The following is a 57,671-nucleotide window of genomic DNA, read 5'->3' as shown; positions in this document are numbered from 1 at the left end:
ACAAACTGGCGGGCAAGTCTGGGATAGTTTCCGGGTTTCCGCCCGTCGAGTTTTACCAGCCAGGCCGCAAACAGATGCATCAGCTGACTCACGGTTACACGCGTCTCTCCCATCACTCCCGCTACGGACGTCTGGGTTTGGGCTTGCTGCGCTACGAATAAGTCGGTCGCCATAATGAAGAAAAAGTCGGATTGAGGATCGATTGCGGTAAGGACTAATCTGTCCTAGCCGGAGTTTGATATTCAGCCACGCTGGGAAGTGAACAAACGTACCCAAAAATTCAACGTTGTACAAATTATACTTTGTGTAAAACGTTGAAAATCTTTTTTCATATGTGTCTTACCCTTTGCGGGTGTGATCCCATTCGCCTTGCGTAACTGGCTGTTTGACGGTACACACCGTTTAGTCAATTCAGATTCCCCAAACAGGAGACTTGACGAACAATATCTTTACTTGACTAGAACGGATGAACCTATGGTTTGGCTGTAAAAATTCGCGGAACTAGATCTCACTGATTATCAGACAGAAGTAGTTCCGCGGTTTTGCGTACATTAACTTGTTGGGTGAACCGGCCGAGTAGTGCTTCCATTTCGGCGTTTCGGTCGACAGGTTGCAGGCCGCAGAGATTAAGTTTTGTTCGTTGGGCGGGTTGCGGCTGACAAGCCAACCGCCCTGGTGAGGTAAGTTTAAACGAATACGTTCCACATTATAAAATCAACACTACCAGAAAGTGAAAACTAACAAAACGAGAATCGAAGGTGACAACAACACCAGCTTTACGGACGTTAACCGTTCTAAAATCCAAGTTGGTGTCAATTCTGACCAAAAAGGCGCGGGTAAGAACTGGACAATTATAGGCGTAGTTGTAGCAATATTGAGTCTAATAGCTGCCATTGTCATTGGATGGGATCAGATTCAAACATTTCTAAAATAGTTTTATGTTTAGTCGTAATAACGAATCTCAGATAACAGGAGACAATAACCTCGTTTTTCAAGATGTTAACGATTCTACCATCACCATAAATCTTAATGACCCGCAAGAGGTAAGAACTCTACTTATCAATTTTCAAGAAGAGTTAAAAAAGCTACCAATCAGTATTTTAGACCACATTAAAGAATCTCAAAATTTGGAAGCTCCCCCAACTGTTGGTGCTAACTTATACTTCACCCTATTGGCAGCAATTGGTGAGACTGTAATGGGTGGTATTACTCGAAATGCTATGTTTAGTCTTACAGTCACTAATTTGACTAAGGAGCACAGGTATTTTAACCAGCCATATTTCCAAACGAACCCTAAATTACCAATACCTGGTTCAGAAGGGGCTGATAGCTTCATTATGATTAATAGAGAGAATCAGCCTTTCCCAGTGCGTTTGGAGTACGGCCAGCCCTTCACAATCACTTTTGAGATTAAACCGCAAGCATTAGAATTTTATAGGCAAATTGCTTCTGAAGGAGCTTACATACAGGCTTTTATTACCACAACTGTTGGCGAAATATATTCATCAAATCAGTACGAAATTCCTAAATTTTTAGACCAATATGCTTCGATAGTTGGGCGCAGAAGATAATATTATTTTCGCATGGGCAGCCTCCGTGTGACAGGACGCACGTCCCGAAGGAGACTTTGCAGCCCAACCGAGAAAGGGTGTAAAGGTGCAAGCGACTCATTTTCAGAATACTAACTTGTTCACCATCAGCCCTTTCGGGCGTTGGGTGTTGCCAGAAAAGTAGTGAGTATTTGCCGTCTTCCGCGCGATAAGAGAGCCGCCCCCTGCAGGACAGCTTGTGACTCGTTAGGTTGTTTCGGTCGACACGAGAAACGCCCAGTTAGGCATGATTTAGCTCGTTTGCCAAGTTTCGGCTGACACTAGACACATCATAATCAACGACCAATCTTTAAACGCAAATAAATACGATGAGTTGTCCGATTGAAACGCACCAATTTTTGACGAGTTGGACTACCAGCCTTGATGATAATTTAAAAGAAATTTACAAGGACACTTGGATTGACGACAAAAAGTCAGGCTATTTCGGCTTTATACCTAAGGACCCAGTGGCATTATTTATTGGAACTTTTCCTGTTCCTGAACAACGAACAAGTGGTTTCTTTTACCACAGTGATGTAAATCTTTTTTGGAAAATTATCACTAAGGTAACTGGACAGAATTTGTTAAATTTAGATTCCAAATTAGACTGGTTATCAAAAAGTAGAATTGGGATAACTGACATATTATGCAAAGCCCAAAGGACTGATAATAATTGCACTAGTAGAGCAGACAATGACTTGAACGCTATTTGCTTTAACAATATACTAAATTTGTTTAACGACTATCCCACGTTAACAGATGTTTATTTAACAAGCGGTGGCCCAACGAGTAAAAGTTTGTCAGGTAAATCAGCAGGAGGTTGGCTAGGTTTGCATTTACGTGATGCAACAGGGCGTAGTTTGAAAAAAATAATAAGTAGCGGTGCCACTCAGGTGATTAAACTTCAACCAAATCAAAAACAAATAAATCTACATTTTCTAATCACCCCAGCACCCCAAGACAATCAGTTAGGAAGATACTTACGTGACAAGAGAACAGTAGTCAATGGCTTAAATCAAATTAACTATTTAGAAGGCATCCCAGATCCAAAAGAAAAATATAAGTTTTTGCAGTGGGCAGTTTATCTATCTAAATTTCCAGGTCTTGTAAATCATAATTTTCAAGCAGAGGTTGAACAAAAAAATCTTCGCGGTTTATTAATGGAATGGCAATAACAAGGCAGCTTTCCTGTGACAGGATGCTTACCCCGCAGAAAGTTTTGCAGCCCAACCAAATGAGGGTGTAAATGTTGGAATCGGGTTGTTTATGTCAGCATGTGCGCTTACCATCAACCCTCATGGGTGTTGGGTGCATAGTAAAAGCCAATAACATGATAGTAGGCTTGTGTGCGACAGCGAGCACGGCACGTCAGGTGACTTTTAGATTCGTTAGGCGGGTTACTGCCGACAAAATAAACACTCAGACAGGTAGTTAGAATAAAAATAACTGAGAACATTCAATGGTTTTTTTAAAGGAGAATTGGGAAGGAATTGTTGCTTTGCTTGCTATGTTAGCAACCGCCGTTAGTTCTTACTTCACCTATAAAACGTTCAACTTACAACGTATACATAATACAAAATCAGTTAGACCCATATTACACATTGGACAGTGGGACTATGAAAATAGAATTACAGTTGATTTGAGAAATCAAGGACCAGGGGTTGGGATAGTGAAAAATATTCGAGTTTGCAAAAACGACACTGACGTGAAAACTTGTATTTTCCATTGGTTACCTGAAAAACTTCCGGGTGATATGAATTATAAGGAGTACTGGACTGGATACAAAGATTTTACGATTAAAGCCGGTGAGATATGTAAACTCATTGAACTGCCAATTGATACTACTAAACCTGAAGAAGTTACCGCTAGGGAAACAATTAGAGGAATATTAAGACAGCTTACTATTGAAATTGATTATGAAGATATATACGATAATAAAATACCTAAACTCACTAAATCACTGATCCTTTTTGCACGTACTGATCACGAAAATTAATAATGCATTTACGAGTCTGGTTTCGGGTGACATGCAGCTCGTCCCTAGAGAAGCCGGGCAGCCCAACCAAACGAGGGTGTAAAGGTTTGTGTACGTTTATTTGCTCAAACTTGTGCGCCCACCATCAACACTCATCGGCGTTGGGTGGTCGGTTCCATTTTTATCAGAACCACACTAAAAAACGTTAAAACATGAAACATATCCTGTGTTTTCTTTTCCTGCTGGGGGGCTTGGCGAGTTGTAGACAAGAAATTCAACCCAGAGAGTCAGAAGCTACTATAATGTACTACGCTGATTCATTCACCGGTTGCGACACTGGCTTCAAAATCATAACAGACGGTCACCCATTCACCACTTACGATATCAAAGCCCCGTTTGATGATCTTAATAAATTCCCTCGCAAGGTTTGGATTAGATATGAAATCGCAGTTGAGACTCGGACAGACATTTGTACCTCGACATCAATCAGTATAAAATCGATTCGAGACCGATAACTGTCGTACGTCAATTCACGGGTGTTGACTGTTCACTCAAAATATGCTTGCCGGGCGGGTTCGACCGACATTAGGCATTTAGATATTGGCCGAACTAATAGAACGTTTAGTAGGTGTTGCTTGACAATCGGCAGCCAAGTGTTGGTCAGGCTTTTGATAAGATAACGAGCGACTACAGGCACTAGGGGGTTAGGCCAGCCTCGAAAAGGTTTCGTCTGACAGCGGGCATTCGGGCATTAGGCAAGTCCAAAAATAAGGTGAGTTTGGCTGGGAATTGGCCTTTGTAAGTCCGTGAGGATGTGCAGTTCGGACCGTATGTTGTTGCCGGCTCCGGGTGGATAAGTTCACCGCTGACAGAATGCTCGCCGGGTGTTCAGGGTTTTCAGCCCAACTCAGGCAGGGGCGTAAAAGTGCAGCCGAGTCGCTTGATCGCAGTTGTTTACTCACCCCCCCCTAGGTCGTTGGGTGCTCGTTTATCAAGTACTTGCAAATCAGCATCTTGGTGACAGGCAGCGCGTCTCAGAGGTTAGGTTTTTGGCTTGCATTTCTGAGTCGTGGGCGACAAGAAGCGGGCCGTAGAGATTAAGTTCAGTTAGGCAGCGTCGGTTGACAGCGCTAACTTCATATAAGTCATATTGTACAAAAATCATTACCATGCAGACACCCATTCAGCTTCTGTTTTTACTGACTCTGCTGATTAATTCATTCAGGCTGTTTGCCCAAAATGGCCCTCCTACCATCGAACAGGTGCGGAGCGCTTTGAACCGGGGAATCGAACAAGTGAAGACTCCACCTGTCAACGTGTTCAAGACCGAAATCCGTAAGGTCTGGTCGGGAAGTGATTCAATTCAGATTCAGATCTACTATCCCAGTGCCAATCGCAATTTGCCCATCGTTTACAATGTACACGGCGGGGCTTTCGTCATGCGGGCGTTAGACGTGAACGTGGCCCGAATTCTGTGCAACCGCACCGGGTCAATCGTTGTCTGTGTGGACTACCGCGTGGCACCTGAGCATCCGTTTCCAGCTTCCATTAACGACAGTTACGTCGTCTGGAACTGGATTACGAAGAACGCCGAACGAATCGGCGGTGACCGGCAAAAAGTCAGTTTAATCGGTGATAGCGCGGGGGGCGTGTTTATTGGGGCATTGCAAGTTAAACGTCAGCAGGAAGGTCGACCGGAACGTCCGTTATCAATGGTTTACATTAACCCCGGTGTTGATTTGCGGCCAACCGCAGCCGGTGCCGACGAGTACCGGTTGGTGACGGACTGGTATCTGAACGGAGCCGACCCAAACAATCCGTTGGTATCACCCATTCTGAACGACAAGTTGAGTGAGTATCCGCCCACCCTGATTATAACCAGCGAGACCGACGAAATCCGGCAGCACGGCGTTCTGCTGACAGAAAAACTGACGAAAGCGGGTGTACCTGTTAAATTTATTGATTTACCTGGTGTTGGTCATTTAGCAGGCGATTGGGGAGCCGCCAGTCCTAAAGCCCAGCCCGCCGTTGATGCGACAGTTGACTTTCTCAACTCGGCTAACGCTAAAACGGATAAATAGCGGATTAATCTTAGCGGGTTCGCGCGTTGTTGCCGCTCCGCGTGGGCGGGTTGGCGGGCGACAGGAAGCACGTCCCGACAGTCAGCGTCAGCGTTTGGTTTGCGAGGTTTCGATGCTGCGACAGAGAAAAATTAAGTAATGTATTTAAGTTAAGTAAACGCCCGCACAATCATAACTACACTGATGGCTACCAGAACGGCAGTACCCGCGTTGAGCAAAGCCGTGTCGGACTGTTTCGTTTTCCGACTAGCTGTCTGCTCCTGAGATTTTTCTGGCTGTGACTGATACATTCCGTCGGTCACGTCCAGAATCAGTTGGGTACACTCGTCGGGAACGTCTAACTGCGGAAAATGACCGCAATGATCGAACCAGTGAAGCTCCGCATCGGGAAACAAATCCATTGCCCGCTCCGACTGATTCGGCAAGCAAACCCGGTCGTGCCGACCCCAGCCAATCACTACTGGATGCCGGATGGACCCAGCCACGGCCCCTTTTTGAGGCTCGCCATGAGCCAGATTGTGGAGGAGTTCGCTGAAAACAGGTGTGGGCGTAAATGTTTGTAACTCCTGCAATGCAATCGGGGCGGGAATGGTCCAGGGGTGGGCCGAAAACTGCATGAACAGCAACGACCGACTAATGGGGTTACCCGTCAGGGCTGGTAAAACGGGTTGCAAAGCGTCGACAAGTTTCGCCGATAGCCGCACAGAGTGGTAGAAAAACGGCACCTCCCAACCAGCCCAGAAACCGCCAGGATCAAGCGAGACAACGGCTCCCAAAACACCTCTCCGCCGGGCCAGTTCGAGTACTAGCCGTGCACCCATTGAACTGCCAACCGCGTCGGTGCCGAGCAGATTATGATCCTCTAAAAAATTAGTCACGGCATCCGCAAGGGTGCGGATAGAGGTTTCGCCCCTCAACGGGGGTGTAGCCCCGAAACCAGGCAAATCGACCGCAATTACATCGCGGTGGGCAGCCAGTTCGTCAATAATCAAATCCCAGGAGCGGTGGCTGCTGCCAATGCCATGAATCAGGAGAAGGGGCTTACCGGAGCCACGCCGGACGTAGTTTATTGTCATAATCGTTGATATTCAATCAGTTTAACACTGCCCAGGAGGTAATGTTTTTTCTTTTTTCAGACTAAATCATGTTACTCACGATATGAAAATCGACCCTGACTTCTGTCAAAAGTCGGGGTCTTTGCTTTTATGATGAGAGTTGTCGCAATCGGGTACTCAGTAATGGTCTTTGGCTTTGTTAGCCTTACCCGACTCAATCCTTACTCATGGGACACTTTTAGACTGCGTAGTTTTTACTTCCAGTCGGCTTTGTTGCACGGATAAACTCGCTTATTTTCCAAAAAAAGGCGGCATAGCTGCATCTTCGTGGTGGCGATATGGTACACTATAGGCCGTCTAAGGGCAAAATTGGGCTTTTAGACAGCCTCAGCCGTGCAACAAAGCCAAATCTGCTTAGACGAAATAAGTTAAGTTTTTAGGCATCACAGTGTATTTCGCCCCGCAGTACCTAGTCTCGTCGGATAGGCAGCATTCCTGAATGCGACGTTTTTTTGCCCAACGAAACGGGTGTGTAAAGGTTGTAGATACGTGCGTTTTTTTGAGTGACTTGCTTACCATCAACACCCTTTGGAACGTTGGGTGAACCAGCCAAAGTAATTGCCAGTGCAAACGTTTGGGAGTCAACGAGAACACCTTATTGGCCGTTTTACATTTATACTTCAGCATACGCGCGACACAGTGAACGTACCGTAAGATTGACTTTGTTTTCTCGCGCGGGTTTCATTTGATAAGCCAATCGCCTTGATTAAGCAAATAAGATAAAGTGGACGTATTGCATTTTGTGTGATTCGCCCATCTACCAATCATAAAAAATGACCATGGCTAAACCTACTGATTACTCAAAATTGACCGTAGATGAATTGCTAGCTTCAGAAGCCAAAATCAAGAAACAGCGAGTCATGTGGGCCCTTGTTATTGGCAGTTTCGTTGGCGTTGTTTTTTGGGCTGTTATGCATCACGCTTCATTTTTCAAGGTAATACTCTTGATCCTTTTTTTTGGTGGTCTGGCAGGTGGTGGGAAGAAAAACGAAGAGAATTTCAAAGCTATTGAATCAGAGCTCCGTAGCCGAGGCATTCGATAACACCATAGGGTTTATGATCCGAATACGAGCAGTTGTTGAGCTCTGTACTTACTCTTATTGGATAATGGGTTGTGTGCGCTCCTCGAGAGTCGCTTACGGGCGACAGGAGACAGGCCGCTAAGCACGCTTCGCAGCCCAACCGGCAGGAGATGTAAAGGTGCAGGTACGTGTGTTCAGTTTTGCGCCCACCATCAGCCCCTGTTGGCGTTGGGGGCCGTTCAAGTCGGTAGGCATTCCAGATAATGGCCAACAAGGTAACAAATGGATTATGAACGTTTCCTTGCAGGGTTACTACTTACTTACCAACAGGGCAATCACCTGGGCATAGAACGAGTAAACGTGTTTTTTAATGATCGTTTTAAATCATCAGATCGCACTTATTTAACAGTTGTGGAGCTTTATTATGGATCTACTGACTCCCGGCTTAAGGTTGATTATCTGACAACTGCCAATACCGTTGTACATACTCGGAGTTGTTTTTGCGTTGGTATAGGTCTACAGACATCACCTATTTTTTCAGCTAAAGACGTTATGGTGCTTTATTGTTATGGTTGCCCGGTTAGGGGGGTCAGTCTACCTGATTTTTAGAGGACAAACGAACCAGACAAAAAACTGCTGACTGGTATCAGTTTTAGCAGGGTATTTAGTGGTAATTTCAGTTCGGCCAACATTGGCATGTATCTAGGTGCCACGTTTTGACAGCCTCGGCTACGTTGGTTTTGGACGTTTATAAGTCGTGCTGCCTATGTTTGTTACAGCTGACAGGCGGCTGTCAGACAGGCTGATACGGCAGCCCAACAGACAAAAGGTGCAAACGGCAAGCGAGTCGTTCGCCCATTTCAGTCTGCTTCTTCACCCATCAATCCTCGTGGTCAGTTGGTGTTTCTTTGAGCAATGCGTGCTCAGCGACTTCGGTCGACACACTTGATCTGGCTGCCAGGCACCGTTTTGCATAGCATCCAGCATATCGGTTGGTAAGAGAAACGTCCTGAGCATGCGTGCTCAGGCTTCTATTTGCGAGTTCAAAACGCTAGCGCAAGCACGTACGCTCTGCCAAACTATTGTACTAAGCCATCCTTTTTAGTGACAATTCTGCGTTTCTTGAGCCAGACACTTAGAATGTTTGTAGGTTAGACTGGTAACGAACGATACAGAATAGATACATAGCAACGATTTTTCTTTCATGAATAGACGCCATTTCATTCACCTATCTTCAGCCATATCAGTAGCCACCCTGGCAAGCCGATTAACTTATGCTGTTTCGCCCCAAACCGAAGCCATTCAGATGCCTGATGAAGTGTGGGGGCAGCGCGATGGCCAGTGGGTCAGATTGACAGCCACCAGCGGAACCGCGTACAGCCATGACGATCTGGTTGTTACCATCAAGCCAAACAGTAAGGCTCAAGCCGTTTATGTACAGTCGCCCGCCCGGCCGCTCGACGCCATTCGATTAAAATGGACCTATGCGCTCAAACCTACGGCTCGTTTTATGGGCGATCAGTTTGAACGTTCCTACGGAGATCTGGCCTGGAAAAAAGAATCCGATACCGCAATAAACCCCTGGTATGTCCTCATCTATGATGATAAACAGACTCGCTGTTTTGGGGTAAAGACGGGAGCCAGTAGCCTCTGCTGGTGGCATTTACGCGAAGGTAGTCTGGCGCTTACACTCGATACCCACTCAGGTGGCAATGGCGTATTACTCGGTGATCGGACACTTCACGCTGCCGATCTGGTAACGATGAGTAGCCGTCCCGACGAAAACCCGTTCCAAACGGACCATCGGTTTTGTGGGCTCATGTGCGACAAACCGCGTCTGCCCAGACAGCCCGTCTACGGCATCAACGACTGGTACTTCGCTTACGGAGAAAACGACTTCGAACTGATAAAGAAAACGACGGGTTCGATGGCCGAATTGGTTACCAACGTCAAAAACAGGCCTTACTCAGTTATTGATGCCGGCTGGGCTACTTACTCGCCTTTGCTGCCCGGAGACGGTGGCTGGAACGATGATTACAGCAAGCCCAATAAGAAGTTCGGCAATATGCAGTTGATGGGCGACACAATCAGGCAACTGGGCATGCGGCCGGGCTTGTGGATGCGGCCCCTTTGTGCGCGTCACGACGACAAAGCAAACCTGTTGGCGCCAAAAATTCCGGGACGCAATGACCCTAAAATGCCGGTGCTCGATCCGACCATACCCGAGAATATCGACCGGATAAAGCGCTATTTTGACGTGTACAAAGCGTGGGGATTTGAGATGGTGAAACACGATTTCACCACCTATGATATGATGGGACGCTGGGGCTTTTCCATGAAGGACAGTATAACGTCTCCGAACTGGAATTTCAGTGACCGGAGTAAGACCAATGCCGAAATCATACTGAATCTATACCAGTCCATTCGCGACGCTGCTGGCCAGGGGATAGCGATTATCGGTTGCAATACCATGAGCCACCTGAGCGCGGGCCTGTTCGAACTCTGCCGCACCGGTGACGATACCAGTGGCAAAGACTGGGCACGGACGTTAAAAATGGGTGTCAACACACTGGCTTTCCGGCTGCCGCAGCACAATAAATTTTACGCGGTCGATGGCGATTGCGTCGGCATCACCACGGATATCGCCTGGGAGAAAAACAAGCAATGGCTCCAGTTGCTGGCCGAAAGTGGCTCTCCGCTCTTTATTTCAGCGCAACCGGCGGCCATGGGCGAAGCGCAAAAGATAGCGGTCAAAGAAGCGTTTACCCGGGCTTCGTCGCACCAACCCCTGGGTGAACCACTGGACTGGATAACCAATCATCAGCCCAAAAAATGGAGGCTGAACGGAAGGATCGTTGATTTTACCTGGACCTGACGTAAACTAAAACCTGCAGCAAGCCGATACATCAGGCAGCATACAAAGGAGAGCAGAAGGTAGCCCATTCGCAAGAATCAGCTTGCGGGCATCGCCCGGTCGCTGAGCCGTGTGCTGCAAACCCGGCAGCTGCCCACCCAGATCAGCCTGGCCGAAGCGGGGCAGCTCGACTTTCTGCTGCCTGACCCGCGCCGTATCGGCCCACAGTTACTTAATTACCTCGCCCTACGGTACGGCCGCCAGCCTGCGCCAGCGCGTGCAGACCGCCCTGGGCAATGCCGGCGGGCTGGGTTAGTGGTCCGTGTCTTTGTCAGGGAGTCGTATCGGCTTTGCTGCGCCGATGGCAGCGGTACGGCAGACCTGGTATAATCAGCCAGGGTAGCTCCGACTCGCATTGATCAATCCTCTCTTTTTCTGAAACAGGCAGGCCAATTCGGCGCCGTATGCATTTGGGTAGCCGGGCGAAGACCGATTTCTGGCGGGGTCGGACCAGTGAAAAAAACGGGTCATTATGACATCGGTCATAAACCGGGCTGCCCCGCCCGGTACACCTTTGCACTGTTCACCGGTGCCGGCCCGGCACTACCCAACGGCTCAGTTGCGGGCCAAAGCACCGATCCGGTGAACGGCCAATCAACTAAAGATTACACCTATGCTTACACAAGCACAGAAAGAGGCTATCCAGGCAACGGTACCGATTCTGAAAACAAGCGGGGTCGCTTTGACCACTTATTTCTACGAGCGAATGTTTCGCCATAACCCTGAGCTGAAGCACGTCTTCAATCAGGGCAATCAGCACAACAGCAAGCAGGCAGCTGCACTGGCAGGGGCGGTGCTGGCCTATGCGGAGCATATCGACAACCCATCGGTGCTGGCCGACGCCCTGACCGCTATTGGCCACAAACATGTCAGCCTGAACATTCGACCCGAGCAGTACGAGCTGGTTGGCCGGCATCTGCTGGCCTCCATTCGCGAGGTGCTGGCGTTACCCGCCGATTCGCCCCTGCTCGACGCCTGGGCAATGGCCTACGACCAGCTGGCATCGCTCATGGCGGGTATAGAAAGCAGCCTGTATCGGCAAACAGGCCGCAGGGCCGGGGGCTGGAGTGGCTGGCGCCCGTTTGTGATTCGTCGGAAAGTGCAGGAATCAGCCGAAATAACCTCGTTTTATCTGTATCCGAGCGACGGCGGACAGGTAGCCTCCTACCTGCCCGGCCAATACGTAAGCCTGCGCCTGTTTGTGCCCGAGCTGAACCTGTTGCAGCCTCGGCAGTATAGCTTATCCAGCGCATCGAACGGCACCTACTACCGTATCACCGTTAAGCGCGAAAGCGGGCTTGATTGCCGGCCCAATGGGCTTATCAGCAACCAGCTGCATGATAGAAAGCAGGAAGGTGACCTGGTTGAGCTTACTGCTCCGGCCGGGGGCTTTACCCTCGATCTGCCCCAACGCGGTCCGGTCGTGCTGATCAGTGGAGGAGTTGGCCAGACGCCCCTGCTCAGTATGGCAGAAACCCTGCTCGACTCGTCTGGGTCGCAGGCCATTATCTGGGTTCACGGGGCCAGAAATGAGCCTGTGCACGCTTTCCGCAGCACGCTCGAAACCTGGCGCCGGCAAACAGACAGGCTGTGCTGTTTTTATTTCTACGAACAGCAATCCGAACCACCGCTGCCAGATCCGGTAATTCTGACGGGCCGGGTGAATCTACGGGTTATCGAAGCATCGGTAATCATACCCGGGGCTACGTACTACCTGTGCGGTCCGGCACCGTTTCTTCGCAAACAATATGCCGATCTGATCGACCTGGGCGTCGGGCCGGAGGCTATCCGATATGAGGAGTTCGGCCCTCAGGCGCTCGCGCTCAGCGCCGAACAGGCACTGGTAGCCGACGTAGCCTGAATCAGCCGGTGCGGGGGTGGGGCCGTTGGGTGTTCGGTGGGTCGAAAACCATTGCGCCACCCCCGTTCAACGGGCTGGTCACCGCCATAATTTCCCGTTCCGGATGGTTACGTCGCCCCTTCGCTCCAGCTGCTTGACAGTTCGGATAACCGTTTCGACGCGCAGGCCCAGTAAATCGGCTAACTGCTGCCGGGTGTACGGTACTTTATACAGCTCACCCGGTTTGGCCTGCTGCTTTAGCTGGTCGATGTACCGAAGCAGCCGATCCCCGGCGTGTGAAATAGCCACTTGTTCGAGTACCCGGGCTTTGCCGATCAGGCGCTCGCTGAGCAGCTGCGTTACGTGCCAGTGGACCTCGACGTTTTCCTGTAAAAGTTGCCGCAGCTGTGGCTGGCTACAGCGCCAGAGTGAAGTAGGCCGGGTCGTCAGGGCACTGGCAGGATAGGGCTTGCGGGCAAAAAAAGGAGGTTCGCCAAAGCTTTGACCATCCTGAAAGATGCCCTGCACGAATTCTTTGCCATCGCCGAAGTTGACCATTTTGACTTCTCCCGAAATAATCTGGTAGTAATGCACCGCTTCCTCCCCTTCGTTGAAGATCAGCACGGCTTTCGGAACGTGAAGCTGAACTGCTCCATACTGTTGCAGCAAGGTTGTAGCAATCATAAGTTGGCCCCCTTTCTATCAATGTCAACGCCTGACAACCACCAAACGATGCCGGCGGGAGCTGGCGTCATTTACCCCGAACCGACCGACTGATGAGGCTGTCGAATTGGGTTCGTGAGGTTGCCCTGCGGCTGCGATGGTTCGGCATAACAAATATACCCTATTTTTCTTTTTGGTTAGGAATCCTAACTATATTTGCCCTGTATTCAATCCTCTACCAACATGGACAAACACCGAATTAACGGGGAAGGTACGCTGAGGGCAAAGCCACTGGCGTCGTTCCTGTCGGATGACAGCCGGACGTTGCGGCAACCGAACAGCCCGTTTGATGAAGACGATGAGCACCTGCTCCGGTTGGCCGGGAAAGCGCTGGCCGGGCAGACGGAGACTATTCTGACCGCCTGGGAAGCCTTTACCGGCAGCCGACCACAGTGGCCGGGCTGCGCGGATCAACCGCAGCATCGGGCCGCCGTGCGGAAGCTGCTGAGCCAGTGGCTGCTCGATACACACACCCATCCGCCCGATCAGCCCTGGCTGGCTTATCAGCTGGCGCGTACCCGGCGTCGGCCCGTAGCCAGCATGAATCAGGCAGCAGATGAGCACGCCGAACCCCTGATCCGGCTGCACGAGATGCTGGCGTTCATCGTGCCGTTGAAACCTTCCCTTTATGGCGTCCTGGCCGCCAGAGGCTATCCCACTGACCTGGTATGCCGGATGTATGCTGTCTGGCTCAAAGCGCTTATGGTGAGCGCTTTGCTGCGGAGCCACCCGTTTGTGTATCTGACTAATCAATAACCCGTTTCCTTTTTTCAATCATGCAAGTTTCCGTTTATGATACCTACGTGACCCGCACAGACGGGGCCGTCATGCACTTTGATATCCTGGTGCCGTCAACCCTGACCGACCCGGCGACCATCCATCAGTATGGCAAAACGTATCTGGCGACCAAAGGCCAGGCCAGCCAGCCGCTTACCGCCAGAGAATGCCGGTACTGCCACATCGAACAGGCCTCCGACGACATCCAGGCCAGCATTGCCCATCAGGGTTTTCATATTATCGAAATGCAGGGCTGCTAGCCAAACGGGCAGACTCGTGCCGTTTGCCAACCAGCCCAATAAACCATGTTTCTGTCTTTTCACCAGTCTACTCAAACCATGTACAAGTCACTGAATACAACATTATTGGCAGTTGCCCTGACCACCTCGGTCGCGGTTGCTCAGTCGTATAAACCAGCTGCGGCTTACAACAACGCCGATTTTACCATCCGGGCTGCCAGCATTACCCACAACAGCGCGCTGGACATGCTTATTTTTGAGATGCAGGTCGACGGTATGGCCGGCCGTACGGTTCCAAAGGGCGTTGGCCGTATGGATGGAGCCCCCGTGCTGGCTTATGTATTCCCGACGACGCTTAAACCGGACGATGTAGGTTTCTCCAGCACCGAAGGCATCGTGGCCATGGGGCTTACCTCACACCCGGATATGGACGACACCCCGCTCTGGGATGAGAACAACGATGGCATTTTTGACAACGATGGCGTTGTCTGGCACCCGCACTGGGTTGTGCTGACCAAAGACAGCCGGGTTCCGGGCGGGCTGAGCGTGAAAGCGTTCAAGCCGGAAGATAAAGCCGTCAGGCTGCCCAAAACGGCCCCGGGTGTGCCAATGTACTTTGATTCGCCGGGCTACAACGTGGTGACACGGGGCAAAACGATCCGTATGGGGGTTCCCCTCTATCGGGTCAATAACCGGACGGATTTCAACTATGACGCGGTGAGCTGCTATATGGAAATGAGTATGGGAACCGATCATACCAGCCATGAAGCATCGGCGGGAAAACCCATGCTGGGGGTGTACGCGGTGTACACCGTCTTGTCGGGTACGCTGAGCCTGCCCTACACGGTAAAAAAATAAGTCCCCCGGCCGGCTGCCGCCCAACTGAAGGTCGGCCGGGCGGCAACCGGCCAAACCCAATTATCAACACCAGACTATAGGTATCAGTATGGACACAATCAACTTAGTGCCTGCCAATAGCCTGCTGACGGCTTCACCCGAGGAAGGACGTCAGTTGGCGATCAAAATGGCCCGGCTTATCATCAAGGCCACTCAGCCCGATGATCAGAAACGCCTTGCACTCCGGGAGGTGTACGCCAACGACCCGATGATGCTGATTGCCATCGGCCAGACAGTGGCTACCGAATTTGCGACCATCGCAGCTGCTAACCAGTACTGGCGTGTATCATGAGCCCCTTACCAGCCTATCAGACGTACCTGAAGCGCCTGGTGAGTGGGCGTACGTACGTAAAAGTTCAATATTTCACCGAACTTCACGAGCTGATTACCTGCAACGCGCTCCTGGCCGGTTTTACGGAAGCCGCCGGTGAGCCGATAGTCATCCTGTCGACGGGGGAGCAGATCCCCCTGACATGGGTGGTCAGTGTCGACGGGCAGTTTTCGCCCAACTACGAGGGCTACGCGCCTTATTGTGAAACCTGTGATCGGTAAATGAGTGACTCGGTATTTAACGTTGATCTACAGAACAGCTCGGTAGACGCTAAAATTGTGGCCGGTTTTGAACGGATTGGCGAAGTGTTTCGGGTGCTGCTCTGGCAGCAGAGCCGCGATACCGGGCTGAGCCCGATTCAGATTCAGGTGCTGCTGTTTCTGGCCTATCATGATCTGTCCAAATGCAAAATCGGCTACCTGGCGGGTGAGTTCAACGTGACCAAACCGACCATTAGCGATGCCGTTAAAATACTGGTTCAGAAGCAGCTTGTCGATCGTGTCGACGATCCGGCCGACAGCCGCAGCCACAGTTTACGATTGACCCCGGCGGGCCGGCAGATCGCTGAGCAGACAGGCGATTTCGCCAACGTACTGCGCCAGCTGGTCGGTCGGCTGGATGGACCGAAAAAATCGCTGCTGTACGAAAGTTTATTCACGCTTATCGGTACCCTCCACCAACAGGGTCTGATCACGGTTCAGCGCATGTGCAAAACCTGTATCCACTACCGGTATGCTGACCAGATGCATTACTGTGGGTTGTTGAGAATACCGCTGGAAGCAGACCTGCTCCGGCTTGATTGTCCGGAACATACGGCCCAATGAGTGTTCGTTTGCCGGTCTGAACATCGGTCAGCCGCTACTACCCCGACAGCGCCGGTTTTTTTGGGTGGCCCATTGGCAGCCTTCACTACGCGATCATGATCTATGTTTGACGAAATTACTTTCCAAATCTTGCTGCAAAACCCTGTTGACGGCCTTATGTATGGACTACAGAAAGGCAAAGGCGCTCATTACGAGATTGTGCAGCCGCAAATCGGCAATCAGCAAGACCTGACCTTTCGTTTTGTTGCGCAGCTGAAGCAGGACAAAGAGTCTGCGTACTCACTTACGGGGCCGTTTATGCAAGGAACTCCGGGAAACCGCTTTGTTTACATCAACATAGGCCGCTACGCCGGACAACCGGCATCGGCATGCAGTGGCCGATTGAAAATTCCTGTGCCAGAAGCTGACTACCAGGCCGTGTTATCAGCTGGCAGCGCGTATGGCTGGTTCTGTAACGTTCCCGGCAGTACTGCGGCTGGAAAACCGGTATTGGCAACGGTAAAGCCTTTTTGCGGCTGGACTATAGGCAAGTTTTCTGACTGAGCGCGTGCCTGCTACAGCCCGTCGTCGGCCAGTTGGTTAGCCCCTTACGACGGCCCGGCAGGCGTCTGTTACCGGCGCGTGCAAAACCAACCAGGCAATTTAAAAGGATGCCTTACGCTGCCCGTAACCGTCGTACCTTGCCAAATGGGAACAGGCACCCCAACGGAATCGAAAAGGCGCAGGCCGTCGGGGTTCAGCAACCGAATAGGCCCTCCCATGGGTTCTTGCGGGCAATTGTGCGATTCGACCAGACAGGATTTAACGCCACAACGAGACTCAACGTATGAAGACCCTGGGACTGATTGGTGGGCTTAGCTGGCATGCTACCTCCGTCTACTACACGACACTCAACCAACTCACCAATCAGCGGCTTGGCAACGCCCAATCATCGAGACTCCTGCTTTTCTCGGTCGATTTTGAGGCATTCAGGTTACTGCAGGAGCAGGGCGACTGGAACGCCGTCGAAAAAATCCTGTCGGACATTGCCCTGCAGCTTCAGGATGCGGGCGCGGCCTGCATTGTCATGTGCGCCAACACCGTTCACCTCGTTGCGGATGCGGTCCGACAGAAACTAACCATTCCCCTACTGCACAGTGCGGAGGAAACAGCCCGGGAAATTGTCGGTCAGAAGCTGACTACAGTGGCGCTTCTGGGCACGAAGTTTACGATGGAAAGCCCTTTTTTCAGGAATCGTCTCGAACAGGCGGGCCTCAGCGTACTTGTGCCCGACGAAGCCGATAAGGATTACATCCACGAGTCTATTTTCAATGAGCTGACAAAAGGCATTTTTAATGACGATACCCGGAGCAGGTATATCGACATTATTGACCAGCTGAAACGTTGCGGAGCAGAAGGCGTCGTTTTTGGCAGCGCTGAATTGTCCATACTGCTCAAACCAACCGACTGTAGTATTCCAATTTTCGATACCATTGCCATCCATGCCAAAGCAGCGGTTGATTTCGCCCTGTCGGACTAACGGCCGGGCGACCGGGCTGCCGGATCGACGGCTACCGAAGGCAGGTCGTGGCTTCTGCCAGGCTCCCCTGGTTCACAGGTCCGGTCGCGGCAGCGACGACCGGCTGCCTGGCCTTCAAACCCGTTCAACAACCACGCTGCGCCCGTATCGCATGAAAAACGTTTGTCTCCTCCTGCTGTCACTGCTTACCTCATGGCTCAGGCCGACGCCCCCCGCAGCAGCCCAGTCGGCCAATTCGAAGGCGCGGGTTATTGTCCTGACCGATATCGAAAACGAACCGGACGACGCTATGTCGATGGTGCGCTTTCTGACCTACAGCAACCAGTGGGACGTAGAGGGGCTGGTGGCAACAACGTCGGTTCACCAGAAAGATCAGGTGGCGGCCTGGCGCATCCGTGAGATTGTAGAGGCCTACGGCTCGGTGCGCGACAACCTGGCCTTGCACGAGCCGGGGTATCCGACAAAAGCGTATTTGTTGTCCATCATTAAAGAAGGCCGCAACGTCTACGGCATGAACGCCGTGGGGAAGGGAATGGACTCACCGGGGTCTGACCTCATTATCCGGGCGGTCGATCGTACCGATGCCCGCCCCGTCTGGGTAACCGTCTGGGGCGGGGCGAACTGCCTGGCCCAGGCCCTCTGGACAATTCGCGAAACGCGCTCCCCGGCCGAACTAACGAAATTTGTGGCCAAACTGCGGGTGTACACCATCTCCGATCAGGACGACAGTGGCCCCTGGATCAGAGCCACTTTTCCGGATTTGTTCTTTATTGCCAGTCCCGGTTTCCACCAGTACGGCGGTTATCACCACGCTACCTGGACCGGCATCAGTGGCGACCGGTTTCACGGCCGGTTTGCGGGGGGAGATTTCTCCATCGTCGATAATCCCTGGCTCGATACACACATACGCAGCAAGGGCGCGCTGGGAGCCCAGTATCCGCAGGCAAAATACCTGATGGAAGGCGATTCGCCCAGCTTTATGTACCTCATCGACAACGGGCTGGGCGACCCCGAACATCCCGACTGGGGTAGCTGGGGTGGGCGTTACGAACGGTACCTGCCCCGAACGGAAAAATGGTTTGCGCAACCCGAAACCCGCCCCCTGTGGACCAACGCGCAGGATGAAGTATTTGGCCTCGACAGTAGCTGGCATACCGGCAATCAGGAAACCATCTGGCGGTGGCGGGAGGCCTACCAGAATGATTTTTCGGCCCGCATGGACTGGACCATCAGGCCCTACAAAGAAGCCAATCACCCGCCCGTTCCGAAACTGACCCACAGCCGGCAGCTGACGGCTAAAGCGGGCGACCGCGTGAACCTGAGCGCGGCAGGCTCGACCGACCCCGACGGCGATTCGCTGACCTACAGCTGGTTTTACTACGATGAACCGAGCCAGCTGGCCCTCTCGACCGGCCGTAGCGGCACCCCCCTGACGATTACCGACGCCAATAAAGCCAACGCCTGGTTCACGGTGCCCAGGGCGGGCCGAACCGGCACCATGCACATCATGCTGGCCGTGACCGATACCGGAACGCCCCGGCTGACGCGGTATCAGCGGGTACTGGTGCAGGTGCTTCCTTAACGCCGGAGCACGACAAACCACACCCGCACGCTTCCCGGACCAGGCAGCGCCGGCAGCAACGCACTGGGCGTAGCGGAGTCTGGTTGTGCTCAGCGCACGGGCAGAATATCCGACCAGCGGGTGGTATAAGCCGGCGACATCCACTGCCGTTTGTGCTGCCAGCTCAGGTCATAGCCGGCACCGGCCAGCCGCACCCGGTCGCGCCCGTGCCGCTGGTTGAGCCGGTCTACCACGCCCGACAGCGCTCGCAGACGCGGGTCGGGGCCGCGCCCGAAAAGGGCCGTCTGCACGTGATTGTCGGGTACCAGGCCCGTGAGCAGCACCCCTACTTTCTGATACGCGTAGCCAAACCGGAAAATGGTTTCCAGCAGGGCCTGCGCATAGCCGGCCAGCTCGGCCGTGCTGCTGCTGGGATGCGGCAGTTCGGCGGTTTGGCTGTTGTAATACTGCCGGGCCGGCAGCCCGTTGCCGGGGGTGCGCTGGTAGCGGTTGGTGTGCAGAAACACCGTTACGGCGCTGGCGGCCGACTGCTGCCGACGTAATTTTTCGGCCGCCCGGCTCAGATGGGTCAGCAGGGCCTGGCTGATGGTGTCGCGATCGCTGACGCCCCGCCCGAAGCTGGGTGCCACGCCAATGGCCCGCTTCGCCGGGGCGTCGGGTTCGAGCAGCCGGCAGGGCATCCCCCGCAGCTCGTAGGCCAGCCGCAGCCCGTTGACCGTCAGGTGCTGCCGAATCCAGTCGTCGGGCAGGGCCGCAAACTGGGCCGCAGTATGGATGTGACTCCGTTTCAGAAAACCCGCGTACCGCCAGCCCACGCCCCACAGTTCCTTTATCGGAAAATCAGCCAGGGCTTCGGCAATCCGATCGGGGGTGTTGAGCAGGTATATGCCGGTGGCCGGCTGCTGCCGCTTGGCGTGGTAGTTGGCCACCTTGCAGAGCGTTTTGGTGGGCGCAATGCCGACCGATACCGGAATCCGCGTCCACTGATCGACCGTTTGCCGTATGCGCTGCGCCAGCTCACCCAGATCGGGGTAAACCGACGCGTAGCCTGTCAGGTCCAGAAACGCTTCGTCGATGCTGTAGACTTCGACCTGTTCGGCAAACCGGCCCAGCGTAGCCATCACCCGCCCCGACATATCGCCGTAGAGGGTGTAATTGCTGCTGAACAGCTGGATGGCCCGGGCCTCGACCTGCTCACGCAGTTGAAAAAACGGCGTTCCCATGGCAATGCCCATCGCTTTCAGCTCGTTGCTGCGGGCAATCAGGCAGCCATCGTTGTTCGACAGTACGCCCACGGGCTGGCCAATCAGCGCCGGATTGAACGCCCGCTCGCAGGATACGTAAAAGTTGTTGCAATCGACCAGAGCAAGCATCAGCGTGGTTTCTGAATAACAAACGTAACGACACCGAACAGTCGGAAATCATCGCCTTCGTGCACATAAATGGGCGTGTAGGCCGGGTTCGACGGCATCAGCACGATAAGCGGACTGGTGGCCGCCCCGCCCGGATAATGAACGCGCTTTACGGTGTACTCGCCGTTGACCCATACCACGCAGATTTTTCCGTCGATAGCCTGCCGGGAACTGTCGACGATCAGGATATCGCCGGGCTCGATGCGGTCGCCGGTCATGCTGTCGCCGGTTACGCGCACGAAGTACGTGGCCTCGGCATTGGTGATACAGAGATCGTTCAGGTCACAGACCCGTTCGATGTAGTTTTCGGCCGGCGAAGGAAAACCCGCCCGCACAAGCGACGAAAAAAAGGGGATACGCAGGCGCTGACGCACGGCGGCCCGCCGGATAAATACCCTGTCAGTATCGGTAGTGATAGCACGCATATAATATACAATAAACTTACAAACGAGCAATTATACTATAAGTTTATCATATCCAATGCCTGCCGGCTACCAGATGGTCGTCGTTTCGCCCGGATCTGTCGACAAAACGCACAGACTGGCGCCAGCATGGGCCGCTTGTACCGTTGTGCTGCCGGTCAGGCCGGCGTAGCGTCGGTTGGGTCGGGCTGGGGCTGGCGGCTATACTCCGAAGGCGACATTCCGTAGCGCTGCTGAAACGCCTTACGGAAATGCCGGGGGTCTTCGAGCCCAACCAGTTCGCACACTTCCGTTATCCGCAGTCGCCCCGTGCGCAGTAGCTGAGCGGCCCGTTTCATCCGGATGTCATTGATAAATTCGATCACCGACTGCCCCGTGGTGCTTTTCAGCCGCCGGAAAAACACCGACCGGCTCATACCCATTTCCCGGACGAGCCACTGCGCCGAAAAATCGGGTTCGGTCAGGTTGGCTTCCACCAGCGCCATGGCTTTTTCCAGAAACAGCCGGTCGGCATCGGGAATGACGATGTCGGCGGGCTGCAGCAGCAGGTTCTGCTGGTAGTACTGCCGCAGTTTTAGCCGGTTGCCCAGCAGCATATTCACCCGGGCCACCAGCAGGCTGGGATTGAAGGGTTTGCCCACGTAATCGTCGGCACCGGTTTCGAGCCCTTCCAGTTCGTGGGCAGCGGCCACGCGGGCCGTCAGCAGGATTACCGGAATATGCCCGGTTTGGGGGTGCTGCCTGATGAGCCGGCACAAATCGAGTCCGTCGCGGTGGGGCATCATCACATCGCTGATGACCAGATCGGGCAGCTGCTGCTGTACCTGTGTCCAGCCGGTCAGGCCGTCGGTAGCCGAGAACACGTCGAACGAGTCGGCAAACAAACTGACCAGGTAGCGCCTAACCTCGTCGTTGTCTTCCACAATGAGCAGCCGCTGCGTGGGCAGCAGCGCCGGCACCGGCGGGGGCGCAACGGCCGGGATCGGGTCGGGGTCGGGCACGTCGGCCGGATCGGGGTCGGGGGCCAGATCGGCGGGCAGCAGATGGGCCGACCCAAACGGCAGGCAGACGGTAAAGGTCGTACCCCGACCCGGTTCACTGGTCACGGCAATGGTGCCGCCCTGCCGCTCAACAAACTGCTTCACCAGCGACAGGCCAATGCCCGAGCCCGTCAGCCGGATGGTTTCGGCCTGCGACGCCTGGTAGTAAAGATCGAAAATACGATCCAGCTCATCGGGGCTCATGCCTTTCCCCTCGTCGCATACCCGAATGGTCAGGTAATTATCGATGAGCTGCTCGGCCTGACGAACGGCGGGGCGGTCGGGATGCCCCACGGTCCCAATGCGCAGGCTGACGCTCCGGCCGGCCGGGGTATATTTAAGGGCGTTGGCGAGCAGGTTGATCACCACAACCTCCAGCTTGCTGCGGTCGAAAAACAGCGGAATCGGTGCATCGGGTCCGGCCGCGCCCGCCGGATCGACCACGAGGCTGAACTGAATCTGCAGTTCTTCGGCCTTGAGCCGAAACATCAGAAAGAGTTCGGTCAGAAACGCCAGTACATCCTGCCGGGTTACCCGCAGCGGAATAGCCATCGACTCGACCCGCCGGAAATCGAGCAGCTGGTTGACCAGCGACAGCAGCCGCCGGGTTTGCTGGTGCACGAGCAGAATCTTGTCTTTGAGGGTGTCGAACTGCGTGGCCGAGCCCGCCAGTTCTTCCATCGGTCCCAGAATGAGGGTCAGGGGCGTGCGCAGTTCGTGCGACACACTGGTGAAGAAGCGCAGTTTCAGGTCGGTCAGCTCTTTTTCCTTTTCGTACTGAAAATGCTCGAAGGCGGCTTTGTTTTTCAGGCGCTGCTCGTGCAGCAGCATCCGTCGGGCCAGCCAGATAGCCACGCCCGCCAGCAGCGCATAGAGCAGGTAGGCCCAGCCACTGCGCCACCAGGGCGGCAGAATGCGAAGGCGCAGGGTAGCGGGCTGCACCGACCAGCGCCCTTCGCCGTTTTCACTGCGCACCATAAACGTGTAATCGCCGGCCGGCAGGTTGGCAAAACTGGCCAGCCGCTGCCCGTCTGACGGTTCGATCCAGCCATCGTTGTAGCCCACCAGCCGGTAGGCATAGCGGTGTTTTCGGGGGTTGGCGAAGTTGAGCCCCACAAACGAGATGGAAAAATCGTTTTCGCTGTTGCGGATCTCGATCACCTGCGGTTTGTCGAGGGCTTCGGGGATGAGTACCCGGCCACCCACCGTTTCGCCAACGGCAACGGGCTTGTTGGCCAGCGATAAGCCCGTGAGCCGCATCACAGGCGGGTAGGGGTTGGGCTGAATCTGCCGGGGCAGGAAGTACGTAACGCCGTTGACCCCGCCGAAATACAGCATTCCGTCGGCCGCCCGCCAGGCTGCACCGATCTTGAAGGAATTGCTCTGGACCCCGTCGCCCACGTCGTAGCGCAGCACCTGGTGGGTGCGGGGGTTTATTTTGAGCAGGCCCGACCCGCCACACCAGATATAGCCCTGCTGGTCTTCGAGCAGGCTCTCCACATCGCTGTCGGCCAGCCAGCCGGTGCAGGCACGCACCAGGTCGGTACCGCCCGGCCCCGGCACGATCTGATGCAGGCCTCCGCCAATGGTACCCACCCAGAGAATACCGCTCCGGTCTTTGAGCAGCGGCCAGACGTAGTTGACCCGCAGGCTGTTGGGGTCGCGGGCGTCGTGGGCATACTGCTTCAGCAGGTCGAGCCCGTCGGGGCGCACCCGAAACTTCAGCACGCCGGCATCGCGCGTACTGGCCCAAAGTATATCGGTGGCTTTGTCGTAGAGCAGAAACGTAAACCGACTGCTGGGCAGACGACTGGTGGCGGGCGTATAGTTGGCCAGCACCCGGCCCCGGTGGTCGATGCGCACCAGGCCATTGTAGAAGGTGGCCAGCCAGATGGTGCCGAACCGGTCTTCGGTCATGCTTTCCAGGTGGCGGAAGGGGCCGCTGTGGAGCGAGTAGGCCGTCAGCTGCTCGCCCCCCGGCTTCCGGCGCAGCGCGTAAAGGCCGTCGTAGCGGGTGCCGAACCAGAGCGTGCTGTCGGACGCCTGCAGAATACACGACACATCGATGCCCGTTACGTTGCCGCCCCCCGCATTGCTCAGGTAGTTGTGGTAGGTTTTACGGGTCAGGTCGTAGCGGGAAAAGCCGTTGCGGGTGGCCAGCCAGAGCAGCCCCCGCTTTTCTTCCCGGTAGATGGCATTGACGTAATTGTTGGGCAGGGTGGGCTGTTGACTGGGCTGTCGGTGCAGGTGACCAAACGGCTTCTGCCGCAGATCTACCTTGTTGAGCCCGTCGGCCGATACGGCCAGCCACAACACCTGCGACCGGTCTTCCAGAATGGCGTGAATGCGCCCCGAATTGAGCCCCCGCGGATCATCGTCGTGCGGCTGAAAGGTGGTTACCCGCCCCGTCAGGCGGGGGGGCTGCCCGTCGGTGGTCTGCAGCGGCACCACCGACAGCCCGAAATCGGTGCCGACCCAGAGCCGGCCAAACGAATCGCGGTACAGGCAGCCGATGCTGCGAAAAGTGTGCGGCACGCGGTAGGTCTGCCTGATCTGGCGGTGGGCCAGCTCGGCGCCGGGTGCCCACAACACATCGTTGTCGGTACCGATCCAGAGTCCGCCCTGCCTGTCGAGGGCCAGGGTCAGCACCTGATACGATGCCAGACGCAGGGCGGGCGTGGCCACGGGCCGCTGCTCGGCAGCCGGCACCCGAAACAGGCCCTGATCGAGGGTAGCCACCCATACCGTTCCCAGCGAGTCGCTGATCAGTTCCGTAATCTCGACCTGTCGGGTCGATACGCCGGCCAGCTGCACCGGCACCACGCCCGCCAGCTGCCCGTCGGGCTGGATGGAAAGCCGAAACAATCCCTGGCCGCGCGTACCCACCCACAATCCGCCCCGACGGTCGGTGTTGAGGCTGGTAATTTCGGAGCGGGTCAGCAGCTGGTAGGTGGCCCGGTCGGGGGCGGAGAGCAGCGCCGGGCCGGGCCGCACAAAGCGGTCCTGATCGGGGCGGTACAGGCTCACCCCGCCCCCTTCGGTACCCACCCAGAGGGCGCCCGTCCGGCTGACGTGCACCGCCCGGACGCGGTTATTGGAAAGCCCGTCGACATTGTCGATGGGCAGCAGATACGGCTTGATGCGGTAGCCATCGTAGCGGTCGATACCGTTGTTGGTACCCACCCAGATAAACCCCTGCGCATCCTGCGTAACGGCCATGGCGTCGCTGTGCGACAGCCCGTCGTTGACCGTAATGTGGTCGAAGCGGAGCTGCGCCGGGTCTTGCTGAGCCCGGGCCAGCGACCCACTCAGCAACAGCCATACCCACCCCAGTATTAGTCGGATAAGTCCATTCATGCGTGTATAACGTCGGCACCTGTAACGCGCCGGATAAACGTACCAAAGCAGAGCCCGCCAGGCAGGGGAGCTACCGGCCAGCTCCGCCCAACCTATAAAAATACCAGTTTTTGCCCATTCTGTCATAGCATCCCGTTCAGCACTGAAACGAACACTCAGGCAGTGTATTGAGCCCCTGTGGTCAGTTTACCCCCCTTTTTCGGTCAGTTTCGCCCCCTCCTGCTGTGTTTTAGCCATTTAGTTTTGCACAAAAACAGTGATACCCCGACCCTGAGCCCTTGCGGTCGTTGCCGGAGGCATCTCAAATCCCAATCTCACAATGAACAAACGATTACTCTTAGTCTGGCTGCTTCTGGTCGGCGTAACCACGGCCACGCTGGCTCAGTCGGTAACGGTGCGGGGCAAAGTTACGGACGCGCTCAATCAGGGCATCCCCGGTGCCAACATATTGGTAAAAGGCACCACCCGGGGTACTACGGCCGATGCCGCCGGCGACTTTACCGTCAACGCCAACGCCACCGATGTACTGGTGATCAGCTACCTGGGCTACACCACGCAGGAGGTGCCCGTCAGCGGTCGCACCCAGGTGAGCATCGTGCTGGCCGACGACAACAAAACGCTGAACGAAGTGGTGGTGGTAGGCTATGGTACGCAGAAGAAAGCGACCCTGACCGGATCGGTATCGGAACTGAAAGGGGCCGATCTGGTGAAGAGCCCGCAGCCTAACCTGTCGAACTCGTTCGCGGGTCGTTTCTCGGGTATCGTGGCCAACAACCGGGGCGGTGAGCCCGGCTACGACGGATCGAGCTATACGATCCGGGGCTTCGGCACGACCGGCAACAACGACGTGCTGATCGTGGTCGACGGTATTCCGGGGCAGATCGGCGGTCTCGAGCGCCTTGACCCCAATGACATCGAAAGCATTTCGGTATTGAAAGATGCCTCGGCGGCTGTTTACGGCAACCGGGCAGCCAACGGCGTTATTCTGGTAACGACCAAGCGGGGCGGCACGGGCAAACCCGTTATCTCCTACAGCTACAACCAGGGTTTCACCTCCCCTACCCGCCTGCCCAGACTGGCCGACGCGCCGACCTACGCCACGATCCTGAACGAGATCGACTACTACAACAACCCGGCGGGGGGCATGAACCAGTATTACTCGGCCGACGAAATCGAAAAATTCCGGAATGGGTCGGACCCGCTCAACTACCCCAACACCAACTGGCAGAAGGCGTCGCTGAAGAATGTGGCGCTGCAGAACCAGCAAAACCTGAGCATCAACGGCGGCACCGACAACGTGAAATATTACGTATCGCTGGGCAGCATCTACCAGGACGGCCTGTACCGCAACGGCGCCACCAAGTACCGGCAGTATAACTTCCGCTCGAACATCGACGCCAACGTGACGAAGGATTTCCGGGTTAGCCTGATGCTGAACGGGCGGCAGGAAAACCGCAATTTCCCCATCTCGTCGGCGGGCAATACGTTCCGGACCATCTACCGGGCGTTTCCGACACTGGTATCCCAATACCCCAACGGCCTCTACTCGACCGGCGTCGAAAACAACAACCCGGTGGTGCTGGGCACCGACATCGGCGGTACCACAGTGAACCCGACGTCGATCTTCAACGGTATTCTGCGGGGTAACTATACCCTGCCGTTTGTCGAGGGGCTGTCGGTCGATGGGTTTTTCTCGGTCGACAAGTCGTTTAACTTCAACAAGTCGTTCAGCATTCCCTACACGCTCTACAACTACGACCGCAGCTCGGGCAACTACAACCCGGTGCTGACGGGCGGCTCGGCAGGACTGGCCTCGCTGTCGCAAAGCCAGAACAACATCACCAACGTGACCCAGAACATTCGGCTGAACTACCAGCGGCAGCTGGGCTCCCACAACGTCAATGCGTTTGTAGCGTACGAGCAGAACCGGCGCAACGACATCAACTTCGGCGCGGGTCGCATCAACTTCCCCACCCCGACCACGCCCGAACTGTCGCAGGGCGGGGCAGCCGCCACCGACCGTACCAACTCCGGCAGCAGCTACAACTTTACCCGCCGAAGCGTGATTGGCCGGGTGGCCTACAACTACAAGGAAAAGTATCTGGCCGAACTGCAGGCCCGGCTCGACGGCTCATCGGTCTTTCCCGAGGGCAATCAGTACGGCTTCTTCCCCTCCATCTCGCTTGGTTACCGCATTTCCGAAGAAGACTGGTTCAAGAACAGCGTCGGCTTTTTCGACGACCTGAAAATCCGGGTGTCGCACGGCACGCTGGGTAACGACAACGTCGGGCAGTTTCAGTACTACAACAACTACTCGTTCAACAACCAGTATGTACTGGGCAACAACGTGATCGTACCCGGTATCGACCTCATCAAACTGGCCAACCCCAACATTACCTGGGAGGTAGCCCGGAAAACCGATGTTGGCCTGAACGCGGTATTCCTGAAGCATTTCAACCTGGAGCTGATTTATTTCCAGCAGCAGCGGGCCAACATTCTGGCCAACCGCAACGCGTCGATTCCGAACACCTCGGGTATTGTGAACCCCTACGGCTCCGATCCGCTGGTACCGAGCGAAAACATTGGCAAGGTCAACAGCAGCGGGTTTGAGGGTACGCTGGGCTACACCCACACCGGCACGATCCGCTACAGCCTCTCGGGCAACGTGACCTACGCCAAAAGCAAAATCATCAACATCGACGAAGCGCCGGGGCTGCTCCCCTACCAGCGGCAGACGGGTGGTCCGCTCTACACCTACCTGCTCTACCGCTCACTGGGCATTTTCCGCACGCAGGCCGACCTGGATGCTTATCCGCACCTGCCGGGTGCCCGCACGGGTGATCTGATTCTGGAAGACTACAACGGCGACGGCAAAATCACAGCCGACGACCAGGTTCGGACACCCTACGGCAACGTACCGCTGCTGACCTACGGACTGACGGGCAACATTGGCTACGGTGCATTCGACCTGTCGCTGGTGGTGGCCGGACAGGGGCTGGTAAGCCAGTACGTACTGCCCGAGTCGGGGCAGGTGGGCAATTTCTACAGCAGCTGGGCCGACAACCGCTGGAGCCCCACGAACCCCAACGGCAGCTACCCCCGTGTCGACACGCGGGCCTCGTCGTCGATCAACGGCGGCCTCTACAACAACACCTTCTGGCTGAACAACGCGTCGTTCGTGCGGCTCAAAAACGTTGAGATCGGCTACACGCTGCCCAAGGCAACGCTGGCTAAAATCAAGCTCTCGAACGTACGGGTCTATGCCAGCGGCTTCAACCTCTTTACCCTCACGGGCGTCAAGGATTACGATCCCGAGGGCAACAACGGCAGCGGGCAGTTTTATCCGCAGCAGCGTATTCTTAACCTGGGTCTGAACGTCAAGTTTTAAGCCTGCATCCCTTCGTCATGAAAGCATTACATACCTATTTACTGACCACGGCGCTGGCCCTTGCGCTGGGGCTGACGGCCTGCAACGATAACCTGCTCAACGTAACGCCCACCGACCGGGTCTCCGACGCGGCTATCCTGTCGGACCCGAACCTGTTCGAAGATTACGTGCTGAACCGCTATCTAGGCACCCGCCTGACCGAAAAAGAAGCCGAAGGCACCCTGCCGGGCTTTGGCCGCGGTTTCGAATATGCCCTCTGGTCGTCGCTCACCGATGAGTCGATCTACAACAACGACGACAACACCTGGCTGATTCAGCGCGGGCAGATTGCGCCCGAAAACACGGGTATCGCCGGCACATTCTGGGGGCGCAGCTACCGCAGCATCCGCGAAATCAACTACGCCCTCAACAACATCGGCAAGGTGCCCATGACGGATACCCGCCGGAACCTGCTGATCGGCGAGCTGAAATTTCTGCGGGCCTACCGCTACCACGACCTGATCCGCAACTACGGCCGCGTGGTGCTGGTGGGCGATAACGTGACGGAGCTGGGCGACAACCTGACCGACCCCGCTCTGTTTACCCGTTCCGACATCAAGTCGGGCATTGCCTATGCGGTAGCCCAGCTCGACGAGGCCGCGGCCAAGCTGCCGCTGGGTAACGATGGCAACTGGCAGCTGGGGCGGGCCACCAAAGGAGCGGCCCTGGCCCTGAAAGCCCGGTTGCTGCTCTACGGCGCCAGCCCGCTCTACAACGGCGTGTCGACCTGGTCGGCCGCAGCGGCCGCAGCCAAGGCGGTCATGGACCTGAACAAGTATAGCCTCTATACGGGTGGCTACGGCAAGCTGTTTACCACCACCGACAACAACGAAATCATTTTCGGCCGGCTGTATGCCCGGGGGGCGCGGCACGTTTGTCTGGAAATCTCGAACGGCCCCAACAGCTACAACGCCTGGGGCGGCAACGTGCCCCTACAGAACCTGGTCGACGACTATGAGATGATGGACGGTACCAGGATCAACGAGACCGGCACCAGCTACGACCCCAAAAACCCCTACAAAAACCGCGATCCGCGCTTCTACGCAACGATCCTCTACAACGACGCGCCTTACCGCAACAGCACGGTACAAACGTTCACACCCGGGGGCAAAGACAGTAAGGACGGCCCCTCGAACTGGAACACCTCCAAGTCGGGCTACTACCTGCGTAAATTCATGGACGACACGCTGCCCATCGATAACCCCTGGGACATTGCCGGCACACAGACCTGGATTTACATGCGCTACGCCGAAGTACTGCTCAACTACGCCGAAGCCCAGAATGAAGCCGTTGGCCCCGACGCATCGGTCTATGCCGCCGTCAACGCCATCCGGCAGCGGCCGGGCGTAGCCATGCCGACCCTGCCCGCCGGGCTGACCCAGGCGCAGATGCGGACCCGCATTCAGCAGGAACGCCGGATCGAACTGGCCTTCGAAGAGCACCGTTTCTACGATGTCCGGCGCTGGAAGATTGCCCCGACCACCGAAAACGTACCGGCCTACGGTATCGAGATCGGCAGGAATGCCAGCGGCTACACCTACGCCCGCAAAGAAGCCCTGACGGGGCGCACCTTTACCGACAAGCAGTACTGGCTGCCCATTCCGCGGGCCGAAATTCAGGCCTCGAACAGTAAGCTGGAACAGAACCCCGGTTATTAATGCATCGGCACAACGGCCCACCAGTCAGGTGGGCCGTTGCCTATCCTACCCTTCCCTTTCTCAACCGTTATGCGTCATTCCGTACAAGCCAGTCTGCGCTCTGCCCTGCTGCCGGCTCTGCTGCTCGCCACCCTGGCGGGCTGTCGGGCCAGTACCCCCGGCGACACCCCGGCCCCACCGACCCCCACGGCGGGCCTTACCCTGACCATCGACCCCGGCAAAACGGCCCAGACCATCGCGCATTTTGGCGCGTCGGATGCCTGGAGCTGTCAGTTTGTGGGGCAATGGCCCGATGCCAAACGCAACGCCATTGCCGATCTGCTGTTTAGCCGCGATACGCTGGCGGGGGGCAACCCGAAAGGCATTGGTCTGTCGATGTGGCGGTTCAATATCGGCGCCGGCACCGCCGAGCAGGGCAGCAACAGCGGCATTGGCGATGAGTGGCGCCGGGCCGAGTCGTTTCTGAACGACGACGGCACCTACAACTGGAACAAACAGGCCGGGCAGCAGTGGTTTCTGCAGGCCGCCAAACAGCGGGGCGTTGCCAATTTTCTGGCGTTTACCAACAGTCCGCCCGTCCAGTTTACGCGCAACGGCAAAGGTTTCGCTACCAATAAAGCGCCCAACCTGAACGCCGACCAGTATGATTCCTTTGCCCGGTTTCTGGCCGATGTGCTGCAGGGCGTGAGCAGCAAAACGGGCGTGCGTTTCGGCTATATCAGCCCCGTCAACGAACCGCAGTGGGACTGGAGCGATGGCGGGCAGGAAGGCACCCCCTTCTTCAACAACCAGATAGCGGGCATCGCCCGGTCGCTGAGCAGTGTGCTGCAAACCCGGCAGCTGCCCACCCAGATCAGCCTGGCCGAAGCAGGGCAGCTCGACTTTCTGCTGGGCGACAACGGCAGGCAGGGACAGGGCAGCCAGCTCGTCGACTTCTTCGATAAAGGCGCGGCCAACTACGTCGGCGATCTGCCCAACCTGACCCGCGCCGTATCGGCCCACAGTTACTTTACCACCTCGCCCTACGGCACGGCCGCCAGCCTGCGCCAGCGCGTGCAGACCGCCCTGAGCAACGCCGGCGGACTGGGCTACTGGATGTCGGAATACTGCATTCTGGGCGACAATGCCGGCGAGATCAACGGCGCGGGCAAAGACCTGGGTATCGACCCGGCCGTGTACGTGGCCAAAGTAATCCACAACGATCTGGTCAACGCCAACGCAACGGCCTGGCACTGGTGGCTGGCCATTACGCCCTATGATTACAAGGATGGGCTTATCTACATCGACAAAAACAAAACCGACGGCCGTTTCGCGCCCGCCAAGATGCTCTGGGCGCTGGGCAACTACAGTCGGTTTATTCAGCCGGGGGCGGTTCGGGTCGGGGCCGACCTAACCCAGAACAGCGCGGGACTGCTGGTTTCGGCTTACAAAAACCCCAACGGGCAGCTGGTAACGGTGCTGATCAATCCGGGTACTACGGCCCAGCCCGTCACCACTACGCTGCTGACGGGCCGGCTCGCCAATCCGGTGCTTTATACCACTTCGGCCACGACCGATCTGGCCCGCTCGGCCGTGAGCAGCACCGGTGCCCTGTCTATTCCAGCCCGAAGCATTGTCACGCTGGTCGGCGACCTCCGGCCCTAGTCTTTCATCCAATAAAGGTTCGTAGTACGGAGAGTGGTAAGATTGTTTCTTGCCTCTCTTTTTTTGCTGTTCTACTCATCCCCTGCCATGAAACAAACCCTGCTTATCGCTTTTTACTTACTGGCCGCCCTGGTCAGTTACGGCCAGCCGCGCTTCAGCCAGTGGGCTCCAACCCCACCCATGGGCTGGAACAGCTGGGATGCCTACGGCCCAACCGTTACCGAAACCGACGTGAAGGCCAATGCCGATTATATGGCCAGACACCTGAAACCCTTTGGCTGGAACTACGTGGTGGTCGACATCCGCTGGTTTGTCGAGAACGACAAGGCGGGCGGTTATAACCAGACCGACCCGCGCTACGTGCTCGACGAGTACGGTCGGTATATGCCCGCCGTCAACCGCTTCCCGTCGGCAGCCGGCGGGCAGGGCTTCAAACCCCTGGCCGATTATATCCACGCCCGGGGTCTCAGGTTCGGTATCCACATCATGCGGGGTGTGCCGGGCGAAGCCGTGCGGAAAAAGATGCCGATCAAAGGCACGACCACGACGGCCGATCAGATTTACACCACGGCGCTGCAGTGCGAATGGCTCAAAGACAACTATACCATCGTAGCCGATAAGCCCGGCGCGCAGGCCTACTACAACTCGATCATGGAACTGTATGCCGCCTGGGGGGTCGATTTCATCAAGATCGACGATCTGTCGCGCCCCTACCACCAGGCCGAAATCGAACTGATCCGGTCGGCCATCGACCGCACCGGCCGGCCCATGGTGCTGAGCACCTCGCCCGGCGAAACCCCCATCGAGAAAGGGCAGCACGTACAGGCCCACGCCAATATGTGGCGCATGGTCGACGATGTCTGGGACACCTGGCCTCACCTGACCCATCTGATGGCCGTAGCCGAAAAATGGTATCCCTACATCAAACCCGGTACCTGGCCCGACTGCGACATGATTCCGCTGGGGCGCATCTCGATTCGGGGCGAGCGCGGGCAGGATCGGCAGACGCGGCTCACCCGGGATGAGCAGTATACGCTCATGACGTTCTTCACCCTATTTCGGTCTCCGCTTATGTTCGGGGGCGACCTGCCCAGCCTCGACCCGTTTACAACCTCGCTGCTGACCAACCGGGCGGTACTGGCCATGCACCGGGAAGGCACCGCTGTGCGCCAGCTGTTTCGCACCCCCAACCAGCTGGCCGTTACCTCGACCAACGCCCGCACGGGCGAGCGCTACCTGGCCCTGTTCAACCTTTCCGATGCCAGCGAGCCGGCGGCTCTCACGGTCGACCTGGCAACTCTGGGCATCGAAAAGGCCTTTACCCTAACGGACCTATGGACGGGCAAGCGCGACAAAAAACCGGCCGGCTCCCTGACGGTTACCCTCGCCCCCCATGCGTCGGTACTCTATTCGATCCGCTGACCGGCAGCGGCTCCACGCCATCAGGTGCCGGAGCCGCCAACCGACAGCGCACCGCTGCTAGCTGATTTTCAGACAGTAGGCATAATCGCCGGGCTTCTGTTCAGGAAACGTCACCTCGAGCGTGTCGGCCGTGCGGCTGAACGAGAGCGGCTGTCTGGCCCCCAGCAGGTCGACCCGGCGGATGGCCCGGCCCAGCTCGGGGCGGTTGGCCCCCAGCGCTTTGATCCGGACTTTACCGTCGGCGGGCCAACCCATCACAATGGCGTAGAGCGTATTGCCTTTCTGGGTGAACCGGACATCCTGCGCGCCAAAAGGCTTGCCTTTACCTTCGTTGAACCCCTGGGCGTTGAGCGGAGCGGCCGACTCGATGGCGGGTCCCTCGCCAAACACGCGCCATGGCCGGGTGCCGAAAATACTTTCCCCATTTACGGCCATCCAGGCTGCAATGCCCTCGACAATGGCCGTTTCTTTCTCGTCGATGGTACCATCGGCCCGTACGGGTACACTCAGCAGCAGGTTACCGTTTTTGCTGACTACGTCGGCCAGCGTGTGGATAACCGTCTGCGGGGTTTTGTAGCGGTTGTTATCGTAGACCCGCCGGTCGTAGTGCCAACTGCCGATGCAGGTATCGGTTTGCCAGACAAACGGCTCGATCTGGTTCGACTGGCCCCGCTCGATATCCCACACCATACACTTCTGCTGCTCAGGCGTCAGAATTTTGCCGTTCAGCACCGCTTCCAGTCTGCCCTTGTTACGGGCCATGTTGCTGTTGTAGAGGTGGGCCGCAATGCGCAGGCCGGCGTCGCTGACGGGCCAGAGCGGCAGGGCCGTATCGTCGAAATACACCAGATCGGGTTCATACTTGTTGATCAGGTCGACCGTACGGTTGTAGAACTGTTCGCAGTAGGCTTTCGAGGGTAGGGCGGCCCCGTTGCCCCACTCCCACTGCCGGTGAATAGTGCTCGTTTTTTCGCTGCCTTCGCTCAGGGGATGGTTCTGCGCGTAGAGTTCCTGCGGGTCGTAGCCTTCCCACCAGGTGCCTTTGCCATCGGCTTTGGTCAGGTTGCCGTCGTAGGGCACACCCGCCAGTGGCCCGTTCCTGTCGGCGCGCCGGGCCGTCTCATACCAGGTCCAGGCGTGGGCTGCGTGTACACTGACCCCGAAATGCAGGCCCTGTTTGCGGGCGGCTTTGGCCCAGCCACCGATCAGATCGCGTTTGGGACCGAGCCGGGTCGAATTCCACGCGTGGTACTTACTGTCGTAGTTGTCGAAGTTATCGTGATGGTTGGCCATGGCCACGAAATACTGCGCCCCGGCCCGCTTGTAGAGCGCTAACAGCTGATCGGGGTTCCAGTTTTCGGCTTTCCACTGGTGAATCAGGTCTTTGAAACCCACCTTGGATTGCGGACCGTATGTTTTCCGGTGATACGTGTAGGCGTCACTGCCTTCGTCATACATTTCCCGGGCGTACCAGTCGCCGTGTTCGGGCTGGCATTGCGCGCCCCAGTGGGCCCAGATGCCGAACTTGGCGTTGCGGTACCAGTTGGGCACGGCATACTGCGCCAGCGATGCCCAGGTGGGCGCGAACGGACCGGCGGCCATGGGTTCGCTTACCAGCGGAGGGGCGGGCAGACCGGCCAGTGCACCCGCCCGGCTCAGATACCAGGCCGAAACGGCACCGGCCGTTTGTTTTAATAGTGCGCGTCGATTCATGATCAGATCGGGTGAGGGGGTTCAGCAAACAGACGGGGCAAACAGGGGCATCAGGGCAGGCTAACCATGGCCTTGATAACGCCACGGGTCGGGTCGAGCCAGCCCGGAAATTCCTGCGCCACCTCGTCGAACGAAACGCGGTGTGTAATAAACGGTAGCGGGTCGACGGTGCCGGCTTTCATGGCCCGGATCACGTGGTCGAAATCGAGTCGGGTGGCGTTGCGGCTGCTCATGAGCGTAGCTTCCCGCTTGTGAAATTCGGGATGGCTCACCGTAATGGCTTCCTTCTGGAGCCCCACCAGCACGTACCGCCCGCCGTGGGCCAGGTAGGCAACGCCCTGCTCAATGGCCCGCAAACTTCCCGTGGCGTCGATCACAACCGTGGGCATATCGCCCCCCGTCAGGGCGTGGAGCTGCCCCGCTACGTCGGCCGAACGGGCGTTGATGGTATGGGCGACGCCCACCTGCTCGCGGCAAAACGTCAGCCGGTCTTCGTTGATATCGAGCGCGATCACCGTGGCACCAGCCTCACGGGCAAACGCCATCACGCCCAGCCCGATGGGGCCAGCGCCGACAACGAGCACCACCTCACCAGGCTGCACATCGGCCCGGCGCACGCCATGGGCACCAATGGCCAGGGGTTCGACCAGGGCCAGCGCATCGTAGCTCAGGCCCTGCCCCGGCAGCAGCGTGTGGGTCGGCACGGACAGGTAGGTACGCATCCCCCCGTCGACATGCACGCCCAGCACCCGCATGGTGGCGCAGCAGTTGGTTTTGCCCATGCGGCAGGCAATGCAGTGCCCGCAGTGCAGATACGGCATCACCGTCACAGCGTCGCCCACCCGGCAGGGGGTGTCGCCGTCAACAGCAACCAGGTCGGCAGCCAGTTCGTGGCCCAGTATCCGCGGGTAGCTGAAAAAAGGCTGGGTGCCTTCGTAGGCGTGGAGGTCGGTGCCGCAAATGCCGACCCGCCGAATACGGAGCAGGGCATGTCCGGGTTCAGGAGTAGGTTCGTCGCGCTCCTGATACGCGAAGTGCCCGGGCGCCAGGCAGGTAAGTGTTTTCATTCAGTACGTAGTGGGGACTCCTCGTTGGCGGATGAGCCGGGCCAGTGTTAAAACAAAGCGATGCCACCCGTTATGTACCCGCTACGCAGGGCGACACAGGCGGCTGACTACAAAGAAACATTATTCAGCGCAACCAGATACGGCGTCATTTATCCGGCTTAGACCCTCAGTTGACCAGCGTGTACGCATTGTCGGCGGCCGGCCGTTCAGGCTGAATCGGCGAGGGGACTGCCCGAAAAAGGCATTCCCCCCGCCCGCTTACCCTGCTGAAAAGTCATTACCCCCCCTTTAGTGCCGTAACAGTGCCCTTGCCGCAATTAAACAACCCCTCCGATACCCTAAGCAGGGCGGGTATTCCATCACCGATCTGAATACGGGTACCGGCCGCCGGCCAGGGCCTATGTAGCCGGTCGTAACGGGCCTGGTTGTATCTTTACTGCCATACGCTTCGGCGCTGGCTGGATCAGCCGCTGTTTGGGTACCTACGCTATGACTGTGATGCTGGTTGAAGACGAAGAACGGCTGGCCTCGTTTATTCGTAAGGGACTCTCGGCCGAAGGATATGACGTAACGATCGCCTACGATGGGCGAACGGGTTTGTCGTTATTCCGGCAGGCCCGCTACGACCTGATCATCCTCGACGTCAACCTGCCGCAGATCAACGGCATCGAACTTTGCCGGCTGATCCGGCAGGAAAACGAAGCGGTGCCCGTGCTGATGCTGACCGCCCTCGACAGCCTGGCCGATAAGTCGGATGGGTTCAACGCCGGGGCCGATGATTATCTGGCCAAGCCTTTCGAGTTTCAGGAGCTGGTCCTGCGCATCCGGGCGCTTACCCGCCGGAGCGGGATCAAACCCCGGCAGGTACTGAAACTGGCCGATCTCGAACTAAATCTGGATACCCAGACGGTTACGCGGGCGGGTCAGCGCATCGACATGACCACCCGCGAATACGCACTGCTCGAATACCTGATGCTGCACAAGGGCAAAACCATCTCGCGTGTCGACATCAGCGAAAAAGTGTGGGATTTGCATTTCGACACGAGCAGCAACATCATCGATGTATACATCAGCTACCTGCGCAAAAAAATAGACAAGGGCTTTTCGCCCCGCCTGCTCCACACGGTGGTCGGTATGGGCTACGTGCTGCGGGAAGAATAAATTTCGTGTACCGAAGCCACCTGTTTCCGGCTTTCTTTTCGCCTTTAGCCCGTGCTGATCCGCAACCGACTGACGCTTATTTTCACCCTGCTGGCTACCGCCATCCAGATCACGCTGTCGCTGCTGGTCGGGTATTTTTATTCGCTCTACCGACAGGAAGAGTTTTACAGCCGGCTCGAATCGAAGGCGCGGGTGGCCGGACGGGTACTGATTTCACGCCGGCACCTGCACGACGACTTTTTCAAGAACATGGTTCGCACCGATTTGCTGACCATTGTGGAGGAGCAGATCAGCATTTTCGACAGCCGGCATAATCTCGTTTTTACCAACCGCACCCTGAAAGAGTCGGACTACTACAAGGAGAAAATTCCGCTGCTCGCGGCCGATCCGCTGTTTGAATTTCGGAGCGGTCACCTCGAATCCATCGTTATTCCGTACCGCGACCGCGGCCAGTTATTCTACATCGTTGCCTCGGGTTTCGACCGGATCGGCTTTTCCAAGCTGCATACCCTCGAGCAGATTCTGCTACTGGCCAATTTGCTGGGGTTCACGCTGATCGTGCTGGCAGGCTGGTATTTTGCGGGCCGCGTGCTCAAGCCCATCTCCCGGATTGTCGACGAGGTAGAGCAGATTACGGCTATGCAGCTCCACAAGCGGGTGAATGAGGGCAACCAGCGCGACGAAATTGCCCAGCTGGCCATGACCTTCAACCAGATGCTGTTCCGGCTCGAAGACGCGTTCGTATCGCAGCGGAGCTTTGTTTCCCACGCATCGCACGAGCTGCGCACCCCGCTCACCAACACGCTCGGCACACTCGAAACCTCGCTCACCTACGACCAGAATCCGGCCGACTGGCGCGAGAGCATGGCCGTTGCGGTCGACGAGCTGAAAAAAGTCATCGCGCTGACCAATGGCCTGCTGGCGCTGGCCAACGTGTCGGAAGGCAGTGTGGTGCTGACCACAGTTCGGGTCGACGACTGCCTGCTGACGGCCCTGGGGCAGGTACAGAGCAAATACCCCGGCCGCAGCCTGCCCCTGCACGTCGACACCGAGGGGACCGATGCGCTGACGGTAAAAGGCAATGCTACCCTGCTGACAACCGCGCTGCTCAATATTCTCGACAATGCCTGCAAATACGCCGACGGTCCGGTGGCCGTTCGGTTAGAAGCCCTCGGCGAAACCAGCCAGCTTACCGTTTCCGACCAGGGCCGGGGCATCGACGCGGCCGATCTGGCCCATATCTTCGACCCCCTCTATCGGGGTAGCAACGTGCAGGGCGTGGCCGGCTACGGCATTGGACTGGCCGTGACCCGCCGGATCATCGAGCTGCATCAGGGCACCATCGAACTCTCGTCCGTACTGGGCCAGGGTACCACCGTTACCGTTACCCTGCCCGGACTGGCCTAGGAAATTCCGCAACACCCTTTATTTTTTAATACACAGCTACGGAATCTGTCCATCAGCTAATAGACTGACGTTGTCCGATTAAAGCATTCTTTTGCACAATTCCCACAGAACACACAAGACCAACCGGGCCATTCAGTACGATTTATACCTAGAAAACAGCCCGTTTTGGCTACCCTTAGCCGTATTAATACGCACAGTTGATTATCAGGCTTTTACTGCATTAGAACTTTTCTAATATCTTCTAATTTCCTTTTCACCCGGTTTTAATACCCCCGTGCTTGCTTTGTCGCAACGTATTTCAGACACAAGCAATGCAACGCCGTAATTATTCCGTTCGCCGGTCCGATTCGATTTTGCTCTACGGCTTTGGCCTGGTACTCGCCGTTTCGCTGGCCTTCAATGGGGTGCTGGTATTTGAACAAAGCCGGCAGCGCAGCCACTACGAAAGCGAACTGAGCAATGCGGTTCAGCCGGTCGATTATCTGGTGTGGCAGCAACAGCTTTCCGACTGCCGCCGGGCTAACCTCCAGAAAGACAGTGTGATTTACCGCATGCAACAATCCCCGCCGGCCGCGGCTCAGGCCGGTCGGGCCAGCCGATAAGCCTCAGCAACACCGTATCAATCGTCCCATGACACCACGCACCACCTCCACAAGCATGATTCACCTCACCTCTCAAACCCAATCCGAAGCCCCGGCCCGTACCAGTTGGTGGTCGGCCCCCAATCAATTCCCCCTTGTCAAACCGGTTGATGTAATGAATCTGATCACCATGAAGAGAGTCCTTATGCTGCTGAGCTCGGTTGCCCTGCTTGGGCTGTCGAGCTGCACGAAGCAGGAAGAAGCCAAAGAAGAAGCCGTTCAGTTTCAGGTTACCAGCCCCCTGAAAACCGACACGACGGTTACCAAGGAATACGTGTCGCAGATCCACGCCATCCAGCACATCGAACTGCGGGCGCTCGAGAAAGGCTACCTCCAAAAGATTTACGTCGACGAGGGACAGTCGATCCGCCAGGGGCAGCTGATGTTCCAGATCATGCCAATGGTATATCAGGCCGAGCTGCAGAAATCGCAGGCCGAAGCCAACTACGTGGGCATCGAATACGGCAACACCAAGCGTCTGGCCGACAGCAATATCGTGTCGAAAAATGAGCTGGCCCTGTCGAAAGCCAAGTTCGACCGCGCCAAAGCCGATGTGAACCTGGCCCAGACCCACCTGCAGTTTACCACCATCAAAGCGCCCTTCAGCGGTATCATGGACCAGTTTCGGGTACGGCAGGGGAGCATGGTCGACGAAGGTGATCTGCTGACGACCCTGTCGGACAACAGCAAAATGTGGGTGTATTTCAACGTGCCCGAAGCCGAATACCTCGACTACAAGACGCACGCTGAGAATCTGAAGAATGTGCGGCTGCTGATGGCCAACAACCAGCTTTTCGAGTATCCCGGTGTGGTGCAGACCATCGAGGCCGACTTCAACAACGAAACGGGTAACATCGCCTTCCGGGCTACCTTTCCCAACCCCAAAGGTTTGCTGCGGCACGGCGAAACGGGCCGCGTGCAGATGACGGTGCCGCTTAAGAATGCCCTCATCATTCCGCAGAAAGCCACCTTCGAAGTGCTCGACAAAAAGTACGTATACGTGGTCGATAAAGACAACGTGATCCGGTCGCGGGAAATCACGGTGGGCGCCGAGATGCCGCACATCTTCGTCGTTAAATCGGGCCTGAGAGCCACCGACAAGATCCTGCTCGAAGGCCTGCGCCAGGTGAAAGAAAACGAGAAAATCGCCTACAAGTTTGTACAGCCCGCTACCGTCGTCGCCAATCTGGGACTGTACGCTGAGTAATCTGACCGTTTAAACCGCAACCTACATGTTTGCAACATTCATACGCCGTCCCGTCTTCGCCATCGTGATCTCGATCATGATCGTCTTTGTCGGGGTACTGGCGATCAAAAAATTACCGATTTCTCAGTTTCCGGATATTGCGCCTACTACGGTCAACATCTTTATCGCCTACCCCGGTGCCAGCGCCGACGTACTGGTCAAATCGACCCTGATTACGCTCGAGCAGGCCATCAATGGCGTGCAGGACATGCGCTACATTGCCACCGATGCCACCAGTGCCGGCGAGGCCACCCTGCGGATTATTTTCGAGCCGGGTACCGACCCCAACGACGCCGTGATCCGGGTAAAAACCCGCGTCGACCAGGTCATGCCGCTGCTGCCTGAACTGGTGCAGCGCGAAGGCGTTGTGATCACGCCCATTCAGCCCAGCATGCTGATGTACGTCAACCTCTACTCGAAGGAGAAGAGCATCGACGAAAAATTCCTCTTCAACTACGCCACGGTGAAGATGATACCCGAAATTCAGCGCACCAAGGGGATTGCCCGGGCGCAGATTCTGGGTAGCCGGCGGTATGCCATGCGCGTATGGCTCGACCCCGACCGGATGCGGGCCTACAACATCTCGACCGAGGAGGTTATGAAGGCCATCGGCGAGCAGAGTATCATTGGCCGGCCGGGCCGACTCGGGCAAAGCTCGGGTATTGCCGCCCAGTCGCTCGAATACGTGCTGACCTACAAGGGACGCTACAGCGACCCCAAAGAATACGAAGGCATCATTATCCGGGCCAACTCGGCCGGCGAAAGCATTCACCTGCGCGACATTGCCCGGGTGGAGCTGGGCAGCGAGTTCTTCGATATCTACTCCAACCTCGACGGGCATGCGTCGGCCGCTATCGTGTTGCGGCAGAACTACGGCAGTAACGCCAGCGATGTAATCGAAGAAGTGAAACAGAAGCTCGAGGTGATGAAAGCCTCCTTCCCGCCGGGCATGGATTACAAGATCAGCTACGACGTTTCACAGTTCCTCGACGCGTCGATCGAGCAGGTGATCGATACGCTGCGCGACGCGTTTCTGCTGGTAGCCCTGGTGGTGTTCCTGTTCCTCGGCGACTGGCGGTCAACGCTGATTCCGATTCTGGCCGTACCAGTATCGCTGGTCGGGGCCTTCTTCGTGATTCAGGCCTTCGGGCTTTCCATCAACCTCATTACCCTGTTCGCGCTGGTATTGGCTATCGGTATTGTGGTCGATGATGCCATCGTGGTGGTCGAGGCCGTGCACGCCAAGATGGAAGAGAAGCCTTACCTGACACCCTTCGGGGCGGTAAAACAGGTGCTGGGCGAAATTAGCGGGGCCATCATTGCCATCACCCTCGTCATGGTATCGGTATTCCTGCCGATCTCGTTTATGACGGGCCCGGTTGGTACGTTCTACCGGCAGTTCTCGATCACCATGGCCAGCTCGATCGTGATCTCGGCGGTTATCGCCCTCACGCTGACGCCGGTACTCTGCGCCATGCTGCTGCGCAATCACCACGGCCACCCCGTGAAGAAGAATCCGCTGACCCGCGCGCTCGACAGCTTCAACCGGGGCTTCGACAAAATGACCGGCTGGTATGTCAGCCTGCTGCGCCTGATCGTCAGTCGCCGGTTTGTGACGTTCGTGGTGCTGGCTGCGTTCTGCGCCGGTATCGTGTTCGAAAACCAGATTCTGCCGGCCGGCTTCATTCCAAACGAAGACCAGAGCACGATCTACGCCATCATCCAGACCCCGCCGGGTTCGACGCTCGAGAAAACCAACCAGGTATCGCGCAACCTCCAGAAAATATGCGAAGAGGTGCCGGGTATCGAGTCGGTATCGTCGCTGGCGGGCTACGAGATCATGACCGAAGGCCGGGGCTCCAACGCCGGTACCTGTCTGATCAACCTGAAGCCCTGGTCGGAGCGCGACAAGAACGTGAAGGAGATTATGGAAGAGCTGGAAGAGAAGTCGCGCGGCCTGGGAGCCACCGTCGAATTCTTCGAACCACCGGCCATTCCGGGCTTCGGTACCTCGGGTGGTTTCTCCATGCGTCTGCTCGATAAAACGACCGACACCGACTACCGCGAGTTCGACAAGATCAACAAGGAGTTTATGGAGAACCTGGGCAAGCGTAAAGAGCTGACCGGTCTGTTTACCTTCTTTGCGGCCAACTACCCGCAGTACGAACTCCAGATCGACAACAACCTGGCCATGCAGAAGGGCGTGTCGATTGGCAAGGCCATGGACAACCTGAACATCCTGATCGGTAGTACCTACGAACAGGGCTTTATCAAGTTCAACCAGTTCTTTAAAGTCTATGTGCAGGCCGACCCCAGTTTCCGGCGGCTGCCTACCGACCTGCTGAACCTGTTTGTGAAGAACGACGAAGGCGAAATGGTCCCCTACTCATCGTTTATGACGCTGAAGAAAGGCCAGGGGCCTAACGAGATCACGCGGTTCAACCTGTATAACTCGGCGGCCATTCAGGGCCAGCCGGCCAAGGGCTACACCACAGCCGATGCCATCCAGGCCATTCGGGAGGTGGCGGCCAAGACGCTGCCGCGCGGCTACGACATCGCTTTCGAAGGGCTTTCCTACGACGAATCGATCCGGGGCAACGAGTCGCTCTACGTATTCCTGATTGTACTGGCCTTCGTGTACATGGTACTGGCCGCCCAGTATGAGAGTTTCATTATTCCGCTGGCGGTGGTCTTCTCGCTGCCCGTCGGGATCTTCGGTTCCTTCATGCTGCTAAAGCTGATGGGGCTGGAAAACAACATCTACGCCCAGATCGGTCTGATCATGTTAGTGGGCCTGCTCGGGAAGAACGCCGTACTGATCGTTGAGTTTGCGGTGCAGCGCCGGCAGGCGGGTGACACCATCCTGAATGCCGCCATCGAAGGGGCCCGGGTTCGTTTCCGCCCGATCCTGATGACCTCGTTTGCCTTCGTGGCCGGTCTGATTCCGCTTATTCTGGCCCACGGTGCCGGTGCCATCGGCAACCGAACCATCGGTGCCTCGGCCATGGGCGGCATGTTGTTCGGAACCATTTTCGGGGTCGTCATCATCCCCGGCCTTTACTTCATCTTCGCCCACCTGGCCGATGGTCGTACCCTGATTCAGGACGAAGACGAGTCGCCATTATCCGAAGAAATTGATCACCACCACCATGCGTAAACCAACCATGAATAAACCCCTGCTTGTGCTGGGTCTGACCCTCGCCGTTTCGGCGTGCACCGTACCGGTGCGGGTTGTCGAAAAGCAGGTCAACAAAGGCGTACCGGCGCAGTATGGGCAGTCGTCAGACTCAACCAACAGCGCCCGGACCAAGTGGCGCGACTATTTTACCGATCCGTACCTGACGGCCCTGATCGATACGGCCCTGCGTAACAACCAGGAGTTGAACATCAACCTGCAGGACATCGAGATCAATAACAACGAAATCCGGGCGCGTCGGGGGGCTTACCTCCCCTTCGTGACCCTGGGTGCCGGCGCCGGGGCCGAGAAAGTATCGCGCTACACCAGCAAAGGAGCCGCCGATGCTATCAGTGAAATCAAGCCTGGCCGGGAAACGCCCGAAATTCTGCCCAACCTCTACGCGGCTGCTTTTGCCAGCTGGGAGGTCGATATCTGGCACAAGCTGCGCAACAGCAAGAAAGCGGCCGTGGCCAGCTACCTCTCCTCGATCGAAGGCAAGAATTTTCTGGTGACCAACCTGGTGTCGGAGATTGCCAACAACTATTACGAGTTGCTGGCCCTCGACAACCAGCTGGCCATTATCCAGCAAAACCTGGTGATTCTGAACAACGCCCTGTCGATTACGAAGCAGGAAAAGGAAGCCGCCAAAGTAACCGAGCTGGCCGTACAGCGGTTTGAAGCCGAGGTGTACAAAACCCAGAACCTGCAGTATGATATCCGGCAGCGGATTGTGGAACGCGAAAACCGGATCAATTTTCTGATGGGCCGTTTTCCGCAGCGCGTGGCCCGCGATACACAGGGCTTCAACCAGTTGATACCCACCAAAATCTACGCCGGTATTCCGGCCCAGCTGCTCGAAAACCGGCCCGATATCAAACAGGCGGAGTATGCACTCGAAGCCGCCAAACTCGACGTGACCGTGGCAAAGGCCAACTTCTACCCCTCGCTCAACCTGTCGGCTTCGCTGGGACTGATGGCCTATAGCCCGCTCTATCTGGCCTACGCCCCCCAGTCGATCGTGGCGTCGCTGCTGGGCGATCTGGTTGGCCCCGTGATCAACAAGAATTCGATCATTGCCACCTACAAAAGTGCCAGTGCCCGCCAGATTCAGGCGGTCTACAACTACGAGCGAACGGTGCTCAACGCCCACATCGAGGTGGTGAATCAGCTGGCGAACATCGATAACCTGGAGCGTAGCTACGCCACCAAGAGCAATCAGGTGCAGGCCCTGACCCAGTCGACCAACATTTCGCTTAAGCTCTTCACCTCGGCCCGCGCCGATTACATGGAGGTGCTGCTTACCCAGCGCGATGTGCTGGAAGCCCGCATGGAGCTGATTGAAACGCGGATGCGCCAGATGAATGCCCTGGTCAATACCTACCGGGCGCTGGGCGGAGGCTGGAATTAATACGATAGTTGCCCAAATAAATACCTGCCGTAACGAGGCCGCTGCACGATTGTCGGGCAGCGGCTTTTTTTGGGCCCTGTGGCAACGCCGTGGGCAATTTTTACAAGTCCGGCCAACAAACGGATTATAAAAACCCCCTTGCCTGCTTTTGGGAAGTACCGACAGCGCAACCCGGACCAACGGGACGGCAGGGCCGGGGAGGCAGGTTTACAAACAGGCGACAAATGGCCCGCACCAGCACCGGCAACGGATGCAGAAACCGGTATTTTTACGCTCCTGCCGATCGCCCCTACGCTGCACAAAACCTATTCGCTCAACGTTCCGTTTCGTAACTTATCCCGGCGGCTCAGCCTGCTGAGCCCACAGTATTTTTCTGCATGACTGCCCACCTGGCCGACACCGACTTATGGCAACACTATCGAGCTGGCGATAAGGAAGCGCTGGGCCAGCTGGCCGAGCGTTACTACCGGATGCTGCGCCATTACGGGCTGAAGTTCATGCTTGCTGAAGACGCGGTCGACGACTGCCTGCAAGAACTGTTTCTGCAACTCTGGCAAAATCGGGCGTCGATCGGCGATACGGCATCCGTCAGACACTACCTCCTCAAAGCCCTGCGCAACCACGTCATTCAGTACGTGCGCGACCGAAAACGGATTGCCTGCGATGAGCTCGACTGGGACACGTCGCTGGCCCCCGAGGTCGATTCGGAGTCGCTGCTGATCCGGCAGGAGTCGCTCGATCTGCTTACCAAAACCATTCAGTCTCAGGTCGGATCCCTGCCCGCCCGGGAGCGCGAGGTGCTGTATCTGCGCTACTATGAGAGCCTGACCATTCCCGAAATTGCCGAGGTTATGCACGTCAACAAACAGTCGGTGTCAAACCTGCTGCAGAAGGCGCTCGGCAAACTCCGCAAAAACTGGCACAACCTTACGCCACTGACAATTTGGATTTTTTTCGAAAAATTTTTCCTCTAAGAAGGGTATCTACGGAGTCGATCTTCGTACTATCAAGGAATATCATCGAAAAATTCAATGCTGTCTCCAATCGGGAACCTCCACACGGTGGATGATTTTTTGACGAGCGAAGCCTTCACGACCTGGTTGCGCGAACGCCGGCCTGCCGATCAGGCCCGTTGGCAGGCCTGGCTGGCGGCTCACCCCGACCGGCAGGAAGCCTACGAACAGGCCGTTGCTACCTGGCTCGTGATTCAGGGTCAGGTGCCGGCCCTGTCCGATCAGGCGGTTGGCGAGCGGGTCGATCAGGTTATGCAGCGCCTGCCCGACCACCGGCGTCGGCTGGGCAGATCATGGGCCACCTGGGCAGCAGCAGCCTGCGTGGCAGGTATCGTGATCGGGGCCATGGCCGATCTGTCGCCGGGCACCTTACTGACCAGCCTGCGGAGCCAGGCAAGCCGGTTTTCTGCACGTACCAGTATGCAACCGATTGCATGGCGTGTCGTCAAAAACACAACCGGCAAAACACTGGTCGTTTACCTGCCCGACAAATCGTCGGTACTGCTGAGTTCCGGCAGTGAACTGCGCTTCCGGAAAGACGTTGTACCGGGCCGGCGGGAAGTTTATCTCCAGGGCGAAGGCTTTTTCGAAGTTGCCAAAAACCCACGCCAGCCCTTCTACGTCTACACCAGCCAGCTTACCACCCGGGTGCTGGGCACCAGTTTTCAGCTGCGGGCCTTTGCCGACGAAGCCACGGCCCAGGTAAAAGTGAAAACCGGACTGGTTACCGTGGCACCAACGGCCACCCCTCAGCAACGTGTGCTGCTGAAAGCCAATCAGGAAGCCGACGTGAAACAGGCTAAACTGGTGAAACTCGAGCAGTTTTCGGCCCAGCATTCGGCCCCGATTCTGCGCCAGCGCTTTGTGTTCGAACACACCCCGCTCCCGGCTATTCTGGATCTGCTGGCCGACACCTACAACATGCCCATTCAATACGATCGGCATGCGCTGGCCGGCTGCACCTTCACGGGCCACCTCGAAGATGTACCCCTACTCGAAAAGATCAGGCTGGTGTGCCTGGCCACCGAGTCGGCCTTCGAGTACTCCGATCGGCAGATCTCGATCCAGAGTCACGGTTGCAACTAACTCATTAACAAACCATAAACACCCCGATGCCGATGCACTAGAGCCCGTCACTTACCCCGTAAGTCGATGGTACACCCTCGACGACGCTTTCAGAAATGTGTAAAACTGACACATTTAAACACTGCAACACCTTAACTATTTGGTAAACGCGCTACAAACACCCTAACATGAACAATTGGTCGAACAGACAGAAGCGCTGGAACAGGCTTCTCAAAATTTTGGGGCTACAGCTCCTGCTGGCCCTCAATCTGGTCAACATCAGCTTTGCCACAAAAGGCAACGCCCAGGAGCTACTCGATCGGCGGGTAACGCTGAGCATTCAGAATGAGTACATCGAAGTGATTATCAAACGGCTTGAAGAACAGGCCAAAGTACAGTTCCTGTTCAGCCGGGAAATTATCCAGTCGAAGCGAAAAGTCAGTTATCAGGCTAAAAACGAGCAGTTGCAGCAGGTGCTCAACCAGTTGCTATCGCCCCTGAACCTGAGCTATGAAGTGGTGGGTCAACAGATCGTGATCAAGCGCAACCAGGCCCCGCTCAAGGTCACCGAAACCACATCGGATCAGGCCGTTGGGCAGGATGTGCAGATTACGGGCCGCGTTGTAAGCGAAACGGGCGAGGGGCTGCCCGGTGTCAACATCCAGATCAAAGGCACCACCCGCGGCACCACCACCGATGTCGACGGCAACTACCGCCTGACGGCCCCCCAGGGCAACGGTACGGTACTGGTATTTTCATTTATCGGCTACCAGACCCAGGAAGTAACGGTTGGTGCGCGGAATGCCATCAACATAACGCTGGCCAACGACGACAAAACCCTCAACGAAGTGGTCGTTGTCGGTTATGGGGTGCAGCGCAAACGCGACGTGACGGGTTCGGTCGTATCGGTCAACGAGGCTACCCTGAAAGAAGTACCGGCTCCCAACCTCGTCAACCAGCTGAAAGGCCGGGCCGCCGGGGTAACCATCGTCAGCAACGGCTCAACGCCGGGCTCGCAGGGTCAGATCCGGATCCGGGGTAACCGCACCCTGACAACCGGCAACGGGGATGGTCTCGACGGCCCCCTGGTGGTAGTCGACGGGATTCCCTACGGGGGGCTGAACGACATCAACCCCGACGACATTGCCAACCTGGAAATCCTGAAAGATGCCTCGGCGACCGCCATCTATGGCTCGCGGGGCGCCGGTGGGGTCATTCTGGTTACGACCAAACGGGGTAAAATTGGCAAGCCTGTTTTCACCTACGACGGCTACCACGGCATTACCACCATTATGGGTAAATACAACGTGATGAATGGCACCGAGTACGCACAGTTCAAGGCCGATGCGGCCAAATACAACCGCACCGCTCCGGGCACCACGGCCTATCCGCTTACCATCAAGGAGCAGGAAGCACTGGCTGCCGGCGTGTCGACCGACTGGCAGGGTCTGATCTATAAACCGGGCTTCAATACCAACCACCAGCTGGGCATGCAGGGCGGCACCGAGAACACGCAGTACTCGCTGGGCCTGGGCTATTTCAACGAAACGGGTATCATTCCCAGCCAGAAGTTTGAACGCTACACCATTCGCGCCACCATCGACCAGCGCGTTGGCAAGCGGATCAAGGTAGGTCTGAACACGCTGAACACACTTACCTACACCAACACGCCTGGTGGCGGGGGTGTGCCGGGCGGGCTGGTACGGCTGACGCCACTGGCTTCTCCCTACAACGCGGATGGCTCGGTAAACCTGTTCCCTTCGGAAGGCTCGATTGACGCGGCCGGCATCAGCCCGCTGACGATCATCACAAAAAAAGACGCGTATCTGGGCCGTACGCGCTCGATCCGGACATTCAACAGCCTCTACGGCGAACTGATGATTCTGAACGGCCTGCGCTACCGCTTCAACGCGGGGCTGAACTTCAGCCAGTCGAACTACAACGGCTACGGCGGACCCCTGACGTATTTTAACCAGGCTACCGTCCAGTCGTCGTCGAATGCCGAAATCAGCAATACCGAATACTGGGATATCAACCTCCAGCACCTGCTCTACTACGACAAAACGTTCGGCAAGCATAAACTCGGTCTGACGGGTCTCTACGAAGTAACGCAGAACCATTCGCTGGGCAGCCGCTTTACCGTGACGGGTGTGCCGGCCGATTACATCAAAACCTCGAACTTCTCGCTGGCGTCGGGGCAACCAGTGGCCAACTCTGACTTTGGTAACTCCTTTGCCGAAACCGGGCTGCTGTCGTACATGGGCCGGGTCAACTACAGCTACAACGACCGGTATCTGCTGACCCTGACTCTGCGCCGGGATGGTTCGTCGACACTGTCGCCCGCCAACCGCTATTTCAACTACCCCGCCATCGGGGGCGGCTGGAACGTGATCGAAGAGCCCTTTATGAAACGGGTGCCGGCCATTTCGAATCTGAAACTGCGCGGAGGCTGGGGTATCTCGGGCAACCGCAACGTAGGGGCCTACGCAACCCTCGGCGCCCTGTCGGCCGGGTACTACAACTTCGGTCTGGGTACCGCCGGACAGCAGCTGGCCTACACCGTCACGAGCTTGCCCGCCACCAACCTGGGCTGGCAGTCGACCTCCCAGGTCGACATCGGTATCGACTTCGGGCTGTTCAACAACCGGATTACGGGTACGGTCGACTGGTACCTGCAGAAAACCAAAGACATCCTGCTGTCGGTACCCCTGCCGCCCAGCAACGGCGCCGGTTCGACGCTTAAAAACCTGGGTCGTACGGAAGGTCGTGGTCTGGAGACCTCGCTGACGTTCGATATCTTCCGGAAGCCGGGCGGGTTCAACTGGAGTGCCGACGTAATCTATTTCTTCAACCGCGAAAAAATTACCCAGCTCACCACCCCGACCGAACAGTCGAACGTGGGGGCCGGCTGGTTTGTCGGACAGCCCCTGTCGGTTATCTACGATTACAACAAGATCGGTATCTGGCAAACGGGCGATCAGGCGGATATCGACCGGCAGACCGCACCCCGGCAGTTTCCCGGTCAGATTCGGGTGCAGGATGTCAACGGTGACGGTAAAATCGATCCGGCCGACCGACAGATCCTGGGTAATTTCCAGCCCAAGTGGGAAGGTGGTCTGACCAATCGCTTTACGTTTAAAAACTTCGACGCGTCGATCGTTACGTTTGCCCGGATGGGCATGAAAGTAGTCGTGCCTTACCTGACGGGCAACTCGACGGGTTCGGGTGGCTTCGCGTTCTTCAACCAGGGCCGGGTCAACCAGGTGAAAACCGATTACTGGACCGATACAAATCCTACTAACGCTTTCCCTGCGCCCGACGCCGGCGGAGCTGTTCAGTGGTTTGGTTCGACGCTGGGCTACTACGACGGGTCGTTCATTAAAGTGCGCAGCATCAACCTGGGCTACACCTTTGCCAGTTCGCTGATCCGGAAAATTGGTGCCAGCTCGGCCCGGGTGTACTTCAACGCGACCAACCCGCTTATCCTGTATTCGCCCATCGTGAGCCAGAATCTGGTTATCGATCCGGAAGGCAACAGCTACGCATCCGGTTCGGCCACGCTTAGCGCCCAGGGAGCCGATCGCGCAACGCCCGAACGCCAGATCGCCGTCAACCTGAACAACCCGCCCGTTCGGCAATTCACCTTCGGCGTAAACCTCAAATTCTAATCATTGACCATCCTATGAAAACGATAAACGTTTGGGCTATTCTTGGCCTGACCGCCCTGCTTTCAACAGGCTGCGAAAAGATTCTGGACGAAAATCCACAGTCGCAGATTGTACCCTCCTATTTCAACAGCCCGGCGGGCGTACTGGGCGGTATCGCCGGTGTCTACAACGATCTTCGGGGCCAGTGGGGTACCGAAGGCTTTACGGTGGAGATGCAGGCCGGCACCGACGAGTTTCTGCAGGGTGCCAGCTCGGGTGGTGGCCCCGCCTACACCTACAATGGCCTGAACGGCAGCAACTTCGGCGCAGCCTGGAGTACCGCCTTTCAGGACATCAATACCCTGAACGGGGTGTTGCAATATGGCGCTACCATCGACCTGCCCGATGCCACCCGGAAGCAGTACCTGGCCCAGGCCAAGTTTCTGCGCGGCTTCTGGTATTTCTACCTGGTGCAGACGTTCGGCGATGTGCCGCTGAACACCAGTTTCATCACGGTGCCGTCGCAGGCGGCTTCGCGCCAGCCCGCAGCCGATGTGTACGCACAGGTTATCAAAGACCTGACCGAAGCTGCGGCCGACCTGCCCAATACGCCAACGGCCCCCTTCCTGGGCAAGGCAGCCACAAAACCCGTTGCCCAGCTGCTGCTCGCCAAGGCGTACCTGACCCGCGGCTGGCTGAACAATACCGCAGCCGATTTTACGCAGGCCGCCACCCTGTGCGACAACATCATCGCCAACAAGGGCACCTACGGACTGGATCTATGGGCCGACTACGGCGATGCCTTCGTGCCGGCCAATGATTACGGCAAAGAGACCATGTTTGTCAGCGATCACGTACTCGATCCGAAATTTGGCTACTACACGGTGGGGAGCGGTGCATCGGGCGGCTTTGCCCAGAACCTGACTCCCTGGTTTACGACCTGGAACTACCCCAACAACAGCGGAGTCAACTCGTTTATCAACTCGGCGGGTACGCTGGTCAACAGCGGTACATCGGGCATGATCCGGGATTCGCAGTACGGCCGGCCTTACGTTCGGATGCGGCCCAACAGCGACCGGCAGAAGTCGGGACCCAACGCGGGCAAAAGCTATTTCCTCGATCAGGCCTTTACCAACCGGACCGTCGATTCGCGCTACGCCAATTCGTTTTATAACGTTTACATTGCCAACACGGCCATCACCAACGCAGCCAACGCGGCCAACAACAAACGCGGTATCGGCTACACCACCGTGGTGGGTGCCGACACGGCTGTCTGGCTGCCCGACTTCGAAGTCGCCGGCGCTCCGCAGTTCGTGGGAACCCGGCCCTTCAAGGGCATCGTGGTCCCCCCCAGCCTGTGGAACAACGGGATTTTTCCTTCCCTGAAGAAATTTATGGATCCCAGCCGGGGTGCCAACTTCAACGACCCCTCGACCCGGCCTGTGGTGCTGTACCGCTTTGCCGACGTGTACCTGACGGGCGCCGAAGCGTACCTGAAAGCGGGCGACGCCACCAAAGCGGCTGCCCTGCTCAACGTGGTTCGGCAGCGGGCCGCGTTCCGTAAAACGAACACGCCGGCCCAGAACGCAGCGGCCGTTACGGCCATGACCATCACGCCGGCCGACGTAACCGTCGACTTCATCCTGGACGAACGCAGCCGGGAACTGTTTGGCGAGTGGCAGCGCTGGCACGACCTGGTCAGGACCCGCTCGCTGGTACGCCGGGTGCAGGCCTGGAACCCCGAAGCAGCCCCCTACATCAAGGATTACCACATGCTGCGGCCCATTCCGCAAACCCAGATCGACCGGGTAGTGGAAGGACCTAAATTTCCGCAGAATACAGGGTACTAGTTCGTATGTTTACCAGAGAGGGAACACGGCCGACCGTGTTCCCTCTCTGGTATCATTCTGCTTTCCGGGGTATTGGTTTACCCATCTCATCGTCGACCCATGAACCACGCGCTTTTCACCACCCTCCTTTGGCTCACCCTGTCTGCAATGACCCAGGCCCAGTCGCGAACCGGGCTGCGGCTCTGGTACGATAAGCCGGCCAATGCGGTCTGGGAACGCGCCCTTCCCGTCGGTAATGGCCGGCTGGGCGCCATGGTGTACGGCAATGTTGGCCGGGAAACGATTCAGCTCAACGAGCACACCGTCTGGTCGGGAGGTCCCAACCGCAACGACAATCCCGATGCGCTGGCCGCCCTGCCCGAGATTCGCCGGCTCATTTTTGAGGGTCGGCAGAAAGAAGCCGAGCAATTGGCCAACAAGGCCATCATTACCAAAAAATCGCACGGGCAGCTTTTTCAGCCCGTCGGTACGCTAAACCTGACCTTTGCCGGTCACGATCAGTTCACCGACTATTACCGGGAGCTGGATATCGAACAGGCGGTGGCCCGCACCCGCTATACCGTGGGCAGCGTGACGTACACCCGGGAGGTATTCGCATCGTTTCCCGACCAGGTTCTTATTGTTCAAGTAACGGCCAGTAAACCGGGCCAGCTGTCGTTTTCTGCTTCATACACCACCCAGCATCGTCAACCTGCGATTACCCGAAGTGCCCCCAACGAATTGAGCCTGTCTGCCACTACGTCGGATCACGACGGGGTGAAGGGACAGGTTCGGTTCCGGGGGATAACCCGCATTAAAACGTCGGGCGGCCAGCTTACGGCAACCGACTCGACCCTCACCGTAGCCGGGGCTACCACCGCCACGATCTACCTCTCCATTGCTACCAACTTTACCAGCTATAAAGAGCTGACTGGCGACGAGAACCGGCGCGCGGCTGCCTATCTGTCGGCGGCCTATCCCAAATCGTTTGCCGCCCTGCGAAGCGCCCACGTAGCTGCCTACCAGCGCTATTTCAACCGGGTCAGCCTCGACCTGGGCAACACCGATGCCGCCAGCCTGCCGACCGATGCCCGGCTGAAAAATTTCCGGTCAGTTTCTGATCCACAGCTCGTTACCCTTTACTACCAGTATGGTCGCTACCTGCTGATCTCGTCGTCGCAACCCAATCCGAACGGGCAACAGGCGGGCGGGGCCGCAGGTCAGCCCGCCAACCTCCAGGGCATCTGGAACAACAGCATGCGCCCTCCCTGGGACAGTAAGTACACGATCAACATCAACGCCCAGATGAACTACTGGCCGGCCGAAAAAACAAACCTTTCCGAGCTGCACGAGCCTTTTCTGCGGATGGTGCGGGAGCTGTCGGAAACGGGGCAGGAAACGGCCCGGAGCATGTACGGCGCCCGGGGCTGGATGGCCCACCACAATACCGATATCTGGCGGATCACGGGGGCGATCGACGGCGCCTTCTGGGGCATGTGGATTGCCGGGGGCGGCTGGACCAGTCAGCACCTGTGGGATCACTACCTCTACAGTGGCGATAAAACGTACCTCGCATCGGTCTATCCGGTTCTGAAAGGCGCGGCTCTGTTCTACGCCGATTTTCTGGTCGAACACCCTACCTACCACTGGCTGGTGGCCAACCCCGGCAGTTCGCCCGAGAATGCGCCCAAAGCCCATGGCGGCTCCTCGCTCGATGCCGGCACCACGATGGATAACCAGATTGCGTTCGATGTCTTTACCACTACCATCCGGGCCGCCCAGGTGCTGGGGCAGGATGCCGCCTTCTCGGATACGCTGAAAGTACTCCGCAGCAAACTACCGCCCATGCACATCGGGCAGCACGCTCAGCTGCAGGAGTGGCTCGAAGATATCGACGACCCGCAGGACAAGCACCGCCACGTATCGCACCTGTACGGCCTTTTTCCATCCAACCAGATCTCGGCCACCCGCACCCCCGACCTCTACGCAGCCGCCCGCACAACGCTCCTGCACCGGGGCGATGTATCGACCGGCTGGAGCATGGGCTGGAAAGTGAACTGGTGGGCCCGCCTGCAGGATGGTAATCATGCCTACACCCTGATTCAGAATCAACTCACCCCGCTTGGCGTGACCAAAGACGGGGGGGGCACCTACGATAACCTGTTCGACGCGCACCCGCCGTTTCAGATCGACGGCAACTTTGGCTGCACGTCGGGCATTACCGAAATGCTCCTGCAGAGTGCCGACGGGGCCGTTCATCTGCTCCCCGCCCTGCCCGACGTCTGGCCGGCCGGCCATATTGGTGGCATCCGGGCCATTGGCGGCTTCGAGATCGTTGATATGAACTGGAAGGCCGGGAAACTAACGGCCGTTACCATCAAATCGAATCTCGGCGGCAACCTGCGCCTGCGAACGCCCAATGTCCTTAAGGCCGGCAACGGTGTAACCCTCAAACCGGCATCCGGTCCCAACCCAAACCCGTTTTATACCATCGAACCCACACCGACACCCATCGTATCGGCCAAAGCGAACCTGGCGCCCCCTGCGCTAAACGAGACGTGGCTGTATGACATAGCCACGCGCCCCGGCCGCGTGTATACGCTGGTTGCCCAGTAACTAAACCCGTTTCCAAAAAAGCGGCTTTCGGCCCCACTGACTTATGTTTAAGACTTCGATCTTGTCCTTACTTGCGGCTCTTTGTTTTGTCTGGAGTCCTGATCTGACTGCCCAGACGACGCTCGTCAACCCGGTCTTGACCGGTTTCTACCCCGACCCAAGTATCGTTCGGGTTGGTCCTGATTATTACTCCGTCCATTCTACATTTTCCTACTTTCCCGGTTTGCCGATCATGCACAGCCGCGACCTGAAAAACTGGAAGCAGATCGGCAACGTAATCAATCGCCCGTCGCAACTGGAGTTCATGGGCGAACGGATGACACGCGGACTGTTTGCCCCCGCTATCACGTACTATAAAGGGACCTATTACGTAACCTGTACGGATATCGACCATGATGGAAATTTTGTGGTCACGGCCAAAAATCCGGCCGGCCCCTACAGTAATCCGGTCAAGATTCCGGAGGTGAAAGGTATTGATCCCTCCATCTATTTCGATGAAGCCACCGACAAAGCCTACGTCATTTACAACAGCGATGCGCCCGACCGCAAACCCCTCTACCCGGGGCACCGCACCATCCGGATGTATGAATTCGACTACCGGAACCTAAAGGTTGTCGGCGACGAAAAACAGTTGGTCAACGGCGGGGTCGACCTGTCGAAAAAACCCGTCTGGATCGAAGGGCCGCATATTCTGAAGCGGAACGGCTGGTACATCCTGTACGCGGCCGAAGGCGGCACCTCCGTCAATCACTCGCAGGTGGCCCTGCGCAGCCGGGATATCTGGGGGCCATACGTACCGTTTGAGGGCAACCCGGTGCTGACGCAGCGGGGCCTGCCAGCCGATCGTCCCAACCCAATCACCTCGGCCGGGCATGCGCAGTTTATCGAGGGGCCCGATGGCAACTGGTATTCCATTTTTCTGGCGGTACGTCCCTACGAAGGCGATTACTACAACACCGGCCGCGAAATGTTTATTGCCCCGCTGACGTGGGTAAACGACTGGCCAATGATCGAACACGGCGAAAAAGCCATTGCCTACCAGTACCCAACCAACATCAAAGAAGTCAAACAGAAGGAAGCCTTACCGCAGAGCGGTAACTTTGCTTACACCCTGCTGTTCGACAAGGGGCTCGATCTGTCGATGCTTTTTCTGCGAACGGTAGATAGCAGCTCCTTTAGCACATCGAAAGCAAACGGACTGACACTCAAGCTTAAACCGGAAACGATTTCGGAAGCCGGGAACCCGTCGTTTGTGGGTAAACGGCAGCAACATTTGATGAGCACCGCCGAAACCGAACTGACCTTTTCGCCAAAAACCGACCGTGAAAAAGCCGGGCTGGTCATCTTTCAGGACGAACGCCACTTCTACTTCGTCGCCAAATCGAAAAAAGAAGGCAACGACGTGGTGCAGCTCTTCAAAAGCGCAGATAAAGGTATGGACTTACTGACCGAAATGCCGTTAACGACATCGGCCCCAACGGTCCATTTTAAGATACAGTCGGCGGGCGCTCTGTACAGCTTCCAGTACTCGACCGATGGGAAAAACTGGACTGTATTGAAAGACCAGGTCGACGGCAAGTTTTTGAGCACGAAGGTCGCCAACAGCTTTATTGGCTGTGTGTATGGTCTCTATGCGACCTCGTCAGGCGAAAAATCCGACAACTCGGCTTCCTTCAAGTACCTGCGCTACAAGGGCGATGACCCCATGTACAGGCAGTAGTCCTGTTGTGACCGCTGCCCGACCAATCGCTTCCAAACCACGCTGTTACCCCGTGAGAAAGCTTCTGTTGCCAACCGTTTTCTGTCTGCTGCTGGGCGTTCGGGCCTTAGGTCAGATGCAGCCGTTTGCCCTGCAGGCGGTAAAACTGAC

At 56.8% G+C, this 57,671-nt stretch carries 43 protein-coding genes (2 of these 43 running past the window's edge); 35 read left to right on the top strand and 8 right to left on the bottom strand.

Annotated elements, in window-relative coordinates; genetic code table 11:
* A protein-coding gene (locus tag ACYVAC_RS18015; RefSeq protein WP_461099163.1) for a tyrosine-type recombinase/integrase crosses the window boundary here: on the bottom strand, positions 1-173 show its 5' portion. The gene continues 1,060 nt to the left of window position 1, outside the view; only the first 173 of its 1,233 coding nucleotides appear in the window; it begins with the start codon at positions 171-173; the stop codon falls past the left edge of the window.
* Positions 174-730: 557 nt separating this feature from the next.
* Here ACYVAC_RS18015 and ACYVAC_RS18010 point away from each other — a divergent pair.
* The 5 genes from ACYVAC_RS18010 (at position 731) to ACYVAC_RS17990 (ending at position 5,645) form a co-directional block, all read left to right on the top strand.
* Positions 731-934 (top strand): hypothetical protein, encoded by a 204-nt coding sequence (locus ACYVAC_RS18010; protein WP_461099162.1) that lies wholly within the window; start codon positions 731-733, stop codon positions 932-934.
* Between the two features lie 4 nt (positions 935-938).
* Positions 939-1,571, top strand: a complete 633-nt coding sequence (locus ACYVAC_RS18005; RefSeq protein WP_461099161.1) for a hypothetical protein — start codon at positions 939-941, stop codon at positions 1,569-1,571.
* A 347-nt stretch (positions 1,572-1,918) separates the two neighbouring features.
* Positions 1,919-2,764 carry a uracil-DNA glycosylase family protein gene (locus tag ACYVAC_RS18000; protein WP_461099160.1) on the top strand — a complete coding sequence of 282 codons (846 nt, stop codon included), beginning with the start codon at positions 1,919-1,921 and terminating at the stop codon, positions 2,762-2,764.
* 284 nt (positions 2,765-3,048) lie between these two features.
* A complete protein-coding gene (locus ACYVAC_RS17995; protein WP_461099159.1) occupies positions 3,049-3,585 on the top strand; it encodes a hypothetical protein in 537 nt (178 codons plus the stop codon).
* Positions 3,586-4,733: 1,148 nt separating this feature from the next.
* Positions 4,734-5,645 carry an alpha/beta hydrolase gene (locus tag ACYVAC_RS17990; protein WP_461099158.1) on the top strand — a complete coding sequence of 304 codons (912 nt, stop codon included), beginning with the start codon at positions 4,734-4,736 and terminating at the stop codon, positions 5,643-5,645.
* A gap of 149 nt (positions 5,646-5,794) precedes the next feature.
* Here ACYVAC_RS17990 and ACYVAC_RS17985 read toward each other — a convergent pair whose 3' ends face one another.
* Entirely contained in the window at positions 5,795-6,721 is a 927-nt protein-coding gene (locus tag ACYVAC_RS17985) for an alpha/beta fold hydrolase (protein ID WP_461099157.1), read from the bottom strand.
* Between the two features lie 818 nt (positions 6,722-7,539).
* On the opposite strand from ACYVAC_RS17985, the gene ACYVAC_RS17980 reads away from it, so the two are divergent.
* The 4 genes from ACYVAC_RS17980 (at position 7,540) to hmpA (ending at position 12,557) form a co-directional block, all read left to right on the top strand.
* Positions 7,540-7,803: a hypothetical protein gene (locus tag ACYVAC_RS17980; RefSeq protein WP_461099156.1), complete on the top strand. Its 264-nt coding sequence runs from the start codon at positions 7,540-7,542 to the stop codon at positions 7,801-7,803.
* Between the two features lie 1,183 nt (positions 7,804-8,986).
* The gene (locus tag ACYVAC_RS17975) at positions 8,987-10,657 is read left to right on the top strand and encodes an alpha-amylase family protein (protein WP_461099155.1); all 1,671 of its coding nucleotides are present in this window, start codon (positions 8,987-8,989) and stop codon (positions 10,655-10,657) included.
* A gap of 109 nt (positions 10,658-10,766) precedes the next feature.
* Positions 10,767-10,952: a hypothetical protein gene (locus ACYVAC_RS17970; RefSeq protein WP_461099154.1), complete on the top strand. Its 186-nt coding sequence runs from the start codon at positions 10,767-10,769 to the stop codon at positions 10,950-10,952.
* A gap of 357 nt (positions 10,953-11,309) precedes the next feature.
* Positions 11,310-12,557 (top strand): NO-inducible flavohemoprotein, encoded by a 1,248-nt coding sequence (hmpA, locus tag ACYVAC_RS17965; protein WP_461099153.1) that lies wholly within the window; start codon positions 11,310-11,312, stop codon positions 12,555-12,557.
* Positions 12,558-12,635: 78 nt separating this feature from the next.
* Here hmpA and ACYVAC_RS17960 read toward each other — a convergent pair whose 3' ends face one another.
* Positions 12,636-13,220 (bottom strand): Crp/Fnr family transcriptional regulator, encoded by a 585-nt coding sequence (locus tag ACYVAC_RS17960; RefSeq protein WP_461099152.1) that lies wholly within the window; start codon positions 13,218-13,220, stop codon positions 12,636-12,638.
* 222 nt (positions 13,221-13,442) lie between these two features.
* Here ACYVAC_RS17960 and ACYVAC_RS17955 point away from each other — a divergent pair, with 222 nt between their 5' ends.
* From ACYVAC_RS17955 to ACYVAC_RS17915, 9 genes are all read left to right on the top strand, one after another.
* Positions 13,443-14,015 carry a globin family protein gene (locus ACYVAC_RS17955; protein WP_461099151.1) on the top strand — a complete coding sequence of 191 codons (573 nt, stop codon included), beginning with the start codon at positions 13,443-13,445 and terminating at the stop codon, positions 14,013-14,015.
* 20 nt (positions 14,016-14,035) lie between these two features.
* Positions 14,036-14,296, top strand: a complete 261-nt coding sequence (locus ACYVAC_RS17950; RefSeq protein WP_461099150.1) for a DUF2024 family protein — start codon at positions 14,036-14,038, stop codon at positions 14,294-14,296.
* A gap of 78 nt (positions 14,297-14,374) precedes the next feature.
* The gene (locus tag ACYVAC_RS17945; RefSeq protein ID WP_461099149.1) at positions 14,375-15,133 is read left to right on the top strand and encodes a hypothetical protein; all 759 of its coding nucleotides are present in this window, start codon (positions 14,375-14,377) and stop codon (positions 15,131-15,133) included.
* Positions 15,134-15,221: 88 nt separating this feature from the next.
* Positions 15,222-15,464, top strand: coding sequence for a hexameric tyrosine-coordinated heme protein (locus ACYVAC_RS17940; protein WP_461099148.1), 243 nt, complete (start codon positions 15,222-15,224; stop codon positions 15,462-15,464).
* Positions 15,461-15,724, top strand: coding sequence for a hypothetical protein (locus ACYVAC_RS17935; protein WP_461099147.1), 264 nt, complete (start codon positions 15,461-15,463; stop codon positions 15,722-15,724). The genes ACYVAC_RS17940 and ACYVAC_RS17935 overlap by 4 nt, the downstream gene beginning before the upstream one ends.
* Positions 15,725-16,327: a MarR family winged helix-turn-helix transcriptional regulator gene (locus ACYVAC_RS17930; RefSeq protein WP_461099146.1), complete on the top strand. Its 603-nt coding sequence runs from the start codon at positions 15,725-15,727 to the stop codon at positions 16,325-16,327.
* A 102-nt stretch (positions 16,328-16,429) separates the two neighbouring features.
* Positions 16,430-16,870, top strand: coding sequence for a DUF5990 family protein (locus ACYVAC_RS17925; RefSeq protein ID WP_461099145.1), 441 nt, complete (start codon positions 16,430-16,432; stop codon positions 16,868-16,870).
* A gap of 283 nt (positions 16,871-17,153) precedes the next feature.
* The gene (locus ACYVAC_RS17920) at positions 17,154-17,846 is read left to right on the top strand and encodes an aspartate/glutamate racemase family protein (RefSeq protein WP_461099144.1); all 693 of its coding nucleotides are present in this window, start codon (positions 17,154-17,156) and stop codon (positions 17,844-17,846) included.
* 151 nt (positions 17,847-17,997) lie between these two features.
* Positions 17,998-19,428, top strand: a complete 1,431-nt coding sequence (locus tag ACYVAC_RS17915) for a DUF1593 domain-containing protein (RefSeq protein ID WP_461099143.1) — start codon at positions 17,998-18,000, stop codon at positions 19,426-19,428.
* An 89-nt stretch (positions 19,429-19,517) separates the two neighbouring features.
* On the opposite strand, the gene ACYVAC_RS17910 is transcribed toward ACYVAC_RS17915, so the two are convergent.
* The 3 genes from ACYVAC_RS17910 to ACYVAC_RS17900 form a co-directional block, all read right to left on the bottom strand.
* Positions 19,518-20,801 carry a Y-family DNA polymerase gene (locus ACYVAC_RS17910; RefSeq protein ID WP_461099142.1) on the bottom strand — a complete coding sequence of 428 codons (1,284 nt, stop codon included), beginning with the start codon at positions 20,799-20,801 and terminating at the stop codon, positions 19,518-19,520.
* Positions 20,801-21,265, bottom strand: coding sequence for a translesion error-prone DNA polymerase V autoproteolytic subunit (gene umuD, locus ACYVAC_RS17905; protein ID WP_461099141.1), 465 nt, complete (start codon positions 21,263-21,265; stop codon positions 20,801-20,803). The genes ACYVAC_RS17910 and umuD overlap by 1 nt, the downstream gene beginning before the upstream one ends.
* 155 nt (positions 21,266-21,420) lie before the next feature.
* On the bottom strand, positions 21,421-25,659 hold the full coding sequence (locus ACYVAC_RS17900) for a hybrid sensor histidine kinase/response regulator transcription factor (protein WP_461099140.1): 4,239 nt from the start codon (positions 25,657-25,659) through the stop codon (positions 21,421-21,423).
* Between the two features lie 319 nt (positions 25,660-25,978).
* On the opposite strand from ACYVAC_RS17900, the gene ACYVAC_RS17895 reads away from it, so the two are divergent.
* From ACYVAC_RS17895 to ACYVAC_RS17880, 4 genes are all read left to right on the top strand, one after another.
* Positions 25,979-29,047: a SusC/RagA family TonB-linked outer membrane protein gene (locus ACYVAC_RS17895; protein WP_461099139.1), complete on the top strand. Its 3,069-nt coding sequence runs from the start codon at positions 25,979-25,981 to the stop codon at positions 29,045-29,047.
* A 17-nt stretch (positions 29,048-29,064) separates the two neighbouring features.
* Positions 29,065-30,744 (top strand): RagB/SusD family nutrient uptake outer membrane protein, encoded by a 1,680-nt coding sequence (locus ACYVAC_RS17890; protein ID WP_461099138.1) that lies wholly within the window; start codon positions 29,065-29,067, stop codon positions 30,742-30,744.
* Between the two features lie 69 nt (positions 30,745-30,813).
* On the top strand, positions 30,814-32,388 hold the full coding sequence (locus ACYVAC_RS17885) for a glycoside hydrolase family 30 protein (protein WP_461099137.1): 1,575 nt from the start codon (positions 30,814-30,816) through the stop codon (positions 32,386-32,388).
* An 87-nt stretch (positions 32,389-32,475) separates the two neighbouring features.
* A complete protein-coding gene (locus ACYVAC_RS17880) occupies positions 32,476-33,810 on the top strand; it encodes a glycoside hydrolase family 27 protein (protein WP_461099136.1) in 1,335 nt (444 codons plus the stop codon).
* A gap of 57 nt (positions 33,811-33,867) precedes the next feature.
* On the opposite strand, the gene ACYVAC_RS17875 is transcribed toward ACYVAC_RS17880, so the two are convergent.
* Together ACYVAC_RS17875 and ACYVAC_RS17870 are read right to left on the bottom strand one after the other, a co-directional pair.
* On the bottom strand, positions 33,868-35,523 hold the full coding sequence (locus ACYVAC_RS17875) for an alpha-L-fucosidase (RefSeq protein WP_461099135.1): 1,656 nt from the start codon (positions 35,521-35,523) through the stop codon (positions 33,868-33,870).
* Positions 35,524-35,573: 50 nt separating this feature from the next.
* Positions 35,574-36,590 (bottom strand): zinc-binding alcohol dehydrogenase family protein, encoded by a 1,017-nt coding sequence (locus ACYVAC_RS17870; protein WP_461099134.1) that lies wholly within the window; start codon positions 36,588-36,590, stop codon positions 35,574-35,576.
* A gap of 489 nt (positions 36,591-37,079) precedes the next feature.
* Here ACYVAC_RS17870 and ACYVAC_RS17865 point away from each other — a divergent pair, with 489 nt between their 5' ends.
* The 13 genes from ACYVAC_RS17865 to ACYVAC_RS17805 form a co-directional block, all read left to right on the top strand.
* Positions 37,080-37,751: a response regulator transcription factor gene (locus tag ACYVAC_RS17865; protein ID WP_461099133.1), complete on the top strand. Its 672-nt coding sequence runs from the start codon at positions 37,080-37,082 to the stop codon at positions 37,749-37,751.
* 51 nt (positions 37,752-37,802) lie between these two features.
* Entirely contained in the window at positions 37,803-39,158 is a 1,356-nt protein-coding gene (locus tag ACYVAC_RS17860) for a HAMP domain-containing sensor histidine kinase (protein ID WP_461099132.1), read from the top strand.
* Positions 39,159-39,469: 311 nt separating this feature from the next.
* A complete protein-coding gene (locus ACYVAC_RS17855; protein WP_461099131.1) occupies positions 39,470-39,760 on the top strand; it encodes a hypothetical protein in 291 nt (96 codons plus the stop codon).
* A 169-nt stretch (positions 39,761-39,929) separates the two neighbouring features.
* The gene (locus ACYVAC_RS17850; protein ID WP_461099130.1) at positions 39,930-41,006 is read left to right on the top strand and encodes an efflux RND transporter periplasmic adaptor subunit; all 1,077 of its coding nucleotides are present in this window, start codon (positions 39,930-39,932) and stop codon (positions 41,004-41,006) included.
* A gap of 25 nt (positions 41,007-41,031) precedes the next feature.
* On the top strand, positions 41,032-44,202 hold the full coding sequence (locus ACYVAC_RS17845; protein WP_461099129.1) for an efflux RND transporter permease subunit: 3,171 nt from the start codon (positions 41,032-41,034) through the stop codon (positions 44,200-44,202).
* A complete protein-coding gene (locus ACYVAC_RS17840) occupies positions 44,195-45,631 on the top strand; it encodes a TolC family protein (RefSeq protein ID WP_461099128.1) in 1,437 nt (478 codons plus the stop codon). The genes ACYVAC_RS17845 and ACYVAC_RS17840 overlap by 8 nt, the downstream gene beginning before the upstream one ends.
* Positions 45,632-46,008: 377 nt before the next feature.
* Complete coding sequence (locus tag ACYVAC_RS17835) at positions 46,009-46,605, top strand: RNA polymerase sigma factor (protein WP_461099127.1); 597 nt, start codon at positions 46,009-46,011, stop codon at positions 46,603-46,605.
* Positions 46,606-46,662: 57 nt separating this feature from the next.
* Positions 46,663-47,730: a FecR family protein gene (locus ACYVAC_RS17830; protein WP_461099126.1), complete on the top strand. Its 1,068-nt coding sequence runs from the start codon at positions 46,663-46,665 to the stop codon at positions 47,728-47,730.
* A 167-nt stretch (positions 47,731-47,897) separates the two neighbouring features.
* A complete protein-coding gene (locus ACYVAC_RS17825; protein WP_461099125.1) occupies positions 47,898-51,377 on the top strand; it encodes a SusC/RagA family TonB-linked outer membrane protein in 3,480 nt (1,159 codons plus the stop codon).
* A 14-nt stretch (positions 51,378-51,391) separates the two neighbouring features.
* A complete protein-coding gene (locus tag ACYVAC_RS17820; RefSeq protein ID WP_461099124.1) occupies positions 51,392-53,206 on the top strand; it encodes a RagB/SusD family nutrient uptake outer membrane protein in 1,815 nt (604 codons plus the stop codon).
* A 99-nt stretch (positions 53,207-53,305) separates the two neighbouring features.
* On the top strand, positions 53,306-55,801 hold the full coding sequence (locus tag ACYVAC_RS17815) for a glycoside hydrolase family 95 protein (RefSeq protein ID WP_461099123.1): 2,496 nt from the start codon (positions 53,306-53,308) through the stop codon (positions 55,799-55,801).
* A gap of 43 nt (positions 55,802-55,844) precedes the next feature.
* The gene (locus ACYVAC_RS17810; RefSeq protein WP_461099122.1) at positions 55,845-57,521 is read left to right on the top strand and encodes a glycoside hydrolase family 43 protein; all 1,677 of its coding nucleotides are present in this window, start codon (positions 55,845-55,847) and stop codon (positions 57,519-57,521) included.
* 115 nt (positions 57,522-57,636) lie between these two features.
* Positions 57,637-57,671 carry the start of a glycoside hydrolase family 127 protein gene (locus ACYVAC_RS17805; RefSeq protein WP_461099209.1) on the top strand. 2,185 nt of this gene lie beyond the right edge of the window, so the window shows 35 of its 2,220 coding nt (coding positions 1-35); the start codon lies at positions 57,637-57,639; its stop codon lies beyond the right edge, outside the window.

It is taken from the genome of Spirosoma luteolum (genome assembly GCF_054778875.1).
The sequence above is the reverse complement of the archived record's forward strand: the minus strand, read 5'-3'. Positions and strand labels throughout refer to the sequence as shown.

What these genes read in the sequence shown, in the direction of transcription:
- ACYVAC_RS18000 (WP_461099160.1), top strand. Translation starts at nt 1,919, where the DNA reads ATGAGTTGTCCGATTGAAACGCACCAATTTTTGACGAGTTGGACTACC.
- ACYVAC_RS17955 (WP_461099151.1), top strand. Translation starts at nt 13,443, where the DNA reads ATGGACAAACACCGAATTAACGGGGAAGGTACGCTGAGGGCAAAGCCA.
- ACYVAC_RS17980 (WP_461099156.1), top strand. Translation starts at nt 7,540, where the DNA reads ATGGCTAAACCTACTGATTACTCAAAATTGACCGTAGATGAATTGCTA.
- ACYVAC_RS17990 (WP_461099158.1), top strand. Translation starts at nt 4,734, where the DNA reads ATGCAGACACCCATTCAGCTTCTGTTTTTACTGACTCTGCTGATTAAT.
- ACYVAC_RS17825 (WP_461099125.1), top strand. Translation starts at nt 47,898, where the DNA reads ATGAACAATTGGTCGAACAGACAGAAGCGCTGGAACAGGCTTCTCAAA.
- ACYVAC_RS17960 (WP_461099152.1), bottom strand. Translation starts at nt 13,220, where the DNA reads ATGATTGCTACAACCTTGCTGCAACAGTATGGAGCAGTTCAGCTTCAC.
- ACYVAC_RS17850 (WP_461099130.1), top strand. Translation starts at nt 39,930, where the DNA reads ATGAAGAGAGTCCTTATGCTGCTGAGCTCGGTTGCCCTGCTTGGGCTG.
- ACYVAC_RS17880 (WP_461099136.1), top strand. Translation starts at nt 32,476, where the DNA reads ATGAAACAAACCCTGCTTATCGCTTTTTACTTACTGGCCGCCCTGGTC.
- ACYVAC_RS17865 (WP_461099133.1), top strand. Translation starts at nt 37,080, where the DNA reads ATGACTGTGATGCTGGTTGAAGACGAAGAACGGCTGGCCTCGTTTATT.
- ACYVAC_RS17840 (WP_461099128.1), top strand. Translation starts at nt 44,195, where the DNA reads ATGCGTAAACCAACCATGAATAAACCCCTGCTTGTGCTGGGTCTGACC.
- ACYVAC_RS17910 (WP_461099142.1), bottom strand. Translation starts at nt 20,801, where the DNA reads ATGCTTGCTCTGGTCGATTGCAACAACTTTTACGTATCCTGCGAGCGG.
- ACYVAC_RS17900 (WP_461099140.1), bottom strand. Translation starts at nt 25,659, where the DNA reads ATGAATGGACTTATCCGACTAATACTGGGGTGGGTATGGCTGTTGCTG.
- ACYVAC_RS17855 (WP_461099131.1), top strand. Translation starts at nt 39,470, where the DNA reads ATGCAACGCCGTAATTATTCCGTTCGCCGGTCCGATTCGATTTTGCTC.
- ACYVAC_RS17930 (WP_461099146.1), top strand. Translation starts at nt 15,725, where the DNA reads ATGAGTGACTCGGTATTTAACGTTGATCTACAGAACAGCTCGGTAGAC.
- ACYVAC_RS17830 (WP_461099126.1), top strand. Translation starts at nt 46,663, where the DNA reads ATGCTGTCTCCAATCGGGAACCTCCACACGGTGGATGATTTTTTGACG.
- ACYVAC_RS17845 (WP_461099129.1), top strand. Translation starts at nt 41,032, where the DNA reads ATGTTTGCAACATTCATACGCCGTCCCGTCTTCGCCATCGTGATCTCG.
- ACYVAC_RS17920 (WP_461099144.1), top strand. Translation starts at nt 17,154, where the DNA reads ATGAAGACCCTGGGACTGATTGGTGGGCTTAGCTGGCATGCTACCTCC.
- ACYVAC_RS17895 (WP_461099139.1), top strand. Translation starts at nt 25,979, where the DNA reads ATGAACAAACGATTACTCTTAGTCTGGCTGCTTCTGGTCGGCGTAACC.
- ACYVAC_RS17975 (WP_461099155.1), top strand. Translation starts at nt 8,987, where the DNA reads ATGAATAGACGCCATTTCATTCACCTATCTTCAGCCATATCAGTAGCC.
- ACYVAC_RS17875 (WP_461099135.1), bottom strand. Translation starts at nt 35,523, where the DNA reads ATGAATCGACGCGCACTATTAAAACAAACGGCCGGTGCCGTTTCGGCC.
- ACYVAC_RS17935 (WP_461099147.1), top strand. Translation starts at nt 15,461, where the DNA reads ATGAGCCCCTTACCAGCCTATCAGACGTACCTGAAGCGCCTGGTGAGT.
- ACYVAC_RS17815 (WP_461099123.1), top strand. Translation starts at nt 53,306, where the DNA reads ATGAACCACGCGCTTTTCACCACCCTCCTTTGGCTCACCCTGTCTGCA.
- ACYVAC_RS17890 (WP_461099138.1), top strand. Translation starts at nt 29,065, where the DNA reads ATGAAAGCATTACATACCTATTTACTGACCACGGCGCTGGCCCTTGCG.
- ACYVAC_RS17915 (WP_461099143.1), top strand. Translation starts at nt 17,998, where the DNA reads ATGAAAAACGTTTGTCTCCTCCTGCTGTCACTGCTTACCTCATGGCTC.
- ACYVAC_RS17885 (WP_461099137.1), top strand. Translation starts at nt 30,814, where the DNA reads ATGCGTCATTCCGTACAAGCCAGTCTGCGCTCTGCCCTGCTGCCGGCT.
- ACYVAC_RS17995 (WP_461099159.1), top strand. Translation starts at nt 3,049, where the DNA reads ATGGTTTTTTTAAAGGAGAATTGGGAAGGAATTGTTGCTTTGCTTGCT.
- ACYVAC_RS17810 (WP_461099122.1), top strand. Translation starts at nt 55,845, where the DNA reads ATGTTTAAGACTTCGATCTTGTCCTTACTTGCGGCTCTTTGTTTTGTC.
- ACYVAC_RS17820 (WP_461099124.1), top strand. Translation starts at nt 51,392, where the DNA reads ATGAAAACGATAAACGTTTGGGCTATTCTTGGCCTGACCGCCCTGCTT.
- ACYVAC_RS17835 (WP_461099127.1), top strand. Translation starts at nt 46,009, where the DNA reads ATGACTGCCCACCTGGCCGACACCGACTTATGGCAACACTATCGAGCT.
- ACYVAC_RS18005 (WP_461099161.1), top strand. Translation starts at nt 939, where the DNA reads ATGTTTAGTCGTAATAACGAATCTCAGATAACAGGAGACAATAACCTC.
- ACYVAC_RS17940 (WP_461099148.1), top strand. Translation starts at nt 15,222, where the DNA reads ATGGACACAATCAACTTAGTGCCTGCCAATAGCCTGCTGACGGCTTCA.
- umuD (WP_461099141.1), bottom strand. Translation starts at nt 21,265, where the DNA reads ATGCGTGCTATCACTACCGATACTGACAGGGTATTTATCCGGCGGGCC.
- ACYVAC_RS17985 (WP_461099157.1), bottom strand. Translation starts at nt 6,721, where the DNA reads ATGACAATAAACTACGTCCGGCGTGGCTCCGGTAAGCCCCTTCTCCTG.
- ACYVAC_RS17950 (WP_461099150.1), top strand. Translation starts at nt 14,036, where the DNA reads ATGCAAGTTTCCGTTTATGATACCTACGTGACCCGCACAGACGGGGCC.
- ACYVAC_RS17925 (WP_461099145.1), top strand. Translation starts at nt 16,430, where the DNA reads ATGTTTGACGAAATTACTTTCCAAATCTTGCTGCAAAACCCTGTTGAC.
- ACYVAC_RS17945 (WP_461099149.1), top strand. Translation starts at nt 14,375, where the DNA reads ATGTACAAGTCACTGAATACAACATTATTGGCAGTTGCCCTGACCACC.
- ACYVAC_RS17870 (WP_461099134.1), bottom strand. Translation starts at nt 36,590, where the DNA reads ATGAAAACACTTACCTGCCTGGCGCCCGGGCACTTCGCGTATCAGGAG.
- hmpA (WP_461099153.1), top strand. Translation starts at nt 11,310, where the DNA reads ATGCTTACACAAGCACAGAAAGAGGCTATCCAGGCAACGGTACCGATT.